General features: G+C 43.3%; 32 protein-coding genes, 2 pseudogenes and 2 riboswitches. Of the genes and pseudogenes, 10 read left to right on the top strand and 24 right to left on the bottom strand.

Annotation, left to right across the window (positions count from 1 at the left end; all coding sequences use genetic code 11):
• Positions 1-174: 174 nt before the first annotated feature.
• Positions 175-454 (top strand): annotated as a pseudogene (locus J2T20_RS25940) (transposase); the annotation flags it as partial.
• Positions 455-540: 86 nt separating this feature from the next.
• Here J2T20_RS25940 and J2T20_RS23530 read toward each other — a convergent pair.
• Positions 541-1620 (bottom strand): bifunctional 3-deoxy-7-phosphoheptulonate synthase/chorismate mutase, encoded by a 1080-nt coding sequence (locus tag J2T20_RS23530; RefSeq protein ID WP_307592115.1) that lies wholly within the window; start codon positions 1618-1620, stop codon positions 541-543.
• A 525-nt stretch (positions 1621-2145) separates the two neighbouring features.
• Here J2T20_RS23530 and J2T20_RS23525 point away from each other — a divergent pair.
• Positions 2146-2778, top strand: a complete 633-nt coding sequence (locus J2T20_RS23525) for a LysE family translocator (protein WP_307592113.1) — start codon at positions 2146-2148, stop codon at positions 2776-2778.
• On the opposite strand, the gene J2T20_RS23520 is transcribed toward J2T20_RS23525, so the two are convergent.
• The 3 genes from J2T20_RS23520 to J2T20_RS23510 all read right to left on the bottom strand — a co-directional run bounded on the left by J2T20_RS23520 (position 2775) and on the right by J2T20_RS23510 (position 8151).
• Positions 2775-4214, bottom strand: a complete 1440-nt coding sequence (locus tag J2T20_RS23520; RefSeq protein ID WP_307592112.1) for an amino acid permease — start codon at positions 4212-4214, stop codon at positions 2775-2777. The two genes, J2T20_RS23525 and J2T20_RS23520, sit on opposite strands and share 4 nt — an antisense overlap.
• Before the next feature lie 138 nt (positions 4215-4352).
• On the bottom strand, positions 4353-6626 hold the full coding sequence (locus J2T20_RS23515; protein ID WP_307592111.1) for a PAS domain-containing hybrid sensor histidine kinase/response regulator: 2274 nt from the start codon (positions 6624-6626) through the stop codon (positions 4353-4355).
• Positions 6627-6870: 244 nt separating this feature from the next.
• Positions 6871-8151 (bottom strand): ArsB/NhaD family transporter, encoded by a 1281-nt coding sequence (locus J2T20_RS23510; RefSeq protein WP_307592110.1) that lies wholly within the window; start codon positions 8149-8151, stop codon positions 6871-6873.
• Positions 8152-8341: 190 nt separating this feature from the next.
• On the opposite strand from J2T20_RS23510, the gene J2T20_RS23505 reads away from it, so the two are divergent.
• Entirely contained in the window at positions 8342-9433 is a 1092-nt protein-coding gene (locus J2T20_RS23505) for an LLM class flavin-dependent oxidoreductase (RefSeq protein ID WP_307592109.1), read from the top strand.
• 96 nt (positions 9434-9529) lie between these two features.
• On the opposite strand, the gene J2T20_RS23500 is transcribed toward J2T20_RS23505, so the two are convergent.
• The 3 genes from J2T20_RS23500 to J2T20_RS23490 all read right to left on the bottom strand — a co-directional run bounded on the left by J2T20_RS23500 (position 9530) and on the right by J2T20_RS23490 (position 14622).
• Positions 9530-10738 carry a serpin family protein gene (locus J2T20_RS23500; RefSeq protein WP_307592108.1) on the bottom strand — a complete coding sequence of 403 codons (1209 nt, stop codon included), beginning with the start codon at positions 10736-10738 and terminating at the stop codon, positions 9530-9532.
• Positions 10739-11185: 447 nt separating this feature from the next.
• Positions 11186-12787 carry a response regulator gene (locus J2T20_RS23495; protein ID WP_307592105.1) on the bottom strand — a complete coding sequence of 534 codons (1602 nt, stop codon included), beginning with the start codon at positions 12785-12787 and terminating at the stop codon, positions 11186-11188.
• Positions 12784-14622, bottom strand: coding sequence for a sensor histidine kinase (locus tag J2T20_RS23490; protein WP_307592103.1), 1839 nt, complete (start codon positions 14620-14622; stop codon positions 12784-12786). Before J2T20_RS23490 ends, J2T20_RS23495 begins: the two co-directional genes overlap by 4 nt.
• Positions 14623-14765: 143 nt before the next feature.
• Between J2T20_RS23490 and J2T20_RS23485 the strand changes: the two genes are divergently transcribed.
• From J2T20_RS23485 to J2T20_RS23475, 3 genes are all read left to right on the top strand, one after another.
• The gene (locus tag J2T20_RS23485; RefSeq protein WP_307592102.1) at positions 14766-15656 is read left to right on the top strand and encodes a carbohydrate ABC transporter permease; all 891 of its coding nucleotides are present in this window, start codon (positions 14766-14768) and stop codon (positions 15654-15656) included.
• Positions 15656-16495, top strand: a complete 840-nt coding sequence (locus tag J2T20_RS23480) for a carbohydrate ABC transporter permease (protein ID WP_307592100.1) — start codon at positions 15656-15658, stop codon at positions 16493-16495. The genes J2T20_RS23485 and J2T20_RS23480 overlap by 1 nt, the downstream gene beginning before the upstream one ends.
• A 103-nt stretch (positions 16496-16598) precedes the next feature.
• Positions 16599-17900: an ABC transporter substrate-binding protein gene (locus J2T20_RS23475; RefSeq protein ID WP_307592098.1), complete on the top strand. Its 1302-nt coding sequence runs from the start codon at positions 16599-16601 to the stop codon at positions 17898-17900.
• Between the two features lie 581 nt (positions 17901-18481).
• On the opposite strand, the gene J2T20_RS23470 is transcribed toward J2T20_RS23475, so the two are convergent.
• Both J2T20_RS23470 and J2T20_RS23465 read right to left on the bottom strand, forming a co-directional pair.
• A complete protein-coding gene (locus J2T20_RS23470) occupies positions 18482-20041 on the bottom strand; it encodes an SAM-dependent methyltransferase (RefSeq protein ID WP_307592097.1) in 1560 nt (519 codons plus the stop codon).
• Between the two features lie 232 nt (positions 20042-20273).
• Positions 20274-21566, bottom strand: coding sequence for an Nramp family divalent metal transporter (locus J2T20_RS23465; protein WP_307592095.1), 1293 nt, complete (start codon positions 21564-21566; stop codon positions 20274-20276).
• A gap of 157 nt (positions 21567-21723) precedes the next feature.
• Between J2T20_RS23465 and J2T20_RS25865 the strand changes: the two genes are divergently transcribed.
• Positions 21724-22011, top strand: coding sequence for a winged helix-turn-helix domain-containing protein (locus J2T20_RS25865; protein WP_373457849.1), 288 nt, complete (start codon positions 21724-21726; stop codon positions 22009-22011).
• A gap of 62 nt (positions 22012-22073) precedes the next feature.
• On the opposite strand, the gene J2T20_RS23460 is transcribed toward J2T20_RS25865, so the two are convergent.
• From J2T20_RS23460 to J2T20_RS23435, 6 genes and pseudogenes are all read right to left on the bottom strand, one after another.
• Positions 22074-23141, bottom strand: a complete 1068-nt coding sequence (locus J2T20_RS23460) for an HD domain-containing phosphohydrolase (RefSeq protein WP_307592093.1) — start codon at positions 23139-23141, stop codon at positions 22074-22076.
• Between the two features lie 28 nt (positions 23142-23169).
• On the bottom strand, positions 23170-25689 hold the full coding sequence (locus J2T20_RS23455; protein ID WP_307592091.1) for an ATP-binding protein: 2520 nt from the start codon (positions 25687-25689) through the stop codon (positions 23170-23172).
• 342 nt (positions 25690-26031) lie between these two features.
• Complete coding sequence (locus tag J2T20_RS23450; RefSeq protein WP_307592089.1) at positions 26032-27453, bottom strand: RNA-guided endonuclease InsQ/TnpB family protein; 1422 nt, start codon at positions 27451-27453, stop codon at positions 26032-26034.
• Between the two features lie 73 nt (positions 27454-27526).
• On the bottom strand, positions 27527-27709 hold the full coding sequence (locus tag J2T20_RS23445) for a hypothetical protein (RefSeq protein WP_307592087.1): 183 nt from the start codon (positions 27707-27709) through the stop codon (positions 27527-27529).
• Between the two features lie 160 nt (positions 27710-27869).
• On the bottom strand, positions 27870-28160 hold the full coding sequence (locus J2T20_RS23440; protein WP_307592085.1) for a chemotaxis protein CheX: 291 nt from the start codon (positions 28158-28160) through the stop codon (positions 27870-27872).
• 23 nt (positions 28161-28183) lie between these two features.
• Positions 28184-28423, bottom strand: a pseudogene (locus J2T20_RS23435) (response regulator); the annotation flags it as partial.
• A 76-nt stretch (positions 28424-28499) separates the two neighbouring features.
• Between J2T20_RS23435 and J2T20_RS23430 the strand changes: the two are divergent.
• Together J2T20_RS23430 and J2T20_RS23425 are read left to right on the top strand one after the other, a co-directional pair.
• Positions 28500-28949, top strand: coding sequence for a MarR family winged helix-turn-helix transcriptional regulator (locus J2T20_RS23430; RefSeq protein ID WP_307592083.1), 450 nt, complete (start codon positions 28500-28502; stop codon positions 28947-28949).
• Positions 28950-29004: 55 nt separating this feature from the next.
• A complete protein-coding gene (locus J2T20_RS23425; protein ID WP_307592080.1) occupies positions 29005-29499 on the top strand; it encodes an arsinothricin resistance N-acetyltransferase ArsN1 family A in 495 nt (164 codons plus the stop codon).
• A 112-nt stretch (positions 29500-29611) separates the two neighbouring features.
• Here J2T20_RS23425 and J2T20_RS23420 read toward each other — a convergent pair whose 3' ends face one another.
• From J2T20_RS23420 to J2T20_RS23385, 8 genes are all read right to left on the bottom strand, one after another.
• The gene (locus J2T20_RS23420; RefSeq protein ID WP_307592078.1) at positions 29612-30460 is read right to left on the bottom strand and encodes a stalk domain-containing protein; all 849 of its coding nucleotides are present in this window, start codon (positions 30458-30460) and stop codon (positions 29612-29614) included.
• Between the two features lie 25 nt (positions 30461-30485).
• Positions 30486-30986 carry a hypothetical protein gene (locus J2T20_RS23415; protein ID WP_307592076.1) on the bottom strand — a complete coding sequence of 167 codons (501 nt, stop codon included), beginning with the start codon at positions 30984-30986 and terminating at the stop codon, positions 30486-30488.
• 207 nt (positions 30987-31193) lie between these two features.
• Positions 31194-31562: a hypothetical protein gene (locus J2T20_RS23410; protein ID WP_307592075.1), complete on the bottom strand. Its 369-nt coding sequence runs from the start codon at positions 31560-31562 to the stop codon at positions 31194-31196.
• Between the two features lie 133 nt (positions 31563-31695).
• Positions 31696-31890: a hypothetical protein gene (locus tag J2T20_RS23405; protein WP_307592073.1), complete on the bottom strand. Its 195-nt coding sequence runs from the start codon at positions 31888-31890 to the stop codon at positions 31696-31698.
• Between the two features lie 374 nt (positions 31891-32264).
• A complete protein-coding gene (locus tag J2T20_RS23400; protein ID WP_307592071.1) occupies positions 32265-32891 on the bottom strand; it encodes a hypothetical protein in 627 nt (208 codons plus the stop codon).
• Between the two features lie 285 nt (positions 32892-33176).
• Positions 33177-34199 (bottom strand): hypothetical protein, encoded by a 1023-nt coding sequence (locus J2T20_RS23395; protein ID WP_307592070.1) that lies wholly within the window; start codon positions 34197-34199, stop codon positions 33177-33179.
• A 42-nt stretch (positions 34200-34241) separates the two neighbouring features.
• Positions 34242-34335, bottom strand: a riboswitch (cyclic di-GMP riboswitch).
• A 146-nt stretch (positions 34336-34481) separates the two neighbouring features.
• Positions 34482-35693: an MFS transporter gene (locus tag J2T20_RS23390; RefSeq protein ID WP_307592068.1), complete on the bottom strand. Its 1212-nt coding sequence runs from the start codon at positions 35691-35693 to the stop codon at positions 34482-34484.
• A 21-nt stretch (positions 35694-35714) separates the two neighbouring features.
• Positions 35715-36659 carry an ROK family protein gene (locus J2T20_RS23385; protein WP_307592066.1) on the bottom strand — a complete coding sequence of 315 codons (945 nt, stop codon included), beginning with the start codon at positions 36657-36659 and terminating at the stop codon, positions 35715-35717.
• A gap of 206 nt (positions 36660-36865) precedes the next feature.
• Between J2T20_RS23385 and J2T20_RS23380 the strand changes: the two genes are divergently transcribed.
• Positions 36866-38095, top strand: a complete 1230-nt coding sequence (locus tag J2T20_RS23380) for a cation:proton antiporter (RefSeq protein ID WP_307592064.1) — start codon at positions 36866-36868, stop codon at positions 38093-38095.
• A gap of 148 nt (positions 38096-38243) precedes the next feature.
• Here J2T20_RS23380 and J2T20_RS23375 read toward each other — a convergent pair whose 3' ends face one another.
• Positions 38244-42332, bottom strand: coding sequence for an S-layer homology domain-containing protein (locus J2T20_RS23375; protein WP_307592062.1), 4089 nt, complete (start codon positions 42330-42332; stop codon positions 38244-38246).
• Between the two features lie 61 nt (positions 42333-42393).
• A riboswitch (cyclic di-GMP riboswitch) is annotated at positions 42394-42484 on the bottom strand.
• Positions 42485-43052 lie beyond the last annotated feature (568 nt).

Below are 43052 nucleotides of genomic sequence, written 5' to 3'. Positions count from 1 at the left end.
CATCCTAGCTACGCGGGGGCTTGGCCCCTCCCGCGACCGGACTTTCACCGGCTAGAGGTTGCGTGCTTAGCTGGGCACGCTGCTTTCGAAGCTAGTTTTCTTTCGGAAAACTTTCGGGCGACTGCTACCGCTTTTCCGCAATCAGTCCGTCCTCTCCGCTGCTTTGAGCAGAAAAGTCTGGAACGACTGCGGTACCAGAAACAGGCTCGGGCCATCTTGCAAAGCTAGGAAGGCTACGCTTTGGCCGTACGTCAAATGACAAAACCGGAAAGTGTGTTTGGACAACTGAAGAACAACCGGGGCTTCCGGCGGTTTCTGGTTCGCGGCATGGAAAAAGTGACGCTTGAGGTCGGGTGGCTTTCCCTTGCCCAACAATCTACTGAAGCAAGTTGCAAATGACCAAAAACGAGAGAGCAGCGATCCTCCATTAACAGGAGAATCGCTGCTTTGTTGACCTTTTTCGGTTTTGAAAATCAAGAGGGTCTATCTTTGCTCGTAGAAAATCTACTTATGGGACAGCCCCTTCATAATTAGCAAACATTAAAATCTGTATACACCGGAGGATTTCAAATCCGTGAAGAAGGTATCGAACTCCTCAATATTCAGCTGTTGTGCAGCATCAGACAGAGCCGTTGCCGGGTCAGGATGCACCTCGATCATGATTCCGTCAGCTCCTGCAGCCAGTGCTGCTTTTGCACAAGGAAGCATAATATCTTTGCGGCCTGTGGAATGGGTCACATCTACCAAGACAGGAAGATGGCTCTCCTGCTTCAGAATAGGAACAGCAGAAATATCCAGGGTATTGCGAGTCCATTTTTCATAAGTTCGAATACCGCGTTCTATCAACATAACCTCTGTATTCCCACGAGACATAATGTACTCAGCAGCATGCAGGAATTCCTCAAGGGTAGCTGACAATCCGCGCTTCAGAAGCACTGGCTTATTCACTTCCCCGACGGCCTTCAACAGCTCGAAGTTATGCATGTTCCGGGCACCGATCTGGATAATATCAACGTAATCCAAAGCGGCATCAATATGTCTTGGGTCTACGATTTCACTGATGGTTAGCAAACCGTGATCGTTCGCAGCTTCCCGCAGGATTCTCAGGCCGTCCATTCCGAGACCTTGGAAATCGTATGGTGAAGTCCGCGGCTTGAAGGCGCCACCACGCATCACTTTTACGCCAGCCTTTTGCAGGGCAGCAGCGACAGTCCGGGTTTGCAATTCGCTCTCTATAGAGCAAGGCCCCGCCACCATAAGTGAAGATAGACCTCCAACGGTTACATCTCCCGGCAGAACAACAACAGTATCCTCTTTATGACCCTTGCGGCTTACAAGGAGAGTCTTCTTATGCTCATCACTCTGTAATTCCAGAGAGGCTTGAAATATTTGTTTGAACAGGCTGCGGATCGTAGCGTTCGTGAAAGGTCCTTTATTGACCAAAACCAGTTGGTCCAGCATTTGCTTTTCCCGCTCCGGATCGAACTTAGGAACGCCCTGCTTCTCCTTTAGTACTCCGATTTCCTGAACGATCTCTGCACGCTCCGATATCAGCTCCAGCAGTTGCCCATTAATTTCATCTAGACGATTTCTAAGCCCATCCAATTCTACATTGCTCATTACCTTCCACTCCCTCTTCTTCATTGTTTATTTAGGAACGCAAAAAGGCCCCCGTCGCAAGGGACGAGGAGCCGTGGTACCACCCTTATTTAGAATAAATCCCTAATTAGTAGACAAGAAACCTTTAGGTTCCCGTCAACGGAGATTTACTCTGTCTTTCACCCGTTAACGCGGGGCGCGAACCTCCCTACTCATGCTCTTAGTAAACTGCAAAGCACTTCAGGGGTCGACTCGGAAGTGAACTTCGGCATTCATCGTCTCTTGAGGGTGCTCTCAGTCGCTGGCACACCTTCCCTGTTCAGATCCGTTCGAATACTTACTCTCTTCGTCATTGTCCTTAGGAATATATTAGCACCTTCTTGGTGCTGGTTCCTGATATCTTAATGGAAAAAAGATTGTCCTGCAAGACAGTGATGGAACGCTTTACCGCTTTAATGCTCATTGATTTTTAGAGGTTTGTCGTACAAGCAAGTTTGTCCGAATAGGATATTACATAACTCTATTGGACAAAGAGGAGGAGGACGATTGAACACAATATTCGGATATATCATCCTGGGTCTATCGCTTTCTGCACCGATCGGACCCATCAATGCCGCACAGCTCGATAAGGGAATCCGCGGGGGTTTTTGGCATGCCTGGTTTGTGGGGCTAGGAGCCATAAGTGCAGATGTCATTTACATGATACTTGTCTATTTGGGTGTAATCCATTTGCTTGAGACCCCGTATGTTAAAGCATTTTTATGGATATTTGGCTTTTTTGTGCTCGTGTATACAGGTATTGAGAGTATGAGAGATGCCGGCAAAATCACACCGGCTAATGTACGGGGAAGTACAGGCTCTTTAGGTAAATCCCTTTTTTCCGGGTTCCTAATGTCCTTATCAAACCCGCTTTCTATTCTATTCTGGTTAGGGATATACGGTTCCATCCTGGCGGAGGCCGCGAACGAATATCCTATGCGCCAACTGTTGATTTATAGCGGAGCTATCGTATTGGGTATCCTGATCTGGGATATTACCATGGCTGCAGCCTCAAGTATCTTCCGTAAGCTGCTGACCCTTAGAGTGCTGAAAGGCATTTCTATGCTCTCCGGCCTGTCTTTGGTCGGGTTTGGCATCTATTTTGGAGTGGAGGCTTGCCGCATGCTGTTTTTCTCCTAAAGCTTGCTTTTACGCATCCGAATTCCTTTTATCCGAAAGCCGGGACCGCCTGCTAAATGACGGTACTCTTCAGCGGAGTCTTTCTCGTCTTCTTTAGGGGAGTCATCATCTGCATGCGTTTTTTTAATATGCTGAACGATGAGGTCACAAACCCCGATCAATGAGACAAGCAGGAGACTGATAAAAAAACCCGGACGGCTGAGCTTATGAAATAGAGTACCTGTTACGGCGGCGCTAATCAAAAGCAGCCCGGTCCATCGTTTAAATCCGCTCCATACGCTGGGCTTCAGCAACTTTCCTGAAGAAAGCAAAATAAAGGACCAGTTATAGAGCAGCATCAAGCCTGCCGCAGTTGTAATATATTCATACACTTTTCCCGGCATCAACAAGGACATAACGATGGCTGCTATTAGTCCGCCAGAGATTAGGCAAAGGGCAAAAAACGGATATTTATCCTTCCACTTATGAGAGAAAAGTTTGGGGGCGTCCCCCTCCTTCGCCAGAGTGAGCAGCATGGACGTCACAGCGTACAGTGAAGCTGTCATGGTTGAAAATCCGGCAATAATCAGCACTCCGTTAAATATATGAGGTATAAACTTCAGATGATCGCTGCTGAGCGCCAGGACAAATGGACTTTCCTTAGGATTAAAAACATGCAGAGGAACCATGGTCACTGCCAAGCCGATGGAGAGTGCATAGACAGTCGCCAGTAGAATCAGCATCACTTTCCCCGCTTTGGGCGCTTCTTCCGGTTTTTTCAGCCGGTATGACATAATTCCCAGCACTTCAATGCCGCCGTAAGCATAATAGGCAAAGATTAGGGACGACCATAACCCAAGGCTCCCTGTTGGAAAGATGTCTTTGGAGGTGATTGGAAGCTTAGGTGTATACACGCCTCCTCCAATCCAGCCAGCCAGTAGAGCAACTGCTATCACCAGAAACATGATTATTGCCGCTACTTTAATAAGTGCCAGCACATCCTCAACCCGGTCAAAACCTTTATTTCCGAAAAAGACAATCAGCAGACCAAGAAGTCCGAAGCCTGTCGCAAATATCCACATGGGTGTGTTAGGGAACCAGAACCGTGAAAAAATAGAGAGCGCCGTCAATTGGCTTCCCATAATCAGCAGCTCCGAGAACCAGTATAACCACCCGCTTCCGAAACCTGCCCAGTTTCCGAATGCTTTTTTGGCATAGGTACGGAAAGATCCCTGTTCTGGATGCTCGGCTGTCATGCGTGATAAAGCATCAAACACTACATAGGTTCCCGCAGCCGCCAATAGGTAGGAAATAATTACTGCAGGGCCTCCAATCTCAATGGCTAAACTGGATCCGAGAAAATAACCTGTACCAATCGTACCCGCCACACCAAGTAAGGAGAGCTGCCACCACTTTAGCTTTTGATCCTCTTTCTTACTTTTTGCACCTTTAGTCATGGAGTAACCTCGCCCTTTTATTTATTGATTGTAGGGTACACCACTTTCTAAATTTTAATGCTTCACTCTTTGAACACTCCCGCCACCAACAAAAAAGAGGAATCCCGCAACCATCATAGATGGCTTATTGGGATCCCTCTAATTTAAAAAAAATTTATTAATGACTGCGCTGATCGCATCATTTTTCACCGGCTTGCTGATATAGTCATCCATACCTGCTTCCAGACAGTGCTCCCGGTCTCCCTTTAAGGCATTGGCTGTAACCGCTACTATAATCGGCTGCTGCTCGGGTGGCAGACTTGTCTTAATTACTCTGGTAGCTTCGAGACCATTCATCCGAGGCATCTGAACATCCATAAAGATGAGATCATAGGTATCATAGGCTAATGCCTGCACTACTTCTGTTCCATCGTCAACGATGTGTACGGAATGTCCGCGTTTCTCCAGCATCTTCTGCAGGACAATTTGATTGATATCATTATCCTCGGCAACCAGAATCTTCAGATGGCGTTTATTCTCCTCTGCACCTGTCATGGATGTAACCTGCTCCACTGAGCTGTGACCAGTCTGCTCTACTTCACGGAGAGCAACTGTGAACACAAAGGTAGCCCCTAGGTTTTGCCCGTTCTCCACGTTAATTTGCCCCCCCATGAGTTCAACAAGTTTCTTGGTAATCGCTAGACCCAAGCCTGTTCCCTCGTGCTGGCGGTTCATGAAATGATCTAATTGGTAAAACGGCTCAAAAAGTCGATTCCTTTGTTCTTCCGGAATGCCTATTCCAGTATCGGATACTGAAACATGAAGGTTTGTTTTCCCCCTTAAATTACCTGATACCCTCGCAGTTAAAGTTACGCCGCCCTTATAGGTGAATTTAACGGCATTCCCAAGGAGATTGAGCAAGATTTGCTTGAGCCGCTCTCCATCCCCAATTAAAAAATCAGGTACTTCCGGACTGATGGACACATCGATAAATAACCCCTTGACTTCGGCTTTACGAGACAAAACATCCACTGCTGAGAAAATACAGTTTCGCACATGAAAACGCGCCTCGTTCAATTCCGTTCGCCCAGCCTCGATTTTACTGAAATCAAGAATATCATTGATAATCGATAACAAGGTGTCTCCGCTTTTGCGAATAATATCCAAATACTCCCATTTCGGAGAAGTTTGCTCTGTCATCTCCAGCAGTAAATCGGTCATCCCGATCACACCGTTCATAGGTGTGCGGATTTCATGACTCATCATAGCCAAAAAGTCACTCTTCGCACGGTTCGTATTTTCTGCGGTTTTCTTAGCGATCAAAAGCTTCTTATGCTCGGTAATATCCTTGACGATGATATAAAAACCGACCTTTATTTTGTTAATAAGGATAGGAGCAACGGTTGTAAGCACTTCAACCTCATGTCCGTCTCTATGCCTGATTGCGCTGATATTACGCTCAGGGCACCTTTCCTCTTCTGTTGAATAACTGAGAATATCTTTCAGGCGGTCGTTCCCTACAATTCTGGCCACACTCATGCCCACCAGCTCATTGTTGTACCCTGTCAGTTGACGTGCTTTGTCGTTCCCATTAATGATATTACCTTGTAAATCCAAGGAAATAACTGCATCATGATTGTACTTTTTCAGCGAGGTATACCGCTCGACAGACTCCTGCAGCTTTTGCTCCACGATTTTACGTTCTGTAATATCTCTTCCAACCGCCAGGATATTCCTTCCTACTGCATCCTCCACGATTCGGAGCATAAATTCTATCCAAGTGTAATTACCGTCTGCTTTGCGAACCCGTACCTGTATTTTGTCATTAACTGCTGACTTAGGGAGGTCAAATACCGAATGGTCATCAGGATGAATTAAGTCTCTGTTGTTGATTCCGAGTATATCCTCCGGATTATAGCCCAGCATCTCGTAGACAGATGGGGAGCAATAACGGCTATTCCCATCAGGTCCTAGAAGAAACACAATATCTCTAAGGTTAGTCGTTATCAAACGATACAGATCATCAGGTTCTACTTGTCCAGTCTTCTCAGGCATGGGTTTGAGCATATCCGTCAGGATTACAATATAGAAAAGAGGAGCCCCCGTAGAATTGTTACTTATACGGGTTAAGCGTAACAATACTGAAACCGGCGTTCCGTCTTGATGAATCAATCTAATTTCGTGATCAAAGAAAGGGATTCCTTCATCCTTAAGTGTTGTGATCATTTGCGTGTAAGTTTCCAGATCATCCCCGTATACGAACTGACCGAAGTCCCGTCCCTGCAGTTCTTCTTCAGAGTAGCCGAGCAAGGCAGTAACAGCAGGGTTGATACTCGTCCACTTCTTGTCAGTGGAAAGAAACGCTTCTCCAACAAATGCAGATCTATACACGTCTTTAAAACGAGAGTGACCTTCCATGTGATATCTTAGCATTAGTTTCCACCCGCCCGTTTGTGGAGTCATGATTAATAATAGAGGTCCAATTTACTTAAAATCTCAATTATTAATATCTTGTATAATTGGGCGGATGTCAATTGAAAATATTAGCGTTCACTTCCACCTTTATTTCAACTGCCAATCACTAATATTGAAATCTTTCTTAGCCAGTTTCTGGAAAATATTTCACATACAAAAAAAGACCCAACCTTGATTGGGTGAGCCGTTGATCTATGCCGATCTACATCAGATATCTAAAATAGATGTATACACTTGATATGACGATAGACAAAATCATTAACGGAAATCCGTACTTTAAATACTTCATAAACGTAATTGGATAACCCTCTTTGCCCGCCAGACCCGCAACAATCAGATTGGCGCTTGCTCCGATAAGAGTACCATTCCCACCCAAACAGGCTCCCAGTGCCAAGCTCCACCATAACGGCTCCAGATTCGAAACTCCCATGGTTCCCATCTCCTGAATCAGGGGGATCATTGTTGCTACAAAAGGGATATTATCCAGAAAAGCTGAGGCTATAGCACTTAACCACAAAATCAGCATGGAGCTTAGCAGGAGGTCGCCCCCGGTAAGATCAATAGCTTTAGCCGCAAGCTCCGCAATGACGCCGGTCTCCACAAGACCAGATACCAAAACGAATAAACCGATGAAGAAAAATATGGTGATCCATTCTACACTATGAAATGCTTTTTCCAACATAGACTCACCTGTGAGCAAAAGCAGCAAAAATGCACCTGATAAGGCAACGGTTGCGGATTCTAAATGTAAGGATTGATGGAGGAAGAATCCTAAGATTGTAACTCCCAGAACGATCAAGCATTTCCGCAGCAGCTTATGATCAGAAATCAACGAATGCTCGTCCATCTCCATAATTCTCTGCTCCAATTCAGGAGTAGACTTAATTTGCTTCCCGAACATGATAAATAGCAACGGTATGTAAGCTAGTAAAATAATGATGACTACTGGTGCAAGGTTACTGATAAAAGCCATGAATGTCAGTTCCTTTACCGCACTGCCGATCATAATGTTAGGCGGGTCACCAATAAGTGTTGCAGTGCCCCCTACGTTTGAAGCAATAATTTGTGAAATCAAAAAAGGAATTGGATTAATTCGCAGCTGCTTTGTAATACTGAAGGTAACTGGTACCATCAACAGCACAGTAGTAACATTATCCAAAAATGCCGAGGAAACCGCCGTAATAACAAATAAAGCTATTAATATTTTTTTGGGTTGGCCCTTTGCAACTTTAGCTGCTTTCAGCGCCACATATTTGAATAGCCCGGTTTCTGAGGTCACCCCGACAATTAACATCATGCCTACAAGTAAACCCAGCGTATTGAAATCAATGTGATGAAGGGCGGTTTCCTGATCAACGATTCCAAAAACAATCATCAGTACTGCACCGGCCATAGCCAGGATGGTACGATGAATTTTTTCTGAAATAATTAAACCGTAAATAAGTAAAAATATAGCAATAGCCCATATGGCTTGCTGCTCCATTCCCTAATCCTCCTCTTATCTCTCTATTTAATGTGTATATTCCTAAATGTATATTCCATGAAATCTCACAAACTTACAAATTGTAAGTGATCGATGTTGTGTGATATAATACTACTACTTGATACATATACAGGACAAGCTTCAAACCAATATTTTAGCTAATAATATTAATAACAAGGGGTATGCACTGATGAGCACCGATACAAAAAGACGTCCCGAACAAGTCTTTGAATTTGGCATTTATACACTGGGAGACATCGTCTCCGATCCATTAACGGGAGTAACTATCTCTCCTAAACAACGCCTCGATGAGGTTGTCGCCGCAGCTAAGCTAGCGGATGAACTTGGTCTGGATGTATTTGGTGTCGGGGAACACCACCGGCTTGATTTTGTTGTATCCTCCGTTCCAGTCGTACTTGCAGCAATCTCACAGGTAACCTCTAATATTAAACTAACCAGTGCCACAACAGTACTCAGCACCATTGATCCTGTCCGGGTATTTGAGGATTTTGCCACGCTCGATTTACTCTCAGACGGACGTGCGGAGATCATCGCCGGACGGGGTGCTTTTACAGAATCCTTCCCTTTGTTTGGATATGAACTGGATGACCATCACCGCCTATTTGCTGAGAATCTTCACTTGCTGCAGCAGTTAAATGAGCATGAAATTATGAACTGGAAAGGCCAGTATCGCTCGCCTCTCATAGATGCGGAAATCGCTCCTCGTCCTCTGCAATCCCGTATACCACTCTGGGCAGGTGTCGGAGGTACTTCAGAAACCGCAGAAAAAGCAGGCTCACTTGGAATTGGAATGGCCATGGCCATTCTTGGGGGAAGCCCTGAACGTTTTCAGCCTTTGGCTGACAGCTACCGGCGCGCCGGTGCGGTGAACGGACATCACTCAAGTGATTTGAAGATTGCCATTACCAGCCATGGGTACATCGCCAGAACATCCGCTCAGGCGCTGGATGATCTTTATCCTTACTATTTAAACTATTTTAACGCTATCATGATTCAGTCAGGAAGCCCATATCAATTGTCACGCAGTGATTTTGAGCAGTTTGTGGCTCCTGACAATGCACTGGCCGTAGGCACCCCGGATCAGATTATCGAGAAAATACTATACCAGTACGAGTTGTTCGGTCATACCCGCTTCATGGCTCAAATGGATATCGGCGGTCTTCCCTATGCCAAAGTAGCTTCCGCTATTGAACTGCTGGCAACAGAGGTTGCCCCGGTGGTGCGTGAAGAAATTGCCCGGAGAAACAAGATCAAATCTTAACCGATGCTTCTATAGACCCACACTAGATCAACCTAGAAAAAGGCAGACCAAGAATAAACACCTTGGCCTGCCTTTTTTAACGTTCAGAATATTATTTTATTTAGGATTAAACACGGTTCCCATGAATACAATCGCACCTGTGGTATGATCCTCAATAGCGAAGAAAAAGGGACGATTCACGCTGATTTGAAACAGTTTGTCTGGAGGTGGTGCGCTGCCGGTCATAAGGATGGAAGTAACTGCTGCCGCCTCTGTTCCTTGCTCATTCACCTCAATAAACGATTTATGAAGCACATCGGTAATGTAGAGACCGCTGTTCTTACCTGCCATAGCTGAGAAGTCAGCCGTTGCCGAATCGAAGGCCTTATTCACACCAAGCCGCTGTAATGTGTCTTTGAGACTCTGGTTATATTTCATTTGGAAACGGGGCAACTCTACTAAAGCCTCCCCCTCCTTAAAGCCTTCCCTCCATGTATCCGAATGTGAGAACAGCTGTGCTACAGCATCTGTAAGGGGCAAGCCTTCATTCGGAAGAACAACCACCATGTCCCATTTCCCGCTGCCATAAGGTAATCGAACGGCCTTGAAACTCTCCGTTTCCTTATGGGCTAATATTTCTTTCTTCCGCATCATTTGGACCGTTTTCTCGGAGCCATCGGCGAGATAAAAGGGCGCTTCCCTGGTCAACGAATTCTCGAAGGGTTTCGACCAGGTGCCGTTGAAATATATTGCATTTGCCAGCATTAATACATTGGATTTTAGCAGACTGGGATCTACAATCTCCTCGATTCGCCCATTTGTATTGTCCTTCACCCATTGGTTAATCGTCTGGGCAGCCCCCGCATCTTCAAAATCCAACGTCTCTACTTTGACCCCATATGACTTCTTAATCGTACGGATATAGCCATCCTCTAAAGGTGTCTCTTTCCTCGTCCAAAGTCCATTTGCAATCTTTAATTCGACTTTGGAATCGCTATGCTTCAACAAATCGCTCAGCACTGCATTTCCCTCATTCAGAGCTTCAAGAGTTAACCCATCTATCCCAAGGGTATGTTGAAGCTCTGCACTAGTCTCACCTTCTGCCCCATTCAGGACAAGGGAAAGAGCAAAGGCCATACTAAGCGGAGAGATGAATAGGTTCTCACCGTTAGACTCCTCCAGCAACTTATCCGCTATATGTAGGGAAAAATCGTTGTAAGCTTTTACCTGTACGGCGTTAACATCCTGTGCCTGATAGATTGAGGATACCTTTTCATTGCTGCTGCAACCGGCTGTTCCAAGTAATAGAACCATCAGTATAACCATAGGCTTCCTAAATATTGAAGGTAATAACAAGCCACTCACCCCTTTTTTATATTTATATACATATGTGTAAGACGTTTCAAGCTAATTAATGGTTGCAAAAACATTTCGGCTTGTGCCGCTCCAAACTGACGCCTATTCCTGCACTTTGTACAACATTTCGTCTCTTACCGCTCCAAACTCACGGGATTCCTGCACTTTGTACAACATTTTAGCTCGTACCGCTCCAAACTACTCCCTATTCCTGCACTTTGTACAACATTTCAGCTCGTGCTGCTCCAAACTGACGCCTATTCCTGTACTTTGTACAATATAATCAGCTCATATGGCCTAGCACCTTATAAGGAAGGGCTGCCCCATTATGGAGCAGCCCTTATTAATCATCATGTAATTGTGTCTTTTTACATTTATTGTGTCTCTTTCCACTTATCATATCTCTTTATACCCTCTTTATTGCTTGCGATATTCCCGCGGTGTCTGACCCGTGGCTTTTTTAAAGACTCTGCTGAAATATTTCTCATCCTCATAGCCAACCAGCTCCGAAATTTGGGATAGCCGCATATTCGTATTTTGCAGCAGAACCTTGGCTTTATCTACTCTCAAGTTGGTTAAATAATCGGATAGATTCTCTCCTATCACTTGTTTGAACTTACGGGAGACATTCTCTCTACTGATATAAAAACGTTCGGCAATATGCTGAAGCGTCATGTCCTGTTGATAATGTTGGTCTAAGTAACTCCTGATTTCGAGGATAATTTTACTGTCTGTACTCTGAGTCAGTCCACCCTCCTTGGACAGCTTCAGCAGCAGCGCCTTCAACTGATCTCTCCAAGCTTCCACTGAAAAAAGCCCTTCAGCATCATAACAAGGTGCGAAATGAATGCTCTCCTCGGCAAAACGTTCATCGCCCCACTGCTCTTTACTCCAGCGGGTAAGTATGATCCCAATCTCTTCTTCCCACCGCTGGATACTGCTCTCCGTTAGAAGAGTCGCGCTGCTTATATATTCGGCCCAATCATCAACGGCTCGATACATTCTTTCCATTTCTCCGGACAGGACGGATATTCTGAACTTTTCCAGTTCCGCCGGGAGAGAGAGATCAGCTTTGGTATTTACATCGTCAAGCTCTTCCCGGTAGAGATGAATCCTGCCATGATTTTGTAGAATATTCCGCCCGCTAAGACCCTGACGAGCCTGACGGAAAGCATTCGGAAGCTGAGACGGAAAAGCATTGATTGCACTTAAACCGATATCCAGCTGTATACCATAGGTTTGTTGAATAGATTCATTCATGTGAAGTACCCAGTTCTCAGCCTCCTCCACCGTATTCCAGAACAGGACGACGATATCAGTATCCGCAAGCCAATACCGAAAAGCGTACCCGCTGCGCCGCGGAGAAATGACTTCATTGCAGACATTCGCCAGTACAAAGGACGTTAACTGTAGATCACCATGGAACCTCTGTAACAAACGGCAGTTAGCCGACTTCAACGAGATAACAGCAATCCGGCAGGTTTCAGTCCCCCTAAGTAAACCCAGTTCTTCAGAGAGCGAACCCGCAAGTTCCTGATAAGAACGCGTTCCTGACACAAGATCCGTTAATGCCTTATCCCAATAAAGTGGACGCAGCACATTAAGCTGGATATTCTGACGGTTGAGGAGCTCCCGCTCTTGCTCTTCTTTTCTCCACATTTCAAAAGCACGCTCTGCGGCAGCGATTAATTGCTTACTGTTCAAGGGTTTAAGCAGGTAATCTGTTCCCCCATATACGATCGCTGGTTTCACGTAACTGAAATCCTGGTACCCGCTGATCACAATGGTTTTTGTATTCGGAGAATGCTTGTGCAGCCACTCCAGCAGTTCTGCCCCGTCCAACAAAGGCATCTTCATATCTGTAAAAATAACGGCGGGACGCTGCTTTTCAATAATCTCTATGGCTTCTTGACCGTTCGTGGCTTCGTAAATCTCAGAGATCCCGTGTTCGTCCCAAGGGATGAAGTATCGGATGGCTTCGCGCACATGTCTTTCATCATCAACAATCAGTACCTTCAACTCTCTTCCCCCCTTTTCAATCCCCGTTCCTCATTCAAGGGGATGATCAATGTAACCGTTACGCCGTTATCCACATTCCTGTCCATTCTCAACTGGACCTCTTCGCTAATCTGCAGACGAAGTCTGGCCAATACGTTACGCAGACCGATTTCTTCATGATCCGTTCCTTGAATATTCATCAGACCCGCTTCGAGCTCTGCCAGATGCTCCGTGGAAATCCCTTTCCCATTATCCTTGACAGCAATTACTAATCGTTCGTTATCATCCAAACTGCAATTTATTGAAACAAGGCCTTGTCTGATCCCATCCTCAAAGCCATGTTTGAAAATATTCTCAACAATAGGTTGGAGAATCATCTTGGGAACAATGATAGCCCTAACCGCTTCCTCAACATCTATATTCAACTGGAGCTCCTCTTCGCCGAACCTCTCTTTTTGCAAAATCATATAATTCTCCACATGTTCGATCTCATCCTGAAGCGGTACATGCGTACGTTCCGTGGTCATCGAATATCGCATGATGCTTCCTAAAGAGTAGATAAGGTCGTATACCTTCGGCGCATTATACCGCAATGAAAGCGTGGCAATAGACTGCAGTGCATTATAGAGAAAATGAGGATTTACTTGCGCTTGAAGCGCCTTCAGCTGGTTGGTTTTATTGGCGATTTCCAGTCGGTACTCTTTCAAAATCAGGTCGTTGATGGTTCGGGTCATTCCGGTAATCTTCCGGGTCAGCAGGCCGAATTCATCCTCTCTTTCGGAGTCTACGTAAGCGTCCAATTGACCGATTTGCACCTTCTGGGTGTAAGATATTAACTTCTTGATCGGTCTTGTAAATCCGAATGAAATTAGAACCGCCGCAATCCCTCCAATAATCAAAAATAGAATGCCGACTCCGCCATTAATACGCGTGATCGTTCTAGCGTCACTATACAAATCCTCATAAGGGACCAGCTTGATAATTTTACCTTTGAACAGCGTAGAATCTATATTTCTAAACATAACAATCCCCTCAAAATCCCGGTCGTTCCAGGTGAAATGGCCATTGTTTTTGTTAGGGGGAAGTTGGCTCCAACCTGCTTCAATCTTCTTCCCAATCCATTCCGAATCGGAGGCGAATAAGGCCTCTCCATGTTCATTCATCATGTACAGACGTTCTGTTTCCGAATTATACATAGACTTAGCTATATTTTCTAGCTCTGTTAATCGGAAATCCATGGAGAGGTCAGCCAGTACATCCGCACTCGGGGTGCGATATATTGGGAAATGCGCAGTGAACACCGGAACTTGCCCCGATTTTAGATTTAAAAAACCTGATTTCACACCATACTGATGATCCATGTGTGTAACCTCAACAAAGGGGCGGTTAGAGCCGTTAGGATTGGTTGTCGGAGTATATCTATCATTAAATTCCCTGCGGAATAATCCACCGAGCACGGTATTAGACTGCTTCCCCGCACGGACAAATAAGTGGATTTGGAACATATTCTCGTCCGATTGGAACATATTATACAGCTGAGTAGCGATAATGCCCCGATTATCCGGTATGGCGGAGCCCCCGGCAGCATTGCTTTTAGCTTGAAGTAGGGCAGTATAGAATGAGCCTGGAACATTGATTCCACTATACAAAGATAAGACACGCTGATTTATCCCGCTGAAATAGTTGCTAAGATTGGCCTCTCCCAGGGTCAACAGTTTCGTGTTCTGTTTAACCGATTGTTCGGTTACTGACTGCTTCGTATAGAGATAGGAGATCGTTACCGAAATGCCTGCCGGAATGACGGTTGCCAGAAGGACAAGCGCCATGAGCCGGGTTCTAATACTGTTTCTGAACATGCTAATCCTCCCCTTAAATTGCTTCAGCATTATCTTACTGCAATATAATCCACTTTTATAGTCATCAAATTGAGTGTTGAGGTTCGGCGGGCTTTTTTATAATAGAGTCAAGATCAAGTAAACAACCAAAAAGGAGATCCTTTATGAGAAAAGCATTGCACCTACAAAAAGGCTGGGGCCAGCAGATGGTATTTTTGGGACCGTGTCTTTTATTCTTCCTGACCATAGTAGTCACACCCTTTATCCTTGGATTTTACTACTCCTCCACGGACTGGAATGGGCTGGATCTCGACAAAGCCGTCTGGACCGGTTCAGCAAACTGGAAGCGTATCTTTATGAATGACGATAAGTTCTGGGATTCTTTGTTCTTCACACTCCGGTTCACAGCGGTGTCTGTGGTTGGAGCCAATATTCTGGGACTCCTGCTTGCCTTCATTCTGATGACCGCGTTGAAGACCAAAAAAATTCTCCGCACCGTCTTTTTCATGCCTAACGTGATCGGTGGAATTTTGCTCGGGTATATCTGGCAGTTTATTTTTACTAAAGGCTTCAACACAATTGGCGATTTAACGGGAATTTCTTTCTTCAATCTGCCGTGGCTCGGAACACCAAGTACCGGATTCTGGGGATTAGTTATTGTGTTCATCTGGCAAACCGCCGGTTATATGATGGTCATCTATATTGCAGCCCTTGCAGGTATTCCCAAAGACCTTATTGAAGCTGCTAAAATTGATGGCGCACGCGCTCCTCAGTTATTCAAAAGCGTCTATGTGCCCTTGATCATGCCAGCCATTACGATCTGTCTATTCCTGACTACTTCCAATGCCTTCAAAATGTTCGATCTCAATCTGTCGCTGACGAAGGGCGGTCCGGGTACATCCACCCAGTCACTCGCTTACAACATTTATTCAGAGGCGCTGATCAATAACCGCTATGGTCTTGGCACAGCTAAAGCACTTCTATTCTTCTTCGCCGTTTCTATAATTACGATCACCCAAGTATGGATTACCAAAAGAAAAGAGGTGTCGTCATAATGCAAGAGACTAGCAGATACCGGCTGAGTACCTTTATACTAGAGTTTGCCGCCATTCTTCTTGCCCTAATCTTCTTATCTCCGTTCTATCTGGTACTGACCAATTCGGTGAAGGGTCTCCGGGAGATTCTGGTGGACGCCGCGTCCTTTCCTCAAGTCTTTAAGTGGGGGAACTATGCAGAGGTTTGGAACATTATCAACTTTCCAAAAGCCTTTTGGAACTCTTTTCAAATTACAGGCTTGAGTGTTATCTTCATTGTTCTATTCAGCTCTATGGCTGCTTATCAAATCGTAAGAAGGCCTTCAAAATTTAACACATTCGTGTTCCTGCTGCTGATCTCAGCGATGATCATTCCCTTTCAGTCCCTGATGCTTCAGTTGGTTCGTGTGACGAGTATTTTGGAGCTCCGTGGGGAAATATACGGTATTGTAGCCTGTTATCTGGGCTTCGGCATGCCGCTTTCAGTATTCCTATTTCACGGGTTCATCAAAACCGTACCTTATGAGCTGGAAGAAGCCGCTCGTGTAGACGGTTCGAATCCTTATGGAGTGTTCTTCCGCATCGTCTTCCCGCTGCTCATGCCTATTATTGTCACGGTCATTATCCTGAATACCTTGTGGATCTGGAATGACTACTTGTTACCTGTTCTAGTCATCGGAGGCAATAAGGATTTAACGACACTGCCTGTAGCTGTTACCAAGTTCTTTGGACAATATACAAAAAAATGGGATCTTGCTCTGCCTGGTCTGGTGATGGCCATCACCCCTATCCTGCTATTCTTCCTCTCTCTGCAAAAATATATTGTTGAAGGGGTAACCGCTGGGTCGGTGAAAGGGTAGCTGCAACAATATCCACTTTTTTTAGCAAAATATTAAGTGTAAGTTGTTTCTTAATTCCATTAGGATCAAGTTGTAAGAACTTAAACCCAGGGAGGTTATACAAATGAAAAGGCTTGCATTCATTTCCGCAATCGTTTGCACTATGATTATCGCAGGTTGCGGTAATAACGGCAATAATACCGCCGCAGTCAATGGTAACGCAAATAATGGCAAAGAGACCGCTGCTCCAGAAGCAACAACGACCCCCAAGAAAGATGTCACTATAAAAATGTTCCAGTTCAAAGTTGAAATCGCTGAACAACTGAACGCGCTGGCTGAAGAATATGAAAAAGAAACCGGCGTGAAGGTTGAAGTAGAAACCCACGGCGGCGGTGAAGATTACGGTGCACTCCTCAAAGCGGAAATCGCTTCCGGGTCAGAACCGGAAATTTTCAATAACGGCGGATATTCGGCCCTCGTTCCTTATATGGACCGGGCAACAGATTTATCTGCTGAGCCTTGGGCCAAGGATCTGATTCCAACCTCTAAGGCTCCTGCAACCGTAGATGGTAAACTGTATGGCATGCCGATGAATGTTGAAGGCTATGGCTTAATCTATAACAAAGCCTTATTCGAGAAGGCTGGAATAACTGGTGAGCCTAAGACATTGTCCGAATTGAAGGCTGCCGTAGAGAAACTTAAGGCTGCTAAAATCACCCCTTTTGAAGCTACAAATGAGTGGTGGTCGATGGGTATGCATATGGTGAACGTGGGACTTGCCCATCAGCCGGATCCAAAGAAATTCATTGAGGATCTCAAAGCCGGAACACAAACGATCAAAGGTAACGAAGTATTTATCCAATGGCTGGATATGGTGGATCTAATCTTCAGCAACGCCCAAAAGGATAAAATGACGTCAGACTACGCTACACAAGTTGCTGACTTTGCTTCCGGCAAAGCAGCCATGATGATGCAGGGTAACTGGACTCAAGGCGACATCGACAAGATTGATCCTGCCCTCGAGCTAGGCGTTCTTCCCCTTCCGATCAATGATGAAGAAGGCACAATTCTGGTTGGTGTTCCGAACAACTATATCGTCAACAGTAAATCAGAGCATCCTGAAGAAGCTAAAGCCTTCCTGACTTGGTTGGTTACCTCGGAATCAGGCAAAAAATATCTGACCAAGGAATTCAAGTTCATTCCAGCGTTGACTAACATTGAAACTAAAGCTGAAGACATTGGTCAAGTTGCTGTAGCCGTTCAAGAGAAATCGTCAACTGCACTTGGCTGGAACTGGGATATGTTCCCTGACGGTGTAACTCAAGGCTTCGGTGCTGCTATGCAAGAATACCTCGGTGAGCAAATCAGCCGTGATCAGCTTCTTGAGAAATTAGATAAAGCTGTTCAGGATATTGTGAAGCAATAAATATTTCAAGTTCAATCTAGATCCACAAGAAAACCCAGCTCCGTTAGTCAATCAGGAAACATCCTGATTAGCTAATCTGAGAGCTGGGTTTTTGTTGTTTAATTTGCTATCCATTACTCAATGCACGAAGCAATCAAGGTCATTTAAATTTAAATGTACTTTTACACTTGATCGGCCCCGGTAGCTCGTTTCCGCCTACTCTAATGTACTTTTACACTTAATTCCGCCCCAGTAGCTCGTTTCCACCTATTCTAATGCACTTTTACACTTCATTCGGCCCCGGTAGCTCGTTTTCATCTATTCTAATGTACTTTTACACTTCATTCGGCCCCGGTAGCTCGTTTCCGCCAATTATAATGTACTTTTACACTATATTCGGCTCCGGTAGCTCGTTTCCACCTATTCTAATGCACTTTTACACTATATTCGGCCCCGGTAGCTCGTTTCCCACTATTCTAATGCACTTTTACACTATATTCCGCCCCGGTAGCTCGTTTCCACCTATTCTAATGCACTTTTACACTATATCGTCTTCTATGGATTAAGGTATTCCGCTGTCCCCTTTTTCTAAAAAGTTCAATTTATCTAGTTAACAAAGCATGCAATTCCTTAGCCTCTTCATTCTCAGGCTCCAACGTTAACGCTCTTCGTGTATAATTCGCTGCAGCTTCCTCCATGCCAAGCTCGTAGCAGCAAATCGCCAGACTATAGAGCACCGTCATTACGGGTTCTTCCTCATTGGCCTGGAGAGACCGCTCCAAGAACATTAGTGCGTCCTCGAACATGTCCATTTCATACAGCAGCAGCCCGCAGTCCAGTGCCAAGTCATAGTTCTGCGCCAAAGGATAGTAGCCTGTCCACATCAAATGGATGCCGCGCTGAATATCCAGCATCTCTTCATCACTGTCCTCCTGCAGAAGCTCCGAGATACGTTCTGCGCTCTGGATGAACAGTTCTGCATCATATCCGCCCAGTCGCCAAAAAGCCAGAATTTGCTGTAATCCCATCGTATCGAATTGCTGATCCACCCATTCCTTCATACTGAAGAAATCATCCGGTCCAAATCGTTCGATAAACCGCTGATAAGCCAGACGGGTATTGGCATAACTCATAGGTGTCTGAAGCATAAGAATGCAGCCAATATTCAAGTTTTTATAATGATGTGCAGTGAATTGTGCGTGTGCTCCTTTTTGCTCCAAAACATGCTGAATCGCATGATAGTTCGCCGTCAGAGAGAAGCTTCCATGATGAATGAGCTTGGGCGGTTCTGCAAACTCCCAGTTCTCCAGCCTGTGATCGCCTTTATCCGCTGTTAGTAGAGCAAATCCTTCCTTAGACAGCCGGCCCAAACGCTCTAGACATTCTAAACCCACAACAGGGAACAGAATATGCGAATCCTCAAGCTTCTGCTGATAAAGTTCTATAACGCTATGATAAGGATACGTTGCTTGTTCATACTCAGCGGCTCGGCGATAATGATACTCAGGAACAATACGCTCCAGCACCTCTGAAGGTGTAAGGTCATCGGCATCCTCCGGCAGTTGAACCGACACCTGACATTCAAAAATCTTGCCTTCATCTACATAGAGAAGCTCTTGCGGAATACTGTCAAAAAAGTAATTCGCCACAATCAGCAATGGCTGCTGCAAATCCCCTGCCCGAACAACTTCCTTCGACTGCTGTAAGCGTAGTTCTGTATCCTGCACAGCGTCAAAAAGGGCGAAATCCAACACTCCCTGCTCGACAAAAGGGCGTAAACCCGGATGCTGCTGCCACGTAGAAATATTTTTAGCGGGTAAATCACTCATCACGTAACGAAAAGGGGGTAACGAGATTCCGGCATAGTCAATAATTTCACACAGCTTCTTCAGGATATGAAAAGCTAATCGGCCCGCCCCGGCTCCCAGCTCGAGTATAGTAACGGGATCTGTAGTATAGCCTTGATTGGCCCGATCCTGAAGGAATCCGAAGATCATCTCGGCATAGGCCGTAGCAATCATCGGATTATTCGTAATGTATTGCGGAACCGCATCATTATCCCATGCCTTAGTCCCTTGTTCTTCATAATAAGCTCGCTGGAGCTCCCAAATGGGTGCTTCACTGAAGCGGTATATAGACTTAGACTCTTCGGTTTGTGTCATTGATTTAGCCTACTTTTCTTTATATTCGTACATCCATACGGACTGAGAAGACCTTATTTGAGCGGAACTGGAAGATTTGGGAATTTAACGGACGCCAGGGACACTATTGAGCAGTTTTCTTCCCAAAAGAGGCTGTTTTAAATTGAATAGTGTCCCCTGAGTCCGCTTATGTCTCACATAACCCTTTGAGACTTAAATAGCGGCTATACAGTCCGCAGCACAGATCATTTTCTCAAAAAATCATCTCAAACACCAGAAACAAATTCAACGAGACGACTAATCCTGATATGATCCAGCCTAACGTCGCAGTAATTCGGTGATTGACCAGACTGCCCATAATGGCACGGTTGCTTGTAAAGATAACTAAAGGAATAAGGGCAAAAGCAATCCCAAAGGATAATATAACCTGACTCATCACCAGCGCATGTGTTGGATTAATGCCAAACATGATAATGGCTAACGGAGGAATCGTGGTGATTGCCCGCCGCACGTATAAGTTAATTCTTTTATTAATAAAACCCTGCATAACCACATCGCCCGCCATCGTCCCTACAGATGAACTGGAAAGTCCGGCAATCAGAAGCCCTAAACCAAACGAAATCGCTGTAGCGGGTCCAATAAGATGTCTGAACTGCTCAAAGGCTACACCCAAATCTTCGACCACTAGACCATTTTTGAAGAATAAAGCTGCCGCTACGACCACCATTGCCATATTCACAGCACCCGCGATAACCATCGCAATTATAATATCGATGAATTCCAACTTGAAAATTTGTTTTTTCTCGTCTTCGTTTTTACCCACTACCCGGTTTTGGGTGAGGGAAGAATGCAGATAAATCGCATGCGGCATCACCGTTGCGCCTAATATACCCGCTGCTAATAAAATGCTGTCCACACCTTGAAATCTCGGAGTAAATATTCCTGCTGCAACAGCACCCAGATCCGGCTTGGCTACAATAACCTGAAAGGCAAAGGCCAGCACCACAATCAATACCATCCCTGCTATCCCGGCTTCTAACGTTCTATATCCGCGCCGTTGCAGCTCGAGTATTGCGAATGAACCAACAGCTGTAATCAGTGCAGCAGGCAGCATAGGAATACCAAACAGCAGATACAGCCCCAAGGCCGCCCCTATAAATTCTGCCAAGTCCGTGGCAATAATGACGAGCTCACTCTGAATCCAGAGGAAGAAGGATACCCCTTTAGGGAACCTTTCGCGCGCAACCTCGGGCAAATTCTTGCCTGTAGCAATACCTAATTTTGCGGACAAAGACTGTATGAGAACTGCCATTAAATTAGAGGCGAATATCACCCATAATAAAAGATAACCGTATTTAGAGCCTGCCGTAATATTGGTTGCAAAATTACCCGGGTCTATATAAGCTACCGCAGCGATAAAAGCTGGACCGAGGAAAGGAAGGATTCTTTTGATCCCTTTAATATCTCCTCTTAACACAGCTTCTGCAGATATCGTTTGTTTTTTATTTTTTATCAAGTTTTGTTTGACCACGCTTTGCTCGATCATCTCAATCCCTCCTTTAGTCCGAAGATGTTGTCCTTAACCACTAATGTTTCCCTAATGCAACTTTGTATCTTAATTATAATCCGGAATTTTAAAAAAGTATAGACAAGATGTGATAAAATTATAGATACAAGTACAGTCACCTGTCTCGAATCAGAAGGTGTTTCAAATTGATGACATCATTATTAATGGAGAAACCTACGAGGTATCTGTACAAGGGCAACCTGTACACCTATCCGGAAAAGAGTTAGAAATTTTAATCCACTTGGTCAGGAATAAGAATCTCGTACTGAGCAGGGAGCAAATTTATAATGCGGTGTGGGGATATGAAGATAATGGAGATATTAATACGGTAACGGTCTATTTAAAAAACATCCGTAAGAAAATAGATCCAGATCACAAATTGATCAAAACCATCTGGGGTATCGGATACAAGTTCGTAAATTAAAAGGTACAAATAAAAGGGCCTGCCCTCCGTCATAAACACAACCGGGGCAGACCCTATTTATATTAATCTAACCATCTCATTCTTGTTTCTACGATTTCAGTAAAAATTTCACTGAAGGCCTGGACAATTTCAGGATCAAAGTGAATACCGCTTTGCCTCTGAATCTCAGCCAAGGCTTCCTCCTCTGTCCAAGCTGATTTATAGGGTCTTGTCGAAGTGAGTGCATCGAATACATCACAAATGGCTACAATTCTCCCCTCAAGCGGGATGTCCTCTCTTTTTAAGCCCCTCGGATATCCGTTCCCATCCCACTTTTCATGATGAGTCAGCGCGATAGATTCGGCCATTATCAATACCTCTGAACGGCTTCCAGATAACAGTTCGGCACCTTTGGTTGTATGCTGTTTCATCACCTCGAACTCTTCGAGAGTCAGTCGACCCTTTTTCAACAGTATCCGATCTGGAATAGCCAGTTTACCGATATCGTGCATTGCACTTGCATGCTTAAGGGTATCGCAATGCTCCTCAGGAAGCCCCAGTTTCTTTGCTACTTGAAATACATATTGACTCATTCTCATCAAATGGCGACCCGTCTCGTTGTCCCTATGCTTCATCGCTGTTATCATCCGTAAAACATACTCATCCTGAAGCTCCGCAATTCGGAGAGTACGCTGCAGCACCAATGATTCCAACTGTAAGTTTTGATCCTCCCTAAGCCTACGTTGGTGATTCGTCTCCAGTAAATGACGCACCTTTAGCGACACCTCGGTAGGATCAAACGGCTTAGTCAAAAAATCCCTAGCCCCTAGCTGGAGCGCCCGATGTCGATATTCGGAATCATGGTAAGCTGTTATGACTAAGAGAGAATTCAGCAGGGGATGATCGCGCTCATTTAGGGATGCCAAAATTTCAAATCCGTCGACAATTGGCATTTTTAAATCTAATAATAATACGTCCGGATCCTCCTGATCTATGGCCTCCAACGCCTTTGTAGAATCATGGATGACGGTTATATTCTGGTACCCGTTCATTAGAAAAAGCTTCTCCAACAATAATGTATTTGCCTTTACGTCATCAATGATCATTATTTTTACGGTTTCGCTCTTATATTGCTTTTCGTTAGTAGACATTTGCAATCCCTCACTCTTCCATATTCCGCTAAGCAGATGGACTTAGAGGAATCAAAATCTTAAATACACTTCCTTCACCAACAGTACTTGTAACCTGGATCTCTCCATCCATCATCCCCAGAAGTTTGCGAGAAACGGTAAGGCCTATGCCGGTTCCCTCTACCTGCGTCCCTTGAAGGATACGATGAAACGGTTCGAATATCTTAACCAGGTCTTCAGAACGAATCCCTACACCTGTATCTGCAATAACAATCTCCAGTTGATTTTCAGCCGCATGAACGGCATGAATGGTTACAGAACCATTAGGTTTATTATATTTAATAGCGTTAGATAACAAATTGAGTACGACCTGCTTGATTCTCATTGGATCACAATAAATCGATTCCTCATACATAGGCAGCGCATTATTATGAAGACGAATCCCGCTCAGACCACATATCGGTTGAACCCAGGAGAAACATTCCTCCAGAATATCACCTAAACGTACGCTCTCAATCTTTATGGCCAGCTTTCCGGATTCGATTCGAGATAAATCAAGAATTTCACTGATTAACTCGAGTAAATGTTTACCCGCCTTAATGATCTCATGTACGTTTTCTTGCTGCGAGACCGTAAGTGGTTCTGAGGTATCATATTCGAGCAATTGAGCAAAGCCAAGAATTGCATTCATCGGCGTACGCAGTTCATGACTCATATTGGATAGGAACTCTGACTTCGCCTTATTAGCTTTTTCCGCGATTTCCTTGGAGCTCACTATAGACTCTTCGATCTGTTTTCTATCGGTGATATCCCGTGAGATCATACAAACCTTTCGATTAGGCTCGTTTTTCTTATGGATAAGCGTCAGGTTCATAATCATCCACCTTGTCCCAATGCTTGTTTCCAATGCATATTCAAGCTCCATGGTCTGACCAGTCTCCAGAACTTCTTGTAAGGTATCAAAAAAACTTTTAGCGGTTCCCGGATCAAATAAATTGCTGATTTTTGATCCTTCCAGGCTTCTAGCAATATCGATATTAAACTTTTTGTCTACGGTCCAGATCTTCTTAATCACACCGTACTCATCAATTTCCGCAATAATATCATCGATAGATTGAATCATGGCACTCATATCCGCTTCCCGGCTTTCGAGTGCGTCTCTGGCTTCGATCAAGGCCTTGTTTGAGATCCCCAGCTTCTTGCCTACTTCAAGCAAAGTGTTTGCCGTCTCCCTCATTTCATGAACCAGAATATCAGGGGGCTCATGTTCGTATTTTCCTTTTCCAATTTCAATAGCCATATGATTGATATCCATAAGCGGCTTGGACATACTTTCACTCATTATTTTGGCTCGCCGGTAAAGAACCGTGAAATAGATAATGTAGAAGAACACCAGCCCGAGAATCATAAGTATTCCGATTTCAACCAACTCTTGTTTAAGACGGTTGGTATCGGCAAATATCTTGTCTTCAGAAGACATCACTATTAGTTTCCAGTCCGTATTCTCAATCGTCGACCAGGCAAGTATTTGCTTTTGATTATTGATTTCCACTTCGGTGAGTCCGGTTTTATTGGTGTTAAGCTGTGTCGTTAGATTCTTCAGATCGCTATGGGTGAATAGGTTGAATTCTTCAGGTTTGAATGTATCCTTCATCACAGTCTCTTGGTAATTGTGAGAGGTAAGCTCCGTTATTCCAAACAGCTTCTCTGCTTGCTCAGGCATGGCCAGTATGCTGCCATTTTTACTGACCAGCAACCCGAGTCCATCCCAAGGGATATCCATCTCCAGAACTTGGTTCTTGAACGTTTCCACTGTAACGTCTATCCCTACTACGCCTTCCAGAACATCCCCACTATAAACAGGTGCAATCGATGAAGCGAGCCATCCATTTCCTGCCGGATCCAAATAAGCATCTGTCCAAACGGCTTCTCTCTTCGGATTGTGCTCAAGATCTGCTTCGTAGTAAAAATTAAACGACGGAATATTCATTTTTGGAGGGTACTGAGAGATTACATCGAAATACGGATAAATGATATTTAAGGAGTCGAATGTATTGTAATACACGGCAGAGGCTAGTGGTTCCCTAGCGATCATTGACTTCATGAACGGTTGCAGCGCTAGCAAACTTGAGACTTTGCTTTTTTCTGAATTGCCTACCTTCTGAAACCCGCTATAAAATATAGCTGCGCCTCCGGCAGAGCTGTCAGCCTTCGAGTAAAAAGCCCCATTCGAATTCATGGTTAGCCGATTCCCGTCCTCCTCTGATATAGGTATTCTAAATTGCAAGGCTCCGGAAACAGAATCGCTGTATAAACTGGTCAGCATTGAAACTCTGCGTGTCTGACTTTCAATAAGACTTGCCTCTTGTAGGGCAAGAATTGACATTTCATTGAGGACCTCATTCTTCATGCTGACAATCTGTCGTCCCCTTGACCACTCATTGGTCACAAAGTAAATGCCGATGAACACCAGCTCGACAAGCACCAGTGGAACGACAGAAGTTTTAATATATGTTCTCCATATCCATTGAAACAAAGATATTGATGTTGTTTCTCTATCTCTTCCCATTTGGGTTCCCCGTTTCCTAACGCTCGCAAGGCTTGATGAAAACTACCAAATTATCTACATAATATTGTAATTGATAGCACCAAGTATGAATGCTTTCTATATCCTTAAGCGCAGCGCTCTCTTCTAATTGGCGGCCAATATCTGAAATTGAACGTAACCCATAACCTCCTCCACTACCTTTCATAGAGTGTCCTATGTGCGAAATGAATACTCCCCCACCTAAGAGGTGAAGGTTTCTAACGTATAGGTCTACACCCAGTGACGCTAGCGGAGTTGACACATTGGTGTGCTGAAAACACCCAACCCCTCTATCCCATCGGTCTTGCCTTTGGGAGTGCTTTTTTACGCTATTCGTATTTTCGTTGGCGAAGCTAGCGAAAGGCTTCCTTCGGAAGTTAAGGCATGTGGAATCTTTTTCCGCAAAATGTTATACGCGCCATTGACGTCTGCATTTAGAAGCAACCCTTGCTTGGATCGATACAATCCACGCGCGATACGTCTTCCACTAAATAAGGGAATAAGTTTATCGCCGTAGGTAGGAATGAAATCATTATCAATACTGCTGGCTTTGCTGGTATAGCTTTCTTCGGTAAGGATAACTTCAATGCCAACTTCGTTGGCTTTGTACTGGATCATCTGAATCAGTTGTTCATGCGAAATAAACAAAAAGTGTTGTTTATCTTTCTTGCGCATGGAAACTTGTTGTTTCCAACCTACGTTTTTGCCAATGATGAGGGTAGATATCTTTTCTTGAATCGCTAATTTTATAATATTAAAGCTAACTTTATGAGCATAATCCATCATACGGTTATGCCGATAAGCATCCAATTTACGTAGGGTTTTGGATGTAAACATTCCTTCGTCCGGCTGTTCACCCTGCCTCAAAAGGCTGTACAGACGAGCACGTTCTTTATTGTAAAACTGGTTCATGCTTTTGAGCGGGTTACCATTAAACACCTGCGGTGTCATGCCTGTATTGGTGACGACGGCGGCGAGGTTGTTTACGCCGAGGTCGATGGACATGAACGCATCTTTGTTTGGCGCAGGCGCAAGCCTGCTTTCGACATCCATAACAAGCTCGACAATAAAAACATCGTACTTCGGAATGACGCGCACTTGTTTAAGTGTCCCTCGAATACCTAGCTTCCCAATATTGAGGTGGGTTTTTGTTTTAGGAAATTTTAAATATTTGTTTTCTTTGATCACGCAATCTTGATTGGTAAAATACACTTCCTTTTGGCCTTGTTTATAGGCGGGGCTGCGCGGTTTACCCGTAAACGATGTCGGATGGATGTTATACTGTTTCATGGCTTCGAAAAAGCTTTTCCAATCATCGAATACCTTTTTCATCGTTGCCTGTGAAGATTGCATAGGTAGTGCTAGGTAATCGGGCTGTTTTATGATTTTAAATAAGGAGTCTAAAAGGTTATAGGATAAAAACGCTTTTTCTTTCGTAGGCATATGAAACAAATTAGGCTTGTTTTCTTTTGATTTTTCACTAGGTTTTAATATTTCTTTGGCTTTACGTTTTTCAAAAGCTTTCATTTGCACGTCGTTCATCAAAGGAAGCTGGGTTTCGATAGCATCCAACACTTCTTTTTGCAAGGGATGCCACAGTTTTTCACTTTTTAGAGCGGTATACGTTTGTCGAAGATAAAAATTCGTTACATTGTATAATTTTTTTGCATTAACACATGTTTGATTGAAATAATCGTACAAACGATGATTCTTTTTAATGATAATTTGACTTGTACGCTTCTCCATCTATGCTCTCACTTCCTTTAATGTCATTTCTAACCATTTTAGTGCAAAAATAAAGGCTTCAATCACCCCCCGCTTAAGAAGCAGGGGTACTCTGACCACTGTTTCGATAGATTTGCAGCTGCTTAAAGGAAGAAACAACCTGGCTGATCACAAAATACATCATGAGGATGGTAATAAGCAGCATGGATTCGTAATGCTGCTGAATTAGAGAGGTGAATGCGGCCGACGAAATAAACCAAAGATATGTGATAACCACGAATCCGGCTTTCTCTTGATCCTCTCTGATAAAAAGGTGGCTCCCAGTAACAGCGAACCTATTCCAAAGACAGTGATCTCTATAACATCCGGGCTAGGGTCAGAGGGGTTCATCCAGTTGGCAAGTCGCCCCATAACCACAATGCACATTAATGATAAAATTACGTATAAGCGCAACACCTGCAGGCACTCCAGCCCATATCGTCAATCGTCTCCACCTTATAACCGCACATAATGCCAATAATGTTTTTTAAAACATCATAATCCATACTCAGAATTACCTCACCGCGGACATCACCCGTCATTCCAACCATGACTGACACGTTATCCGTATGCACTGATGGCTGTTGAAGCAAGGCTTCTCCCGCACGAAAGGTTAAGGCCAAATACTGTGTTAACACTTTCTCTAATCCGGTGAGAATAGCATTTAAATGTACTTCTTCTATACTCATTTTATCGGCACTTCCCTTCTATTTTATGATGATAATTGCTTATCAATAGATTGCAATAAACGTTCAATTTGAAAAGGTTTTACAACAAAATCCTTAGCCCCAGCCTTCAAGGCTTCCATGACCATTCCTGTTTGTCCCATAGCACTGCACATAATGATCTTAGCCTTAGGATCCATCTCAAGAATTCTCTTAACGGCTGTAACTCCATCCATATCAGGCATCGTAATATCCATCGTTACAACATCAGGTTTAACGTGCTGGTAAACTTGGTCATCAACACCAAAAACTAGTTGTATTTTGCAAATAGTTAAGCTATAACTATTACATGAGGTGATTTTAATGGAAAATGGACGTGAATTGTTCCAAATGATGACCCGGCGCTTTGGCCTGCTGAATAGAAACTGCTGTACTGTATGCGGTTGTGACATTTCCTTAGTACAAAGCCATCTGTTATATGAAATAGATCGGCAGCATAACCCTTCCATGCAGCAGGTTGCAGAAATTCTGGCAACGGATATAACTACTTTTAGCCGACAAGTTCAATCACTTGTTAAAATGAATTTGGTCAAGAAAACACCCGATCCCAGTGATCGAAGAGTCTTCACTCTTTCACTGACTGCAGCGGGAAAAATGGTAGCTACCACCATTGATCAGGAAATGAACAATTACCTCGATGAAGTCTTCTCCCATATGACTGAATATGAGAAGGAAACGGTATTGCGGTCTGTGAAGCTGTTTAATGATGCTATGGGGAAATCAAGCAGATGTTGTGCACCTATAACCGGGTGATTTCTCTGGAGATGTATTTGCATTTTGCAAGCTATAAGCCAGGGAGGATCAAAGAATGACTACACTACCTGTTCGGCAAGCCACTTACGGTGACATCGAGAGTATTCTTCGGATTTATAATCAAGGTATTGAGGATCGTATCGCCACACTGGAGACAGAAGTTAAAGACCTAAAGTATATGGAAGCATGGTTCCAAGAACATCAAGGGCGGTATCTTGTATTGGTGGCTGTGCTGGACTACGAGGTGGCCGGTTGGGCTTCCCTTAACCCATATTCCCATCGTTGTGCTTATAGCGGCGTTGCAGACCTCTCCGTTTACATTGACCGTAAATTCCGTGGGCAAGGCGTTGGCACTTCGCTCCTGCAGTCACTGGAAACCGCAGCAGCAGAGCTCCATTTTCATAAAATTGTACTCTATACCTTCCCCTTCAACCAGAACGGCCAGGGCTTATATCGAAAAATGGGCTACCGAGAAGTGGGTGTATTGGAGAAACAAGGCGTTATGGACAACAAGTATATTGATGTGATGGTAATGGAGAAATTGCTGTAGTTAGATAAGATGAACTTAAGATATTAACTTAAGGCTCAGGCGTCACTACAGTGAAGATTTGGACTTTCGTTCCTTTTCGCTTTCTGTTATTTTTTTTGTTCAGTTTATATAACTACTTCACCGTCCGTGCACGAAATAACACATATTCAACCTTCGCCGGAATCAGGAAGTCAAGGGACAATTCTGCTGCTTTCGGCGTTGATGAATCCGGTCCTATCAGCTTACGCAGTATTGATTTACCTTGGCTGTCCACAAATATCAACTCTAACTCGGCACTACCTTTAGATATAACTGAGTCCGATGTATTCTGAACACTTAATTTCAGTTTGTATTCTTTACCAGATACTTCCTGTGTGAGCCTATTCGGATACAATGGATACGGATGCACTGTCGTCTCCGTTGGGAAAAGAGCCTTATCTACCGGAGGTACTATCCGCGCTAGAAGAACATTCATATTCTCTCTAAAATGAATACCAATCGTTGGCCGGTTGAGATTATTGCTTTGTATTTCCCAACGGTACTGTAATTCACGAAGAACGGGGATTGCTGGAACAAATAACATTCCATATCGCAGCTCCGGCTCAGCACCCAAAGAGAAACCCATATCTCCATCGAATACAGCATCTGGTTTTCCAGCTTTTATGTTTCCAACCGATCGTCCCAATAAGGACACAGTAGACATTTTCGTTTGGGGCTTATACATCAGATTCGCTCCAATTACATCGACAAATGAACGTATCGGAACCATTAATTTACCGGCTTTCACAAAAGGCGCACTCTCTCCCGGAAAAAGGACATAATACCCATCGATTGATATCGGCATGACCTGATCTCCCCGACTAGACTCAGCATTTGCTGGCGGTGTTATAACCCCAATGGACAAACAAATGAGGAGCAATACACTAATCACTAACTTTTGTTTTCTAAATAGCTGTCTGCCAAGCATTTGGACACGTACCATCAGCGAGTCACCTCCTTGGACACCTTTATTTTACGACGATTATTATTTTGGACATTGTAAATAAATTAGCTTGATAAGATTTGCCCTTTTCAGCTTCAGTATAACTTGGGTTCAGGGAATACGTGTATATTTCACCATCGACTTCAATCGTAACTTTGTCGCTGGATCTGTACTTCCAGTTACGATCGATAATCATAACTTCTTTGGAATGATAACCTAACACAAATGCATCCATTGAAATTTTATATATACTACTGATCATAAAAAGAAATAAAATAATATAGGGAAATCCACTTATGCTGACAAAAACCACTCTTTTCCACAATTCATTAAATGATTTGAACTTCCTCATTGAAAATAATGTTAATTCCACTAAAACCAAATAAAAAGCAAGCCACTCACGTATTAGTCCGATGAGTATCGCTCTTAGTTCATAACCTTCATATCTAAGTAATAAGACTGTTACGATTAAACATAGAATTATAAAAAAGCATATTCTTAAGATATTTCTGAATTTAATTTTCATAATAGATTATCCCCAAACTAATTTCCCTAAAATATATTTTCTTTCTTTATGTTGTCATCTAAATCCTTAAACTTTATTTCCATCTCAAAATGGTCGCCTAAAGCATGTGGAACAGTCATACTTATACCTAAAGCATCTTGTGTTATATAGCTATATGTATTCGTTTGATTAAGTAAATCTTCTTTACTTAAGTTGCTTATGATACCTTCAAGTACTCCTTCGCGTAGTATAAAAAATATTTATTGGATATGCCGCTCCCTCAGAGTATGTATCCCCAAAATATTGGATGCTCAATAAATAATCACTTTGGTTCATTATTCGATAAGAAATACCCATACTCGCATTAGTTACATCTACTAACTCTAAAATTTTTAAGGCTTCAGTCTCTAATAGTTCATTCAATTTAGTTTGTTTGTTTTTATTTTTCATATTGTTTATATTGGGGTAGTTTATTTTCACTTTATTTGTTGAATATGCTGCATCCACAATTTCATAATTCATCAATCTAGTAGTGGAACTGCAAGAGATTAGCAATAAGACAATAGATAATAGAACTAGTAATACTTTGGTTCTCATGCCTTCCATTCTCCTCTTATAAAATCTTAGCTTAGCTTTATCTCTTCATTATCTTTTTTTATTTTCTTAATACATTGTTCTATTCTGTCCATGTCAATAAATTCTCTATCAACATCTGCAACAAATAATAGTTTTAACCAGAATGCGTCCCCCTCAGCATAATTTTCAATCGCTTGCTCAATATTCTCTTTGGTAAATTTAACGGTGTACTAACAACAACAGTAATATGGGTTCCATCCTCAAGTTCAATAAATACATCCATATTATTATCATGAATATCTACTATTTTTGAGAGTGCAGTTGGATATTCGATTTTTTTAACTTTCATCAGTTCCCACCCTTATTTATACATATATCCCTTAGCTGCTTTTCGATCTTAGATTCCCTCTCCCCTTTATCTTTAGAAGTAACAATGTAAATATTCCCAGTTATAATCTCAACGACTTCCCCATCAAAATAAACTTTCTTGAATTTTTTATATAATATCATTCTGTCTTTTTCCAGTGCTTCTCGATTCTCATATTCATAAATAAATACAATCTTAAACCAAGGAGTACCTAAAGCTATTTGATCAATTGCTAATGTACTAATCACTGAATTAGGGCTTGGTCAAGCTTCATATAAGACACTCCTAATATTATTTGTCTGAAAATAAGAAAACCACAGTAGCATGTAACTCGCATGTGGTAATTTTCAAGCAATTTACTCCACTCTTTCCGAAGTTCCTGCTACAGTATCTATCTTAAATCTCTCTATAGGAATTCCAAGTTCTTTTGTGGTATACAGGATGTAACGAGATGGTTCATCCGTGGGTTCAAGCATCACCCAGTGATTGACCTCACTAACCCCAAGTCCTACAATCTTGCCTGTCTGAATATCAACAGGAATGAACACTTCCTCCCCCAAGCCGACTTCTTTTAGGTAGAGCCGTGCTGAACTATTTCTTTGAAATAAATTAATTAAATCGGTTCGATATTCATACTTTTCATCTGCCGTAATCTGTATTGAGTCACTTTCTATATTTTCGTTCGACCAACCGTTAGTGCTTACACTTTGGATCAGGGCGGCTGCGAGCAGTGTTGATATGACTAGTGCAACACAAATTCCAACATAATCTACTCCGTCCGTTGGAGACCATCTTTTTGTAAGTAAAATGGTAAATAATATAGCGAACAACAGAACTGGAATACCTGCACCCAACAAATAAGTAGTTCCTATAATATCCATCCCTCGTTGAAAATAAGCCGTAGAACCTAGAAGAAACCAAACAACTGATGAAACAATAAATATTATTACTGCTATTAGTAAAAGTCGTAACCATACTTTCATGATTGCCCCCTACACTTTAATACCGGTCTCATGCCATCTTTTGCACACGCATTATATTTATCCAGGGATTTCCTTGTAAAACTTGCCCTTTTTAGATTATATCATTTTAACCTTATTAATGAGCCATATCGGTTAACACCCTATTCCCATAAAAAAAAGACCAAAAGAGATATATTGCTCCCATGGTCAGTATTAATTATTAAGCAATCAACTACTAAAAGCCCCATCAACTAGCCAATTGAATGCTAGATAACGGGGCCTTCTCTATTCCATTATGTCTACCTACTAATTACTACGCACGATATTCCGGTAAACCAGTTTGTCATCTATAACCAAAGCAAGCTTTTCCCCATTGAAGCCAACAAATTGCGCTACCTTTATCGCACCCAAGTTAAATGCATTTCCTAACTCAAGGTCTACACCCATTAACATTACTTTGTCGCCAGAAGTCTCCAGCCAAACAGCGTATCTCTTCGAAATACTCATCTGCCTGTATTCACTTTTACCCTGCATGACTGGTAGGGTTAAATCAGTCGGCTGGGGATTAACCGCATCCAGATTGAGATAAACATTCTTCCCATACTGATCGAGATTCCGTTGTTTCCAAAGGGCTTGGTTGCCGTTGAACACAAAGCGCTCAACATAGGAGGTGTATGGTAGATCAAGAATTTTGCGGGTTGATCCGGATGATATCACATATTCATAGAGATCTCCGTCCATTTCTCCTTTGTAGACAATACGTCCGTTCCTAACTATTGGATCTCTCCCCCTACCTAAATCTGTCAGGGTACCATTTACCTGGTCATATAAATGCATGTCGTATTGAGGGTTAGTCTGCCAGACAATATAATTGCCTTCTATAGAAGGTATGCGATGTTGACCAGTATCCGTATTAAGCTTTGTCTCGATCTGCGTTTTGACATTGTAACTGTAGATATCCCAGTTAAAATTACTTTCTCCAGTGCTATAGTCTCTTTTATCAGCCCACACAACAATCGGTTCACCGCGTCCATTAATGCCCACCACTGGCGTATCCGTAAGTTTACCGTGTTTTGTCACTGCAAGAGTTTTGCCGGTCGACGTGTTTCCATAATAGATTTGACCGGCACCCGTTGTACCCCTAGACCGCCAAACCACGTGAGATCCCGATATATTTACAAGACCCCCCTTGAACGTAAACTTCGTCACTTCATCCTTAAAGGTGTATGTGGTTGCCGCGGATACCTGTTGCCCTGGGAGGGCTATTCCTACCATCAGTAATCCAGCAACCAATATTCCAACTAACCATTTTCTTACTACTCTATTCATATTTCTCCCCCTTAAAAAATGCAACAAAAAAAACCAAGCCCCTTGAGTAACCCGGCAGCCAGGTCATGATAAAATCATGACGGAAGGCCCGTGGCTTTGCGTCCCCGACTTTCGTACGGGTTTGCCTTTGTTCAAGCACCTGGTTTCCCATTGATAGTGCTCTATGTATAGTTAAAAAGTCTGATAACACTCAAAATTATACACAGCACTACAAGTTATTACCATAGTATTTTTTGTAAAAAATGCTTAATTACTTTAATCAAACAACAAGCAAGTTATCACTTAAATATGTTTATGCGGTATACGCTTTTTCATCAAACCATTGATCTTCTCCGATGCGATAAGCATAAGGATAATATAACTCACATTAACTATTGGGAAAATTACAAATGAACTATGAGCGGCTACCCATCCAAGGAGAGGCGGCAAGATGGCTCCACCGGTATAGGCAACAGCCATTTGGTAGCCCATGATCTTCTGTGAATGCTTCTTTCCAAAGCGAACAGGCGTTTCATGCAGCATACAGGGGAAAATAGGTGCAGATCCCAAGCCAACTAATATGAAGCCGAATAGGGAAAAGATTGTCGGTAACGGAAGTACCAATAGAATCGCTCCAACCAATGCTAGGATCTGTCCTGTACGTATAAGTGTACGATTGCTGAATTTGAACGTAACAAATCCGGTGACAAACCGGCCTACAGTGATTCCTGCATAATACATGGAGACCCACTGTGCTGCTGCGGAAGCAGACATTCCTTTAACATTTACCAAGAAGCTGCTGCCCCAGAGGCCCATTGTTGCTTCCATCCCCACATAAAACAGAAAAGTTATTAATGCCAGTTTTACACCCTTTATTCTCAAGGGCTTTTCATACTGCGCTGACTCTTGAGTTAAAGGATTAGTTGTATCCTCCTGAACCTCTTTTATATCCACCCCGCCTTGATTTCCCAAGCGCTTCCACAGAGGAAGAGTAACGAACAGCAGTACCACCAGCGCAAATTGAATCATCGCTACGACAAAATAACCACTTCTCCATGAATTGTCCTGTGCAATAAATTGGGACATAATGATAGGTCCAAGCATGGCCCCGACTCCCCAGAAACAATGCAACCAGCTCATGTGGTGAGCTTTATAGTGGGTAGCTACATAGTTGTTCAACCCTGCGTCAATAGAGCCTGCTCCCAAACCCAGAGGCAAAGCCAATACAATGAGCCAGATCATAGAAGGTGCAAAAGAAAATCCCAATAACGCCACTGCAGTAACTGCTACACTTATAAAGGTAACATTACCGGTACCCAACCGTTTAAGAATGGTCTCACTGCCTAAACTCGAGATGATCGTCCCGACGATAATTACAATGGATAACACACCTGCCATTTCAATCGGAGCCCCATATTCCAACTGCATAACAGGCCAAGCCGCTCCGAGCATAGAGTCCGGCAATCCCAAGCTAATAAACGCCAAGTAGATGATGATTAAAAAAAGCGTAGCCATATCGTCTACCACCTATATCTTTTATTTGGTTAACTGTAAGTTAGGTTCCAACGTACTTAAGGTTTGCGCAATCATTCCTTTAAGGTAATCTGCTGCAAAGTCCTCTGTGAGGATGATCTTCGGCATAGCGCTTGTCGGGAGCTGCGTGCTGCATAACTCCGTGATGGCATGAACATGCTCGGCTTGCAGAAAGCTTCCATATAACACAATGGAATCCGGATTCAGCACACTGCTGACCGCAACGGTAAGTTTGGCGATTGCTTTACACAGCAGATCGAAGGATGCAAGCAAAGACTCCTCTCCCCATGGAATCCCGAGCGGCATATTCGCCACTTCTCCGGCAAAGCTTCGTTTTCCCTTGTACAACTTCCCGTTAATATATAGCCCAGCACCCGGAGGAAACCGTTCCGGAAAATATAAATACACAATCGCCGAGTCAGGTGCTGCCTGTGTTCTGTTGCAAAACCCGATCACTGCTGCGTTCACATCATTCTCCATCACTACCGGTTTTTGATATCGATTCCTGAAGTGCTCAGTCAAAGAGATACCCAGTAAGGCTTCATAGTCCGAAACAATCATTTTCCCATCGTATTCCGCACCGGGTAAGCCAAAGCCCAAGGCCTGAATGGAGGGATAGGCTATAAGCAATGGATCTATGATCTTTTCAAAGGTTGCGAGATCGATCATCTCCACCTTCATCTCTGCCTCATGCACACAATGGCCGGATAGATTGACCACGGTATGGTGGATCAGGATCAACCCATTTTTTTCAAAAGGGAACAAAATCAACGCCAGCGCGTAATCCACATTATATATATATTGTTGTGCAGGTCTCCCTCCACTCGAAGAGGTTAAACCTGCCTCCAGCACTTCATTCTGTTGAACTAAATGCTGCAGCATTGTCCCTACAGTCACGATACTGAGGCCGGTTGTCTCTGCGATTTGCTTTTTTGTTGCTTGTTTCATTTCCTTTAATACTCTTCGGACCAAGTTTATATTGACCTCTTTAATAACCAGGGCGTTTCCACCGATGTTCTCCACGCTCTCTCACCTCAGTTTTTATAATACTTTATAAAAGTATTTTAATAAATAGTTATTTTTAAAACACAGCAGTTTAAGTTACAATATTATAATACATAATCATCCAAAATCCTTGGACAAAGAGGTGTCTTATGCATCAGTTTAACGAAGTCTTTATTGAAATATTAATTTTGTTGGCCGTTTCTATGGGTGTTATTGCCGTCGCCAAAAAAATAAATCAGCCCTTTTCCATCGCTCTTGTCGTAGTTGGACTTTTACTGGGGACCCTGAATGTGCCCTTTCTAGAGCAGGCCGAAAGGTTCATCACGCAATCGCATGTTTTTCAAGCTATTATTATCTCTTTGTTTCTGCCTATTTTGCTGGGTGATGCTACCTTAAAGTTGCCTTTTTCACACCTGCGAGAGCAAAGCAAGCCCGTTCTGGCCTTAGCTTTCGGCGGCACCTTATTGTCCTACCTCATTATAGCGCTGGCTGTATATTGGATTCTCGGCGTGCCGTTGGTTGTCGCCTTTACCTTTGCTGCACTCATGAGCGCCACCGACCCTATTAGCGTAATTTCCATTTTCAAATCCTTAGGCGTTCCTAAGAACGTTGTTACCATTATTGAGGGCGAATCTCTATTCAACGATGGAATTGCTGTCGTCCTGTTTCAAATTTCTTCAGTTTACCTAATCTCCTACATGGAGATGGGCTGGCTCGGCATTGGCAGCGGGCTCCTGCTATTCTTGAAATTCAGCTTAGGCGGGATTCTCATCGGAGCGGTTATGGGCTATCTTTTCTCCCAGTTAATCCGTTTCTATGACGACTATCCGCTGGAAATCGGCTTTTCGATGCTGCTCTTTTTTGGAAGCTACTTTATTGCTGAGCACTTTCATGTATCCGGGGTTATTGCTGTTGTGGTCAGTGGCTTGATTTTTGGAAGCTACGGAGCGAAGATTGGGATGTCGGAGACTACGAAAACCAATATTAACTCGTTCTGGGATGTCATCACGCTAATCGCCAACTCCCTGATTTTCTTAATGATCGGGCTCGAAATTAAAAATATCAACTTTATGGATGAATGGGGCCTTATTGCAGGTGCTATTGTCATCGTATTGATCGGAAGAACACTGGCTCTATACGCAAGTCTTCACTATATCAAGAACTTTCCCTCTGCTTGGAAAGCCATTTTGAACTGGGGTGGCCTGAAGGGAAGTCTGTCCATTGCTCTCGCACTAAGTTTGCCTCCGTCTTTCGAGGGTAGGCAGGATGTTCTGGTGCTAACCTTCAGCGTGGTGTTGTTCTCCCTTCTAGCTCAAGGCTTAACCATTAAACCTCTTGCCATGAAGCTGGGATTAACACAGGAAAAGAAAACCGGCTAAATCTCATTCCTCCAAGGAAACCACCCAAGAATTCAGCCTGCTCCACCAGCCGTGATCACAAAAGGGATTGCCTCGAGTCTGTAAAGACTCTGAAGCAATCCCTTTTAGTGTTGTTCTTGGCCAAATGTAACCCGAGAACTTTGTTTGTTTACTGTTGTACTTGTATCTGTACAGACAGTAACACACCATTTAGAACATAATATAGCTTCCCGCTAGGATCAAAGAAGATTTCTGTTGCTGCACCTAACGACAATGGTTGTACCTTCTGATACGTTGCCGCATCATATATTCCATTTTTACCAACCAACAACGTACCCGTAGAATTCGCTGCATAGATCGGTTCTGCTAATGTACCTAGAACCAGCGAAATATTATTCAGATCAAGGACTTTATTCTTTACGACCAACTTCCCTTGATCTTTTAACAATAGAACTGGAGTATCCAATGGATCTCTTGTGAAGTCTGGGTAAGTTAGAGTGGATTGTCCCAATTTCGTTACGCTATTTCCGCTGACAGAATAGGCATATACATTGGAGCCCGCATTTCCTGCATCCCAGCCGTATTGATACCACGAAAAGAATTTACTCTTATCGCTAGAGAAAGCTAGATCCCCTACTCCTTTGATCGAAGTTCCGTAATTCACAGCTGCAAAGGTAGTCGAATTGAACGCAAGCAGCGTTGGCTCCCAATCGCCCATGACGACATACAGCAAGCCCGAATTATGATAAATATGTCTGTGTGAGGTTTCGCGGGAATCCACTGTCGACGTGTAAGACAAATGTCTTACAACTTGTAAATCAGATAAACGCACTTCCGTTATTAGCTTATTCAGATCGTCATTCACGATAAAAATGCTAGTCCCATCTTCCGATAGTGTCAGCCCGGCAGGACGATATGGAAGCTTAACAGTCTGTGCTACCGTCTGCGTTTGAAGATTAATCACATATAGATTGTTGAACGCTTCGTCGATTGCATAAGCCTTCTGATTTGCAGAATCATAGGCAATGTCGACTACTCTACCATCCAGTTTGAGACCGGGCACCGTAACCGGTATGGTCGCTTCGCTAGTATTCTTTTCTACAACTTCGATTATATTCTTTCCTGCTAAAGTAGATATTGTAAACAACTTATCGGTATCGTTGTAAATGTATTTAGCGATACCGTCTAAATGATATGATGCCGTTTGCTGGAAGTTATTATAATCGTATACTTGTACATTGGTGTTCATCGCCGTATAAAATCTGTTGTTTGACAGATCAAAGGCAATATCAGCATACGCCTTTCCAAGCCCGTATACATATTTCATATCGTCATACTTATTGCTTGTAGCCTTAAATACATTACCGGACCCGTTAAAGATATAGGCTCCGTCTGGAGAAATGGTAAAGTTCTGCGTCATCACGTAATCGCCATGGTATGGTGAATCATACCCGCCCGGATAAAGTGGATCAACATATTGACCGTTCGTTACATTATATGTACTAAGGTCTCTCGGCGTCGTGTCTGTAGAAATCGTATAAATCTTATTCAACACAGGGTGCATTTGGATATAATTTGCTTGCCGAATTCCGCTTGCAGATATCTCTGTAAAGGTGTTCACATCATACGACTTGATATCAGTCCACTGCCCTGAACCCGAAGCCACATAGAGATACCCTGAACGGTCGACAGCGATATCAAAAGGATCAATAGCTATATCATGTATACCCGCAAGTGTAAAGGTTGCCGCGTCCACTACCGCAATTGCACCTTGTGAAGTGTAAGTATAGGAAGAATGCTCCGCTTTTAGCAAAGATACATAGACTTTACCATCTGCATATGTGAGACTCTCCGGAGGTAGGGTAAACGAAATGGAGTCTTTTTCACCCGTTACGTAATTGACACGATAGAGCTTCTTATTGGCTTTATCAGTAATATAGAGGATCGGCTCCGATGGATGTCTTACTGTATCCGTTATCAATACATCTAAGGCTAGGTGAGCATTATAATAGGTTGTGGCGAACGCAATGTTGCCTGCCAATGATTCTAAGCCTAATCCCGCTTTCGCTGCGGTAACAACATAATATCTTGTCGTATGTGTAAGATTCGTGCTATCGACATAGGTCGTTCCCGTTAGGGTAACAGGTTCACCGTTTGGATCCAGCAATGAAACAAAATCACCAGTAGGCGTATCGTTGTAATAGATATTGTACTGGTCCGCACCCGCAACTGGATTCCATTGCAGAGCGATCTCCGTATTCGATTTCGTCAATGCCGTTAAATTGGTTGGCGCTTCAAGTTGATCATTAATCGCATCAAGCTCCCAGGCGCTTCCGTTCCATGTAGCAAAAATCAGAAACTGTTCTCCATAAACAAGCGCTATACTATCCCCAGCAGTAAGAGGAACGGCTTGATCCGGCAACTGGTCGCTAAGATCTTGGACTGCGTAGCTATCATTGATTTGATAAAAAATTTCCTCGTTACCACCATAATAAACTTGGGCATACACACTATCGTTAACCGTAATGCTAGACAGCATAAGCCCCGAATAACTCTGTGAAGTGTCGGGATTGGTTAGGTCATACTTTGCTGGAGAGAGTACCCCTCCTGTAGTGCTGTAGATTCCCAAGTCATCAAATGATTCGATATACTGGGTTTGGTACGTATCCTGTGTAACTGAATTGGTTACGTTCCATTGTACCGCCGAATAATCATCGAATGTTGAATACACATTGTATATTTTGTCTTGTACGATAAAAGCAGCTCTAATATCCAGCCCGTTACTCTGATCCGGAGTCGGTGTTGGAGTCGGTTGCCCAGGAGTTGGCTGCCCAGGAGTCGGCTGTCCAGGAGAAACAGGACCTCCCGCGCCTGAGGTTGGTACAGGTGTCGGTGAATTTGTTGTACCTCCTGCCACAGGAACCGTTGGAACCGAACTTCCTGATACTTCCTTCCCGTCAATGAGGACGAGTTTTACCAGTACTGATAAAATATACTCTTTTACATTCTGTTCGAAACTTACACCTTCCACATTAATCACAGCTTTTACAATGGTTCCGTCTCCCGTTACTTTCGCATTAGCTTGAAGGATCACTTGCTCCAATATTGCATTGCTCAAGAGTTTGATCTCGGAGCCTTCAGAACCTGTATTAGTCTGAAGTAATGTTACGGTGGATTGTCCAGAAACTTCGAGGGTTACCGTCGAATTCACAGCCACTTTCACAAATGTTCCTTCAAGTTTCACGACATCATTGACCGTCGTACTTTCAACGGAGATGGATTGAAAGCCAGTAGTTCCTTTTTCTTGTTCCAGTTTGGCTTCCGATTTGACGACGGTATTGCTTATGCTTGTATCGCCCTTCGTAAAAACTCTGACTCGGCCGAAGTCTTTCTGAACCAACAACTGATTCATCGTCGAGTCTTGAATTACGATACTGTTTTCTCCGCCCCCGTTCACAATCGTTCTTCCTTCAACGGTCACATGATCAAGGAGGACTTCTCCTTCTCCGATCCCTGCTGCCAAGATGAGGTCACCTTTAATCACAGCATTCTTTACAGTGACACCGCCGCTGTTGATTGTCACATTCCCTTTAACTTCTTTCAGATCATAAGATCCTGCTTGGTGTATTAATTGTCCTACAGCTTTATCTAGCATCACTACAGCTTCAGCTCTTGTGATGGATTTTTGAGGACGGAAGCTAGCGTCAGGATAGCCTTTCAGATACCCCTTGGAAACCACTTCTTTCATGTAAGGTTTGCTCCAGGCAGACATTTGCTGCTCATCTTGAAAAGATACTGCATTTCTCTCTGCTGTCCCACCATCTAATTGCATAAGCTGATAAATAATTTTGGCAGCCTGTTCCCTGCTAATCGGTTGATCAGGCCGGAAAGTGCTGTCTTCGAAACCTGAAATATAACCACTAGACTTTGCTTTAGCTACATCGTTATAGAACCATTTTTCAGGGGAGACATCTGTAAAGGTTTGGTCGGCTTTATGGGAAAAGCCAAACGCTTTATTCACTATCGATATGTATTCTGCTCTAGTAATGACCTTATTGGGTTGAAAGGTTTGGTCCGCATAACCTGAAATCAATCCATTACTGATTGATTCGTTAATCTCCTCCTTCGCCCAATGACTACTAATGTCACTTAAAGAAGTTTGGCTTTCCGCTGCGTGCGTAACCCCTTGGAAAGGAATAATTTGAGCTGCCAAAAACATAACGATGAATGCGATTTTACCAAAAAATCTTGCCGACATACTATACCCCTCTCTTTTACTGTGTTTTTCGGCAACAAAAAAAGCCAATCCATGAAGAATTGTAGGTAACCCGGCTGTCATACAAGGAGTACCCTTGCTTAGACCCGTGGCTTTGCGTCTCCGACTTTCGTGCGGATTTGCCGTTTCTTATTCTACGGATTGACTTTAGTATCAACCGATTAGTTCCAAATGACTAGAATTAATTATACAAGCTTCCCCAATAATACAACATTAATCCTATTAATTCGACATATATTTTCATACTCTGCTTTACTTTCTATACAATCGATATTCTCAGGTAGCGTCAAGAAGTTTGTGTAAGAGAGTAGAAGTATCTCCTCAGTTATCCGCGACAATTACGGCAAATCGTCTACCTACATGGGTTTCAACATATAGTTGCACAATGTGCACTAGACATGCATAGAACCTTACACGAAATCGAAAAACTAAAAAAGTAATAATTTTATAGTTGTGTTTTTTGAATAAAGTGAAAAAAATCAAAGGGCTCTTAAAGTGTAGGAGTTAATTACCAAAAAAAGTAATTTTATATTCTGTTTATCCCACAATTATTTTTACGGTTTCTCGCTTGGCACTCATTCGCGGTGGGGCCTCCACAGGCTTCGGGATTTTTTGTCTTCCCTTCGATCGTCGTGTGGGCTCCATATTCAGAACCTGGATGAAAGAATCCCAGTCACTCGTGAAGTAATATCGCATCTTTCG

The organism is Paenibacillus wynnii (genome assembly GCF_030812855.1).
Lineage (GTDB): Bacteria > Bacillota > Bacilli > Paenibacillales > Paenibacillaceae > Paenibacillus_AQ > Paenibacillus_AQ wynnii_A.
Note: the sequence above shows the minus strand (reverse complement) of the source record. Positions and strands in the feature narration are given on the sequence as shown.

Coding starts and splice junctions, on each gene's coding strand:
- J2T20_RS23530 (WP_307592115.1), bottom strand. CDS start 1,620: ATGAGCAATGTAGAATTGGATGGGCTTAGAAATCGTCTAGATGAAATT.
- J2T20_RS23520 (WP_307592112.1), bottom strand. CDS start 4,214: ATGACTAAAGGTGCAAAAAGTAAGAAAGAGGATCAAAAGCTAAAGTGG.
- J2T20_RS23515 (WP_307592111.1), bottom strand. CDS start 6,626: ATGCTAAGATATCACATGGAAGGTCACTCTCGTTTTAAAGACGTGTAT.
- J2T20_RS23510 (WP_307592110.1), bottom strand. CDS start 8,151: ATGGAGCAGCAAGCCATATGGGCTATTGCTATATTTTTACTTATTTAC.
- J2T20_RS23505 (WP_307592109.1), top strand. CDS start 8,342: ATGAGCACCGATACAAAAAGACGTCCCGAACAAGTCTTTGAATTTGGC.
- J2T20_RS23500 (WP_307592108.1), bottom strand. CDS start 10,738: ATGGTTATACTGATGGTTCTATTACTTGGAACAGCCGGTTGCAGCAGC.
- J2T20_RS23490 (WP_307592103.1), bottom strand. CDS start 14,622: ATGTTCAGAAACAGTATTAGAACCCGGCTCATGGCGCTTGTCCTTCTG.
- J2T20_RS23485 (WP_307592102.1), top strand. CDS start 14,766: ATGAGAAAAGCATTGCACCTACAAAAAGGCTGGGGCCAGCAGATGGTA.
- J2T20_RS23480 (WP_307592100.1), top strand. CDS start 15,656: ATGCAAGAGACTAGCAGATACCGGCTGAGTACCTTTATACTAGAGTTT.
- J2T20_RS23475 (WP_307592098.1), top strand. CDS start 16,599: ATGAAAAGGCTTGCATTCATTTCCGCAATCGTTTGCACTATGATTATC.
- J2T20_RS23470 (WP_307592097.1), bottom strand. CDS start 20,041: ATGACACAAACCGAAGAGTCTAAGTCTATATACCGCTTCAGTGAAGCA.
- J2T20_RS23465 (WP_307592095.1), bottom strand. CDS start 21,566: ATGATCGAGCAAAGCGTGGTCAAACAAAACTTGATAAAAAATAAAAAA.
- J2T20_RS23460 (WP_307592093.1), bottom strand. CDS start 23,141: ATGTCTACTAACGAAAAGCAATATAAGAGCGAAACCGTAAAAATAATG.
- J2T20_RS23455 (WP_307592091.1), bottom strand. CDS start 25,689: ATGGGAAGAGATAGAGAAACAACATCAATATCTTTGTTTCAATGGATA.
- J2T20_RS23450 (WP_307592089.1), bottom strand. CDS start 27,453: ATGGAGAAGCGTACAAGTCAAATTATCATTAAAAAGAATCATCGTTTG.
- J2T20_RS23440 (WP_307592085.1), bottom strand. CDS start 28,160: ATGAGTATAGAAGAAGTACATTTAAATGCTATTCTCACCGGATTAGAG.
- J2T20_RS23430 (WP_307592083.1), top strand. CDS start 28,500: ATGGAAAATGGACGTGAATTGTTCCAAATGATGACCCGGCGCTTTGGC.
- J2T20_RS23425 (WP_307592080.1), top strand. CDS start 29,005: ATGACTACACTACCTGTTCGGCAAGCCACTTACGGTGACATCGAGAGT.
- J2T20_RS23420 (WP_307592078.1), bottom strand. CDS start 30,460: ATGGTACGTGTCCAAATGCTTGGCAGACAGCTATTTAGAAAACAAAAG.
- J2T20_RS23415 (WP_307592076.1), bottom strand. CDS start 30,986: ATGAAAATTAAATTCAGAAATATCTTAAGAATATGCTTTTTTATAATT.
- J2T20_RS23410 (WP_307592075.1), bottom strand. CDS start 31,562: ATGAGAACCAAAGTATTACTAGTTCTATTATCTATTGTCTTATTGCTA.
- J2T20_RS23405 (WP_307592073.1), bottom strand. CDS start 31,890: ATGAAAGTTAAAAAAATCGAATATCCAACTGCACTCTCAAAAATAGTA.
- J2T20_RS23400 (WP_307592071.1), bottom strand. CDS start 32,891: ATGAAAGTATGGTTACGACTTTTACTAATAGCAGTAATAATATTTATT.
- J2T20_RS23395 (WP_307592070.1), bottom strand. CDS start 34,199: ATGAATAGAGTAGTAAGAAAATGGTTAGTTGGAATATTGGTTGCTGGA.
- J2T20_RS23390 (WP_307592068.1), bottom strand. CDS start 35,693: ATGGCTACGCTTTTTTTAATCATCATCTACTTGGCGTTTATTAGCTTG.
- J2T20_RS23385 (WP_307592066.1), bottom strand. CDS start 36,659: ATGAAACAAGCAACAAAAAAGCAAATCGCAGAGACAACCGGCCTCAGT.
- J2T20_RS23380 (WP_307592064.1), top strand. CDS start 36,866: ATGCATCAGTTTAACGAAGTCTTTATTGAAATATTAATTTTGTTGGCC.
- J2T20_RS23375 (WP_307592062.1), bottom strand. CDS start 42,332: ATGTCGGCAAGATTTTTTGGTAAAATCGCATTCATCGTTATGTTTTTG.